A 57,671-nucleotide genomic window follows, 5' to 3' on the forward strand; every position below is an offset into this window, starting at 1 on the left:
TGGTTTATCGCCTAATTTCGTTACGGAGTATTCGATAGTGAGGTAAGGGATCCAATCGCCTTCCGCGAAGCCATTTGGATTATCCTCAACGGCATGGATGTCGGCTTCTAAGTGGACATCGGCTTTATCTGCCGCTAAGTGGGCCATCTTATGATGCCCTTCTTCAGTATCCATTGTAATGGGTTGTAAATAAACTCCTTGGATTTCCATTCCATTTTTAATGACTGGGTGGCCAAGCGGATATTCTTGAGAAAATGCAGAAATTGAAAACAACGCGAGACCCGAAACAGCAGCTTTGTAGGCGAGTTTCATTATTACGTCCTTACCATTATTTAAGTTAGAGTTGTAATGATAATCATTACTATTGCAGAATTACAAGAGGGTATTTCCGATAAGTCGTATTTTAAATATACGAACTGACTATTTTTTAATAAAAATCTAGGTGTTAGATAAAGTTATTATTCTTTAAAAAATAACTTTGCGCAGAATGTGCACTGTGAAGCGGTTTATTATTTATGACATGATATATTTCATTAAAGGAAATTATTTTACTGAGAAATCTGTTGATAAATAAAGGTGTTGCAAATGCAAAAACGTTATCTTGATTGTTCAGCTTCAGAGATTACAAATTTAAGTAAAAAGAATCTGTTGGAAGCAATAAAAGCCAGTGAAGGGCGATTACTTGTTTCTGAAACCATTGGAACTATACAGCCTGTGTTAATGACGGTAACGAATGCAGAACTTGCGGCCAGCCAAGGTGCGGATATTTTGCTGTTAAATGTTTTCGATGTTAATCAGCCAATTATGCAAGGTTTACCACAAGGGATCGCACCAGAAGAGATTATCCGTACATTGAAACATTTAACAGGGCGAGCAATAGGCGTTAATTTAGAACCTGTCCCTGCGGGGTTTAATAACCCAACACAAGATGCGCAGTGGAAAATGTCTGAAGGGCGTTTAGCCACTGTCAAAAATGCAATGAAATTAAAAGAAATGGGCGTGGATATTATTGTTCTGACGGGGAATCCGGGCAATGGTGTGACCAACCAAGAAATTAATCAAAGTTTAAAAGAATTAAAAGCGGTTGTAGGTAATGATGTCATTTTGATTACAGGAAAAATGCATGCTGCAGGTGTGTTAAATGCTTCAGCGGAACAGCTTATTACTGAGGATGATATTCGCGCATTTATTGCCAGTGGTGCAGATATTATCTTGTTACCTGCACCTGGTACGGTTCCAGGAATTTCGTTGGAGTTTGTCCAAAAAATGGTGAGCTATTGTCATTCCCAAGGGGTGATGACAATGACGGCGATTGGCACCTCACAAGAAGGTGCGGATATACAGACTATCCGCCAAATTGCCCTGATGTGCAAAATGGCAGGCACTGATTTGCATCATATTGGTGACTCTGGGTATAACGGAATTGCCTTGCCTGAAAATATTTTGAATTATGGCATCGTCATTCGTGGTGTACGCCATACTTACGCACGAATTGCGCGCTCGATTAACCGCTAGATCCCTTTTTATTTCCGAGCAAATAAATGCTTATTTTTTTGCTCGGAAAATCATTTTTATCGACAAAAATTTATACAATTCCCGCAATTCTTCAGGTAAAATTTCGCCCATTTTTTAAAACAATAAAAGAAGTGAGTTATGTCGCAAAATACTAATCCGGTGCCAAAAATTGGCTTCGTTTCACTCGGCTGCCCAAAAAATCTGGTGGACTCAGAACGTATCTTAACTGAACTACGTACTGATGGTTATCAAGTTGTTCCAAGCTACGATGATGCTGATTTGGTCATTGTAAACACCTGTGGTTTTATCGATAGCGCGGTACAAGAATCGTTAGAAGCGATTGGCGAAGCGTTAAACGAAAACGGTAAAGTCATTGTGACAGGATGCCTTGGTGCAAAAGAGAATCAAATTCGTGAAGTTCATCCGAAAGTTTTGGAAATTACGGGGCCACACAGTTATGAGCAAGTGTTAAGCCATGTTCATCATTATGTTCCAAAACCTGAACATGACCCTTTCTTTAGTTTAGTGCCAGAACAAGGCGTTAAGTTAACACCAAAACATTACGCTTATTTAAAAATATCAGAGGGTTGTAACCATCGTTGTACCTTCTGCATTATCCCTTCGATGCGGGGTGATTTGGATAGTCGCCCAATCGGCGATGTGTTAAATGAAGCGAAACGTTTAGTGGCTTCTGGCGTAAAGGAACTCTTGGTTATTTCACAAGATACCTCTGCTTATGGTGTAGACGTTAAGCATCGCACGGGTTTTTGGGATGGTCAACCAGTAAAAACAAGCATGGTTGGTTTATGTGAGCAACTCGCTTCTATGGGGGTTTGGGTGCGTTTACATTATGTCTATCCTTATCCACATGTGGATGATGTTATTCCACTTATGGCAGAAGGTAAGGTTTTACCTTATTTAGACATTCCTTTGCAGCACGCAAGTCCAAAAATTTTAAAACTGATGAAACGCCCTGGGGCGGTGGAAAGGACGTTAGAGCGTATTAAGCGTTGGCGTGAAATTTGCCCTGAGTTAACACTGCGTTCTACCTTTATTGTGGGCTTTCCAGGTGAAACAGAAGAAGATTTCCAAATGTTGCTCGATTTCTTGACTGAGGCGAAATTGGATCGTGTAGGTTGTTTCAAATATAGCCCAGTGGAAGGCGCAAAAGCGAATGAGCTTGCAGATCAAGTTCCAGAAGACGTCAAAGAAGAACGTTATCATCGCTTTATGCAATTACAACAGCAAATTTCAACCCAACGACTGCAAGATAAAATCGGTCATAAAATTCTTGTTATTATTGATGAGGTTGATGACGAAGGTGCTGTGGGCCGCAGCATGGCGGATGCACCTGAAATTGACGGCATGGTGTATTTAAACGGTGAATTTGAGGTAAAAGCAGGGGATATCGTTAAAGTGACGGTTGAGCACGCCGATGAATATGATTTGTGGGGTTCTCTCGTTACCGAGTAATAAATAAGCACGCGTTATATCTTTTAGAGGCTACTTATTGTTTAATAAGTAGCCTCTTTTGGTTTCATTTTGAAAAGGTTTTCTGTTTTTATGCTTGAAACTGACGTAGATCAAACAATGAAAATCTATCAATAAATAAATTGATCTGGGATATAAAAATTAAATGACAACTTGACATAATCAGACAACTCTTATCGAAGAATAAGGATAATTATGTCGGCTCATTTATTATTTCCTACTACACCAATAAAAGAAAACACAGCTTATTTAGATGATAATGAGCTTCCCATTTCGTTAATCCGCGATACGATTTTAGCGGGGTTAGCAACACTTCATGATCTTAATGGTGATATTACCTTACTGAGTGTTCAAGGTGAGACACTATGGTTAAGTCAAAATGCACAAGACAATTTTGCTATAGCAAATTTTTTATTAGGCGAAATGAGTCCAAACGCTCAGGAACGGCTTTTTTCCGATCCTATCGAGTTGCATGGTAAATTTTATTATTTGGCGCCAGTATACTCATCATTCGGTGAATTACTGCTGATAGTGGCTTTATCAACCTCTGATATTCACAGCAATATTTTGCTCGCGCTTCTTCAAGCATTGGCTAGAGAGGCCAGCGAAAAGTTGAAGCTGCAATCTTATCTACAGCCACCAGTTTTGAGCAAACTTGAGGGCTCCTGTATTGCTGATATGAATATCCAGTCAGTTGAAAAAGCGCTTATCATTGAAGTAGCAAGAACCTGTAGAGGTAAAATTCAGCAAATGCACCAGATTTTGAACATGGGAAGAACAACTCTATGGCGAAAAATAAAACAATATGAGATTAATATTAAAGAATATAAGTAATAAAATTTGATATTTTTGGTGTGGCGAATGTAAAAAAAACGCTTCAGCGTATTTTTAGATGAAAATGTGTCATTTAAAATAGCTGAAGCATAAAAGGCTGACTAACATTTACTGCAAAGAACTGCCACAAGTGGCTATATTGAGATAAAGAGCAATGAAAAAGAGTGTACATTATCTTTCAATATTGCTTGCCAGTATGTTAATCGCAGCCTTAATTTTTTAGTTTAAGAGGGAGGATTTCAAAATAATGTATGGGGGTAGTGATACTTAGATTTTTACCATTGAGTACCTGACGGGGTTATACGGTATAAAAACATTACTCTATTTAACATAGTAAATAAACAATGTGATTATTACAACTGTAACCATTAATTAACTTAAGTACGTTTTATGCAATGATTGTGTAATTATAATAATTCTTATTTATGAAAATAAATGGGTATTGTGAAACTGATAGCACATTAACCTATAATTATCTAAATTCTTATGTATTAATATCTTTATGACAATTGAATATCTGACGGTTTAAAATTAAACCATCAGATATAATGACTGCTAAGTTGTGAAAACATGTAATATATATTACATATTCTTTGAATAGGTATTAATATAATCGTATTCTTGAATAAGTTGTGGGAGTGATTTTATACCTAGTTTTGTATAAATATTCGAGCGATGCACTTCAACAGTTCTCGGGGATAACGAAAGTTTTTCAGCGGTTTCTTTGCTTGTATTACCTTCTAGAATCATATCCATTATTTCCCTTTCCCTGACTGATAAACGCTCAAACTTATCAGATAGATAGGTATATTTTTTGTGGTTTTCATGTAAATCTAGGAATTGTTCTGTAGCGCTACCAATTGCATTAAGGATCTCAATATCTTTGAATGGATAAGGAAAAAAGTCATAAGCACCAGACTTAAAACTTTCTCTACAGAGGCTAACTGAAGGCTCCTCAGCAAGGACGATAAAAGGAACAATACCAAAAGTATTATTTATATTGGTTAATCGGCTAATACGATTTTCGTTATTGTTTAAAAATAATAAAATACATTCCCTCACATTACTTTCTGAAGGGTAAGTATAATTACTAATAAATGTATCTTCATTATTATAAAACTTAAACACGAAACCAAATGATTCCATCATTAATTTCAGTTTATTCTTAAAGACATTATCACTATCTATGATTACGTGAATGGTGTTATTCATCACCATACTCCTGTTGAACTGATTTGATATTCATATTAATTTGATAAAATAAGTAGATAAATATCGCTAAAAATAATTTTGGCAATAATGTTTTCTACAGAACGTTGTTTTTTTTATTAATGTATTACTGACCTTAATTTATATTAAAAGTATCATCTAGTTAAATTTAATATAAAAATGGAAACAATGGTTAAAGTTTGTGTCAATGCGTAAGAATCGATTAATCCAATGTAACAATTTAGGTGCTTTTACTTGTTTGACGAGTTTTTTTTGCCCGCAAATCAGATGGAAATTTTTATAATCTGGTTCAATAATATCTTAAATAGTCGGTCAAAAAAAGCCTGACTAGTATATTTTATACAATTTTGCTAAGTGAAAGTATCACGCACGGATTGTGTGAAGTTAAGGTGCTTTTTATGTCTGGCATGATAGAATTTAATTTCATCCACTGTGAACGAGTGAATATACTTAATGGCTTCTTTAAAAGATGTTGCTCAACTTGCTAACGTATCGTTAATGACAGTTTCTAGGGCAATAAATAGCCCTGAATTGTTAAAACCAGATACCTTGAAACAAGTACAAAAAGCAATTAACGAACTCAACTATGTTCCTGATTTTTCCGCGCGAAAAATTAGAGGGAAAAGTTCTAAGGTTTCAACGGTTGGTGTGTTGGCGTTGGATACAGCCACAACGCCTTTTTCTGTTGAAATTATCTTGTCTATTGAGCAAACTGCAAGGCAATATGGTTGGAATAGCTTTGTTGTTAATATAACATCCAGTGAAGATAGTGATAGAGCGGTTCGCCAGTTATTATCACAACGGCCTGATGGTATTATTTTTACTACCATGGGGCTAAGGGAGGTCATTATCCCTGAATCGTTACACCAAAGCTTTTTGGTCTTAGCGAATTGTATTGATCATAATAAGTCGTTTCCAGCCTATATTCCTGATGATTTTAATGGGCAATATAAAGCTGTCATCCGCTTAATTGCTAAAGGTTACCGAAAGCCATTATGTTTATACATACCAAAAGAAACATTAGCAGGAAAAATACGCCGAGAAGCTGTGGAAACAGCGTGGAAAAATTCAAGTTTATCTCTCGATGATTTAAAACAATATCACCTTGAGTTTGGCGATGAGCACTATATTGATATTGTAGCTATAATTGATTCTCATTTTGATAATGGAAAGCCTGATTTTGATGTCATTATCTGTGGGAATGACCGTGTGGCATTTTTAGCCTATCAAATTTTGTTAAGTAGAGGCTTACATATTCCAAATGATATTGCGGTACTCGGTTACGATAATATGATAGGGGTTGGTGATTTGTTTTACCCACCTTTGAGCACAGTAGTATTACCACATTATCAGATAGGGCAACAAGCTGCGCTACATATAATAGAAGAGCGCCAACGACAAGATACTCAATACGTGGCATGTGATCTTCTTGAGCGCAGCTCGTTTTAATCCTATTGAAAATAGCTCATTAATGTCGCTGTTTATCTAATTGCTTTTTTGAGTGGCCAGTAAGTGGCTTTTTTCAAGAAAGCAGTCTGGTTTATTGTAAATAATTGCAGTGCACTTTTTCCTATATCAGGATATATGCGGCAACTAAAATTAATTTCGCCATCATTAATAAAAATTTCTAGGCATGAATTGTCAATAAATGCCTGAATTTTTAGTAAGTTAGTTTTTGGCAACGGCACACTACGGCTATCACTAATGATATATTCAGGGTAGTGTCGCATTAAGGTTAATTGTCGGTTTTGGTTATCGATATAAAACTGCGCACCTGTTCCAATCCAAAAACCAAACTTTTCGGCTGAGGAGCTTTGTTCTAAATCCCAAATTAGTTCAATCTCACAAACAGAGGCATCTTCATTCAGCAAATATGTGGTGTTTTTAGGCAGGCAGGTTTGGGGGAAATGTTTGGCGGTTTGCCGTAATGTTTTTAATTCCTCAATGGGATTAGCAATAATTTTACCTTGATTAGATAACGTGAGTTCCCTAGGTACAGTAAAGCAGCCGGACCATCCATGTTGATTTGAAGGCATAGGGCTTTCCCACATATCCATCCAGGCAATAGCAATTCGGCGGCCATCTTTTGCTAAAAATGTTTGTGGTGCATAAAAATCCTGCCCAAAATCTAATTCAGTAAATTGTTGGGTAATTTGGTATGTGGAATTAGGGGACCAACGCCCAATTAAATAACCATTTTGATAGAGGTTCCGATATTGGCAATTTTTTGCTTTTTTTCCTTGAGGCGAAAATAAAGCGACAAATTGGTCTCCAAGGGGAAAAAAATCAGGGCATTCCCACATATAAACATCTTTATCATCAGTTTTAGCGAGCACTTGGTAATTGGGATCCCAATGGTATAAGTCTATTGAATTAAACAAGAGAATTTGCCCTTGATTCATTACATCTCGCGCTCCAACGACCATCCACCATTTATCATCTTGCCGCCATACTTTAGGGTCACGAAAATGCATATATCCTTCTGGGGCAGGAAGAATGATCCCTTTTTTTACGAAATGAATGCCATCATCACTAACGGCTAAGCACTGAGATTGTTGAATATTGTTATCATTACCTTCTTCTTCTAACCAAATATGCCCCGTGTAAAATAAATACAGTTTACCTTCGTGACTGACCGCAGAACCTGAGAAACAACCATCTCTGTCATACTCTTCACTTGGTGCAAGTGCTATCGGTTGGTGCTGCCAATGTACCATATCAGTACTTGTAGAATGACCCCAATGCATTGGCCCCCACATTGAACTGTATGGGTGATGTTGATAAAAAGCATGGTATAGACCTTGATGATAAATCAAGCCGTTAGGGTCGTTCATCCAACCTGCTTGAGGTGCTAAATGGTAGTGCGGATAAAATTGGGTATTTATCAATTTTGCATTATTTTCAATGAGTTGATTTGCTTTTTTGATGTTTTTTTCCATGATGGCTCCTCAATCTTTTTCGTGAACAAATCGGAAATGGATAAACGGGGATCGATAATACGTGCGTTTTGTAGACGATCTCTTTATACTCTTTATGTTAACGTTAACAATGAGAGTTTACTAGCTTAAATTTTTTTGATTTAGAAATTAAGGGGAAAAAAATGAAAATCTGGGCACTGGGTGATGCAGTTGTTGATTTGATCCCATTACATAATATGCAATATCAAGCTTGTGCAGGCGGTGCGCCTGTAAATGTCGCGGCTGGTGTTGCTCGGCTCGGCTGCCAAAGTGGGTTTATCGGTAGGGTCGGTGAAGATGCATTTGGCCATTTTATGCAAAAAAGCTTATTTGACCTTGGTGTTGATACGCAATCAGTGGAGTTTGATGAACATTATCGAACTAGCACAGTATTAGTCTCGTTGCATGAAAATGGTGAGCGAGAATTTGCTTTTTTAGTTTCCCCTTCAGCTGATCAATTTTTAAGTTCTAGAAATTTACCTAAATTTGGTCGAGATATTTTGCATTTTTGTTCGTTAGCGCTTGTGCACCCAATTTGTCGAGCTTCGCTAACGGAAGGTGTAATTCAAATCAAGCAAGCGGGGGGGTTGTTAAGCTTTGATGTGAATATTCGCCCACAAATGTGGGAAGACCATGAGGAAATGCGCCAAGTTGTTGATACCTTTGCGAGACAAGCGGATATTTTAAAGCTTTCTGATGATGAATTACTTTGGTTAACAGGTGAAAGCTCATTTGATAAAGCCATTGAGAAATTACAAGATTATCCAGCGCAGTTAAAAGTTGTTACTCAAGGCTCACAAGGGTGCTATGTCGTGACGCATGAGTTCCACATGGCGGTTAGTGCTTATTTGGTTGAAAGTGTTGATACGACTGGAGCAGGGGATGCATTTATGGCTGGCTTACTTGCTGCGATTGAAAAATTTGGCATGGTAAATACGAAAGAAGAATTGATGACAATTATTTCTCAGGCTGCGGCGTGTGGGGCATTAGCTACAACCAAAAAAGGCGCGATTGCAGCAGCACCAACTCCACAAGAACTTGTTGAGTTCTTGCAGCTTCAGCCACCACTACATCAAAAAACGGTATTTTAATGCAAAGAATTCGCGTGCAAATAATAAGTGGTTGGGTCTGCCGCTTTTTATTTGCACATAATCTGGAATGAATCGATATAGAATAGGGGGCAGCGACATTTGATTTTCTTAAAATTGGCGTATGATGTGATGCTAATTTTACTTTATTAGACTTTCTTGTAGGTTAGATTATGTTTCTGCGTTCAGGAGTGGCTTTAGCTATTTTTTCCTATATTTTATGGGGGATAACGCCTTTATTCTATCGTTTACTCCCTGAGGCTGAGCCGCTAGAGCTTCTCGCAGAGCGCCTTATTTGGTCTATACCATTATTGTTTTTAATCCGCTTAGTCATTAAAAATAAATCAACGTGGAAACAAATTTGGGCGGATAAAAAATCAATCATTCTTTGTCTTTTTAGTTCGTCTGTAATGGCTATTTCATGGACGACATTCACATATGCACTGACTCATGGACAAGTGCTAGCCGCAAGTTTAGGTTATTTCATTAACCCATTATTTTCTATTTTATTGGGGGTTGTTTTTTTACGTGAAAGGTTAGTTTTTGCGGAAAAAATGGCCGTCACATTTATTTTGGCTGGGGTGGGGTATCAAATCTGGCAGTATGGTGAATTCCCAATTTTAGCATTAGTGATGGGAAGCGCCTTTGCTGTATATGGATTGATCCGTAAGTTTATTCGGTTTGATGTTATTAGCTCATTGTTTTTAGAAGCATTATGGTTGTTACCTGTCGCTGTGGGGATTACTTGGTGGTTATCGTCAAAAGGGTTGAGCGCAGTGGAGGCGGGGGATTGGCAGCTTCGCGCTTTGTACATGCTAGCAGCGCCAGTGACGATTATTCCATTACTCTTCTTTACCGTAGCGATTAAGCGGACATCACTTACAGTTATTGGTCTGGCTCAGTATATAGAGCCAACAATTCAATTTTTACTCGCCGTATTCTTATTTAATGAGTTATTTGATTGGGTCAAAGGAATTAGTTTTTCATTAATCTGGATTGGTTTGCTATTTTGTATTTTGGCGTTATTGCATAAGCAATATACTCAGTTTTCCCAGAAAGAGCCTTTTATTACAGGGCGGGATGAAACTCCTCAGAATTAGAAAATATTTCATTTAATTTCAAAACGCTATGTATTTTATCATAGCCTTTTTATTTCCCGAATAGTAAAGGCAAACGTTTGCGTATATAATCTTCAGCACTATTTTCGCATAGAAGGTCATCAATCATGGAACAGCTAGGAACCGCACTTTGTGCATCTGCAACGAAAGTTATGTTACTGGGCGCGGGAGAGCTAGGTAAGGAAGTTGCCATTGAATGCCAACGCTTAGGAATCGAGGTGATTGCGGTAGACCGCTATGAAAGTGCACCTGCTATGCACATTGCTCATCGCAGCTATACCATAAATATGTTGGATAGCGAGGCATTGAAGCAACTCGTTGCCTTGGAAAAACCTGACTTTATTGTGCCTGAAATTGAAGCGATAGCGACAAAAACATTAGTTGAATTAGAAGATGCTGGGCAAAAGGTTGTGCCCTCAGCTAAAGCTGTTTTTTTAACAATGGACAGGGAAGGTATCCGTCGCCTTGCAGCTGAAACATTAGGTTTACCAACATCTGAATATCATTTCGTCGAAAATAAACCTGATTTTATTGAAGCTGCTGAAAAAATTGGTTTCCCATGTATCGTAAAGCCCGTCATGAGTTCATCAGGAAAAGGGCAAAGTGTTATTCGTTCAAATGCGGATTTAGAAAAAGCGTGGAATTATTCTCAAGAAGGGGGCCGTACAGGACAAGGCCGAGTTATTGTTGAGAAAATGGTTAACTTTGATTTCGAAATAACACTGTTAACGGTTAGTGCTGTCGATGGGATTCATTTTTGTGCTCCTGTAGGGCATCGCCAAGAAAAAGGTGATTACCGTGAATCTTGGCAGCCACAAATGATGAGCGAGAAAGCCTTGAGAAAGGCTCAAGATGTTGCAGCGAAAATTGTATCTGCGCTAGGGGGCTACGGCTTATTTGGGGTTGAATTATTTGTGTGTGGTGATGACATCATTTTTAATGAAGTTTCTCCACGCCCCCATGATACAGGAATGGTAACGCTGATTTCGCAAAACCTTTCTGAATTTGCTTTACATGTACGTGCATTCTTAGGTTTTCCAATTGGTCGAATTCGCCAATATGGGCCAAGTGCTTCAGCTGTTATTCTTCCTGAGCTTCACAGCCGAAATGTGGTGTTTTCTAATATTAAAGATGCACTAGGCTCTGATATTCAATTGCGTTTGTTTGGTAAACCTGAAATTGCAGGGACTCGGCGTTTAGGTGTTGCATTAGCCACTGCTGATTCGATTGAAACTGCGCTGGAAATGGCAAAAAAAGTGGCAGTGACAGTGACGGTATCTGGTTAGTTTTTCAGTATGAAAAAAGGGAATAGTTTCCTATTCCCTTTTCTTTCTGCTTATCTTTAATAAGAGTAATTTCTTCTATTGATCATCTTATTTACAGATGGCGCTTAATGCCCTTACAGGTGAGTCTTCTGTTACTGCAATCGATTCAAGTCCTGTATAGTTGATTGAACATTGGCCTGATTTATTACCCCATTTAATATCAATGCGGCCTGAGTCTGGTAATCCACTCATATAAAGCTGGCTATTAGAGCCTACAATCCCAGTATTGATATCCGCATCATTTTTATCATTAGAAACCAGAGTTGCGATTGCACCAAATGGTGGCATTTTACCTTCATGGCTGAGGTTAATAATGACCTGATAACCGATTTTTGTTTTAAATTGACGTTTAATGACCGCGCCTTCAGTAGGGTATACCATCATTGAAGTATCTTTAAAGGTCACATCATCAGGTAATGTATTTACGTTAACTGAGATTTGGTTTGCAGTATTACTCGATAACTGTGGAATAATAGCATTACCAAAGTAGTCAAACTTAGCACCTGAAGATAACGCAGTTCCCCTCGAACCATCGGCTGTAACAATCGCAATCGTATCCCCCATATTTGGTGATAATGAGATACCATTTGAGTGAGCGACAATTCCACCACTTAAACCCGTATTAATTGAACGGTTTGAGTCAGAATAGCTATAGCCAGCTGATACTGTTGAGGTATCGGCTGAGTAGGTCGCATTCAAACTCCCCCCATAATTATGATTGTTGTTGTCGTAGTTTTGGTATAAACCATAACTTAATTTACTATTTAGGGTATTACCCGTTAAACCTGCTTGGTGTCTTGTATTACCGTGATTATCATGAGTTATACCATAACGTGCACTCATAGCCTGAGCCATTTCGCTATTGCTTAACATACTCATAGGGACGGAGATATCAAAAGTAATTACACGGTTTTGAGGCCATGACTTATTCTCATTCTTAACACGGTCAATAGTATAACCGATGCTGTAAGAGATCCCTTCAAAGTTGTTATTGTAACTCAAGCCTAATGTAGTGTTAGAACGCTGGTTCCCCCAGTACGAATTTTTTGCTGCTCTAAGTGAAAGGGAACCATAAGAGTCAAATGATTGGTTAATTGATGTTTGGAAACTATAGCGCTCCCTCGAGCCAGTCCATGGTGCTAAACCATCTTTAATGTCATAGCCTGAAATATTATAGTCAGCAAAGGAATAGAAGTTTTCCGACGTAAAACGTAACGCTGTTAAGTCAAATGATGTTCCTGTGGAGAGCATACTTTTTGAATAACGGACGCGGTAAGATTGGCCTTTAAGATTTTTGTTTGAAAAACGCGCATCTGAGTGAGTAACGTCACCGGATAATGCACCTAAAACGCCCAAAGATAGTCCTATCCCGCCAACAAATGAATTATAACCATTAGCAACTAATACACCACCGTAGGTGGTAATATTATGCGGCAAACCGATACTAAATGAACCTAAAGTGAATGTTTTCTTTGCTGAATCAACGGAGATCCCACCATTATAGCGTCCCGCTGCGATTTCATAGTTATAAGATCCTGGACGCTCCATAATTGGCAGTGATGAATATACTTGTGTGAAAACAGTTTGTTTACCATTTTCCTCTTCAACTGTGATTTCCATATCCCCAGCTAAACCACTGGCAGGAATATCACGAATAACAAAGCGTCCCGGTGCAACAAAGGTCTGATATACAACACTACCATTCTGACGAACGGTCACTGTTGCATTAGAATTCGCAAAACCTTCAACAAGAGGGGCGAAACCTTGTAGACTATTTGGAGAAAGTCTTGGATTTGATTTTAAGCTTGCCCCTTTCATTGGAATGGCATCAAAAATATTTCCATCCGTTGAAACTTCACCAGCTCTTAACGTTGATTTAATTGCATTAATTGTTCGGTAAACATTTGTATTTGAAAAATCAGAGTTACTTGAGCTTGGCCCATTACTCATTTTATTTTGGTTATATAAGTAATTAGTTCTAAAGCGCCATGGACCAATATTGATCCCTGGGTTTAAATTGAGGAAAAATGAGTCTGACGTTGATGTTTTTGAGCCATTCTTACCTAGCTGACGATTTTGGTTATAGTTCATCACATAATTCATGACGAGTGCAGTTACACCATCATCACGTAGCTCAGGTGGAACATAACCAGAATAGTTTGGAACTAAAGCAATTTGTGGAATTGATAGACTAACCGTTAATATTTGCGGGTCGAATGTTGCCGTAGCATCTGTAATATAGTCAGATAAATTGGTAATTACTGCATCATCTGCGAGTGATTTAAATTTAGGCAAGACAGTGGTGTTCACACCAAAAGTTCTTAATTGAGCAACTGTAAAAGTGGGTACAACATTCCCATTTGATTGTTTTTCAAAAAGAATATGGTGCTCACCAGCAGACAGCATGTTAACTCTAATTGCAACATCATAAGTGCCAGGTGTTAGAGTGTTATTACTAGCAAAGTCATTTAAATCGATTTGTGATACGTCGATTCCACTACCATGCATTAATAAACCTGGGTCGAAATAGGATTCGGCATGTGCAAAAGATGGGGTCATTGCATAGCAACATGCAAAAACCTCTAATGCGATTATTTTTATTTTTATCCCTTTCACAACATCACCATTCTTCGTTTAGTTAATCAAGTTCCAAAAAAAGATTAATTTGATGATTCTTTATCAAGCCCCATCAAATACTCATTTGTAAATCGCCACTCAATTTTTCCAGTATTATTGTTCGGTAGCGTAATTTCTTTTGTTGAAAATGGGGGCAGTGTTATTTCTCTGTCGCCATTTTTAATGCTTGTACCTGCAACCTTTAAATACTCAAATGTGAAATAAAAAGGCGTCGGGTTTTCTAGTATCAATACATTATTTTTTCTTGTGACTTTGATATCTTTTGCTAACTTATCAGTTTTTAAGTCTTCAATTTTTTTAGGGCGGTAAAGCAATTTAAAATAGAAATTAGGTATGATATTTAACTGAACACTATTTTCTTTTTTGTTTTTATCTTCGCTAGGAATGCCTCTAATACCTATCCAAAAAATACTTTCTCTATCATCAGGGAGAGCCTCGTTGTTAACTTTGTTTCCTGTTCGGCGTATATTCCAAGATGTTTGTGTGTTTGCTTCCAGCATTTTTAATGGTGGCAAAATAACAAAAGGTACTATTTCGGATGCTTTATTTTCCTTAGGTAGTAATGATTCATGGTCAGTATTTGCTATCCAAGATTCCATTAGATAACTATTGTTGTTTCCATTTTTCAAATCAACACTAATCCCACCAGAATCACTTTCTTTATAGACATAGCGTTGAAGCGTAAAATCAAATCCTGTTGTATTATCTGCTAGTGTGGTATTTGAAAAGCATAAACCTAATAATAAAAACGAAAGAAATTTATTTTTGAGCATTTTTAGTACCGTTCAAAGTTATTGGGGTGGTTTTTGTTTCTCCACCATAATCATTAATGATACTCCATTCTATTTTTGATACTTTTTTGGTTGTTTTTATGTCAAAAGTAGAAAATGGTGGAACCATTGGCGCCCGGTCGCTGTTATAAGGCACTCCATCAATCCTTATATTTACTAAGGTGTAATAATAAGGTGACGGGTTTTTTATCGTAATGATGTTGTTAGCCTGTGTTGCTGTCAGTTTGTCAATATATTCATTGACATGCCCTTGAATTCCATTTGGGCGATAAAACATTTTTATGACTATTTTTGTGGATAAATTAAATGTTGTACCAACTTGGTTACTATTATCATTACTATTTTTTTGTTTTGTCTCAGGAATAAAATTAACCATAAGATAAAACAAAGATTCTCTATCGTTTGGTAAGTTACCTAATGATTGAGGAATAATTTTCAGTGCGTTATTTGATTTTTCTTTTAAGGTTACAATTGGCGGTATAACCGTAAAGTTCTCACTTGTTGCACTTTCTGTTTCGATATTGGTAAAGATTAAACTTTGGACTAGATATTTTTTATCCGCAGTATTATTCGCTGTAATACTTTGACTTTTGTCGTCTTGTTTAAAAATCACTCTTGAATGGTCAAGAGAAACTGCTGCAAAAGTGCTCTGTGAGGCTAATAAAGTTATCAATAAAGACTTAATAAACTTTTTCATATTCATTTCCACTGTATATTATTAATCGGCGTAATATCCAATAGTTAATTTAGCAGAAAAATCACCATCATTTGGTTCACAATCAGCTTCTGCACAACGCAATCTTGCTTCGATCATTTTTATATCACTTGTGCCTTGTATATTGTCCCAAAGTACTGAAGCTGCGCTTGGCTTTATTGAGCTACTCTCATTGACACTGACTACTCGATTGTTATCAAGTAACTGAACACCAATGACATCATTTGGGTTATCATTGAATATGTTATTGCGTCCAGCTAAAGTGTTTCCTGATGCAATATAGACAATCGCTGTATTTTGATCTGCAGTTGTGCAGTTTTTCAAACTAATGGGAAATTGTTTAACGACATTATCACTTTTTATGTCGCTAGTTGTGGTAATTCCAGATTGGTTACCGAATATAATTTCATTCTGGACATCTATTTCACACGTTTTTGATAAAAATAAAACAGAAAAATCATAGCGAACTGAATTACCATCATCTGCTGTAGACAGCGAAGATGCGGACATGATTAAAAAAGTCAGTAATGCCTGTTTTATTTTTTTCATGAACCTCAATCCTGATAATATTCAAAAGTGACCGCTGCATTTGAATCGCCTGGTGTTACATCACTATCTCGTTTAACAAGGCTAACTCTGTAATTAATTTCTATTGAATCGTTAGTTGTTGATGGAAACGTTGTAATGCTTTCATCATTAACCTGCTGACAATTTTGGTTGTTTTTATCGCAGGATTCAAGTAGAAAACCCGTTTTAGTTGTATCATTTAATCCAAAAAAAACGCCATTATCAAATTTAGTGGATGCTGCTGATTTAGATTTAATTTTAACAGTTCGTTCTGTTCCCGCAGGAAAATTTTTACACGCAATAGTATATGAAAAGCTTTCGGTACGAATAGGCTGTTTAATTGGCTTGCTATTAACATCTGATGCTACCAATATGCCGCTTTTATTAAAATCAATGTTTTTATCTAAATCGTTGTTATCATCAAATTCACAAGTCCCTTTGATAATTTTTGTTTTGAATTGCATTTGGCCATTTTGAGCTAAAAGTTGGCTAGAAAATACAGTAATACCCAAAACAAGTACTATTTTACTGAACAGTTCCATGGAACTCATCATATCCTCCAAGGTCATTAATGATAGCCCATTTGACAGAACCATTTTTATTTTGACTCGAGTAGTTCATTTCAGCAAAAGGTGCAATGACGTTATTTTGCTTATTTAGTTTTATAATTTTGTTATTAACATACAGGCCTGCTAAGTTAATATAATAAGGGGAGTCATTAACTAGCTTGACACCATTTGCTGTGCTCATTGTTTTTACACTACTAAAGGCGACAGATTGCTCCATAGAAAGATTGGCTGGGCGGTAGAAAATTTTAACCACATTTTCTAACCCTACTTTTACACCATCACTACCTTTATCTGACTCAGGTACATTTCTTGAGTGGAAATAGTACATAGACTCCCTATCTTTAGGGAATTTACTTGGTATCGCTTTTATTTTAATAATATTTTGTTGTTTAGGTGCGAGCTTAAAAATAGTTGGCGTTACAACAAAATAACCCTCTAATGCGGTTTTACTACTGAGCTGTTGTGTAATGAAGTTTGCAACTAAGTAAGACTTGTCATCTTCATTTCGAGCTGTTATTGAAGACGTATTGGTTTTTTCCTCAATGACAATACGTGTTTGGCTTAACCCAACACCAGCTTGAGATGCAAATGAAAAAGTCATTAATATAAAAGCTAAGGATTTTAATTTTATCATTTTTTATTTCCTTTATTGCAGGCAGTAAATTAATACTGCCTGCTCAACTAGCTAATTAACTAAAAGTAGTTATTAGTCGTATGCAACGCTGAACGTTACTGGAACATTTAATTGCTGTGCAGTAGCCTCAGTAGTTGTTGCGTACAGGCTTGCAATCATTGGAACGACGATGTCGCCAGTGCCGGTAATTTTCAGATCAGCGATTTCAGTTGCTTCATTCGGTGTCAGGTCAACTTTAGTGCCTTTAACTGCTTCTGCTTGTAATTTAACACCGATTTGTGATGCTTGAGCATCAGCAAACATATCAGAGTGACCCGTTAATACTTCACCAGAAGCTTGGATTGCGATAGAACCAGTTTGCTGATTGGTGCTGTCGTCGTAAGGTTTAGTACAGTTATTTAATACTAAAGAGAAGTTTTCACTTGAGATTGCAGCTGCAGTGCTCAGACCTTTAGTTTTATGTGTACCTAAGCTAATTAAATCTTTTGAAACACTAACGTCACAAGTTTCTGCAACTAAACGTGCGTTAAAGTTAACAGTTGCATCTTTAGCCGCGAAAGCTTGTGAAGAAAGAGCAACAACAGCTAAAGTACCGATGAAAGCAAGTTTATTTAATTTCATAATAATCATTCCTAAGTATGTGAGAGAACTAATCTTAATTTTTAAGGTTTATATCTTTTTTTTCATGCTATATATTAAGTTTTAATTAGTATTTTCAGAGTTTGAAAATTTATTATTTTATTGAAATAGGATAGAGGTAAATAATCTAGGTTATTTATTCTTTATTTATTTATAAAATAATTTTTTTATTAAAAACTTAATTTTTTGAATTTGGTCTGGCTATTTGCAAACTCTCGTTCGCTGTGTTCGTGAATAATATTAGTTGTACTCATATAAGTTGTCAAACTAGTGAAAAATAATTTTATTATACATTTTAATAGTTTTCAAAGTGTTATTTTTCATTAATATCAATGTATTGCGTTTTTTTGTGTTCCTATTGTTAAACTTTTCTGATGTATTCAGTTTTTTATTCTGATTAATATCATAAATGGCTGCATATAAAGTTAAATGTACTAACATTAATACTTATTCATGTTTTGTCTCTGTTTTTAACACTTGAGGTGGGTATTGAGGGCAAATGTTACGAATAAATAATAGGTGTGAGTAAAATACGTATAAATGAGGTGTTTTTAATATATTTATTAATATTATTGACTTTTTAACTCTGAAGTCTATTTAGATTTGTCGTTATTTAAGTTTAAATACTTAGGATGATTCTTAATTAAAATTGAAATTTGGTTGAGAATAATTTAATAATATTCCTAAGACAATTCTTATTCAATGCCAATATTTCTTTTTTTTCTTAGTTTCATTAGAGGCGCTCTTCTGTATATTGGTACTTTCATTTAAATAAAAGAAAGGTATATCATGAGCCAACTTACCATTCCTGATGTTGCTTTAGTTGATAACAGCGAACAACGAACTCCCCTCGTCTTAGTATTAGATTGTTCAGGTAGTATGCACGGTGAGCCGATTAACGAACTAAATGCTGGCCTGCAACTGCTCGAAAAAGAACTCAAAAACGATGTTATTGCCGCCAAGCGTGTACGGATACTGGTCATTCAATATGGTGGAAATGACCAATGCTCTCTTATTGGCGACTGGTGTGATGCTATGGATTTTACCGCCCCTATATTAGAAGCAAACGGTACGACCCCTACAGGGCAAGCGGTCATGGTTGCATTAGATGAAATTGAAGCTGAAAAACAACGTTTCCGCCAAGCTGGTGTGGCTTATACACGACCTTGGTTATTTTTAATGTCAGATGGGGCTCCGACAGATTTATGGGAAGAATCAGCTCAAGTTTGCCGTCAGGCGCAAAAAGATCAAAAAGTGGCGATGTTCCCTATTATGGTTGATGGGGCAAGTGCACAAGTTATGGGCGAATTTAGTATTGCAGGCCTAAATGGCGTGAAAAAGTTGCAAGGATTGCAATTTAAAGAACTGTTTTTATGGTTAAGTGCCAGTATGCAAGTGGTTTCCCAATCGACACCTGGTGGTCAAGCACAACTTCCTTCAACAGATAGCTGGTCAACAGTGTCGGTGTAATCTATGAGCTGGTCAATTTATTGCGCATCAGTTCAAGGGCGCTCTCATCAGGAAAATAATCAGCCTTGCCAAGACGCTTGGTCTGTAGAACATACTACAAATGGCTTAGCGGCTTGTGTGTGCGATGGTGCAGGCTCTGCTCGTTATAGCGATGTAGGTTCACGTTATGTTTCAAGGTTATTTGTTCAGCGGGTATCTGAATTTGGTGATGTTGACTATTTAACTATAGAAGAAATACGACCTGTTATTTTTCGCACACTGAGTACTATTCGCGAACAACTGCTTTCCCTTGCAAATGATAAGCAGGGGGAATTAAAGGATTTTGCGTGTACGCTCGTTGCTGCATGGGTTGGCAAACGCCAAGGTTTTCTTTTTCATTTAGGTGATGGCGCGGCCATCGCTTCTTACCAGCAAGATGGCCAGCTAATTGATACAGTTTCGGTGCCTGAAAATGGGGAATATGCTAACCAAACATGGTTTTTAACCTCAAATGATTGGCAGGAACATTTACGCATTACACCTATCACCGAAAAAATAGAGCGGGTCATTTTAATGTCTGATGGCGTACAACCTTTTGCCATGAATAAGAAATGCGATGCCCTCTACCTTCCTTTTATTGAGCCAGTTACTCGATTTTTGCAGCAAAATGATGAGCATACAGGTAGTGAAGCCTTAAAAGGGACACTTGATGATCCTCGAACGTATTCCATTACAGGGGATGATAAAACCTTATTCGTAGCATTTAGGGAAATGTAATGACGGGGGGAAATAAGATAAAACTTGTCGATGGGCAAGGGCAAGTTATCCTGCTGGGTAAATTAATTAAAAGTGGTGGGGCGGGGAGCGTTTACCATATTGCATCAGCGAAGGGGCAAGTTGCTAAGCTTTACCACGACAAAATTGATAAAACGTTATATCGCCGAAAAACATCGGCAATGTTAGCGTTAAAACCAAACTTACCACCGATTACTGACACTGCCATTCCTGTTATTCAACTGGCATGGCCGATTAGCCAACTATTTAACCAGAAGAAACAGTTTGTCGGCTTTACCATGCCTGAGTTGGATGTGAATGCATCCATTGAGCTTGAATATATCTTGCAAGAAAGACAGGCGAGAGCAAATAACTTACCCGTTGGGTTAGGCGCCAAAATCCAACTTGCAACCAATTTAGCCATATTGGTTGACGCCATTCACCAACAAAATCACTTTATTATTGATATGAAACCCGTGAATTTACGTTTTTATCGGGAAAGCTTATATGTATCAATGCTAGATTGCGATGGCTTTAGTATTCAAGGAAAACAAGAACGTTTTGCTGCGGGGCAATTTACGGTCGATTACCTCGCCCCTGAATTCCAAAATGCGAAAAGTGTGCCCCAATCGCAAGAATCCGAGCAAGACCGATTTGCTTTAGCGGTGATTTTATTTCAATTATTGAATTTTGGTATTCATCCATTCTCTGGTCGCCCTTTACATAACCAAGTACCAAATGATTTACCTAGCCGAATTGCAGGGAAATATTATGCGTATGGGGTAAAGGCGCATCAAGGTATTAGCCCTGTCCCAACCAGCGGGCATACTTTCTTACCCGATGATATTCGACAATTGTTTGATAAAGCGTTTAATGGTGCGCCAGACCAAAGGCCGAGCGCAGCGCAGTGGGTGCAGTGTTTACGCCCTTACGCGTTGCGTAGTCAGAAAAGGATGGTGGTATGCAGCAAAAATAATGAACACCAATATTTTTCTGGGTTGAAATGCGCTGCTTGTGAACGGGTTAAGCAATTAAAAGTTGCCAGCGAAGCGCTGCAAAAAACACGGCAACAGCAAAATATACAGAAAGTGCAGGTTAGAGGGCAAACTCAAACCCGTCGAGTTGTTCGCCCACAACCCATACCACCAATCACCTTTACACCGCCTGCGTGGTTTGCAGCCATCAAAAGGGTGCATATTTACACATTCCTTGCCATCGCTATTCCTTTATTGATGGCATTTATTGTTAGTAGTATTACGCAAAATATGAAACCGGAAACATTATCGCCTACGGCTTTTTATCAATATTGGGCGCAGGAGGCGTTTGAGTCTGATGTGGCGCTGAGTATTATCACGCTGGTTAGCATATTGGGTCTAAGCCTATTTTTCTGGGTGGGGCTCTTTTTACCCATCAAGTCAATTTTGACTAAGAAACCCTAAGGAGGGATGGCGTTGAAAATAAAACTAAGCCCACTCCTTCTGTTACCGTTGGCGTTCTTATTAGCGGTACCTGCGCTGCCTTTTTTCTTTGGCTATGGCGTGTTTATTGCGTTATTCGAACTGGGGGAACTCATTTGGCCAATTGCTTTAAATGTCAGCGATAACTTATTTCTTACCGTGATGTGGTTATTTGGGCTGGTGTTTATTATTGCCTTATCGATAGGTGCAGTTCGCTTTCAAGAGAGGCAGTATTGGGGCGCAGCGGTTATAACGTTGGCGGTATTTAGCATCACTACACTGTTAAATATCCCGTTAAGTGCCGAATCAAACCAACGTTGGCGGGCGCAAACACTCATTGAACAGCGTGATTGGCAGCTATTTCAGAATGAACAAAACACCGCAGTGAGTGGTGTGCTATCAGGGATCTTATATAACAATGAAGCTAATATAGAAATTGAAGAACGATACCATGAGTTGCAAGCACGTATTGATAAGATGGATAAACTGGCCGAATTGGCACCACAAAGCGTAGCAATGCGTGAAATCTGGCAACCTTTATTACAAGCGAATACGATGGTGCCAAATGATCAAATTAGCCAGTTAGAAAAGGCGAGCCAATATTTACCGCAAGATGGTGCGCTCGCCTTTGCTGTTGGCTTGCTTAAATTACGCCAAACCGACACAGCGGAAGAGAGCCTGACTTTTTTTATGCGTGCTATTGCAGCACAGCCGAATAACCCCACTTATTGGAAAGGTTTGGGGCTTGCGTATAGTTTAATAAAAAGCCAAGTTGATAATAGCGATGTAAATTTAAAGCACGCATATGCTGCACTTATTTTTGCACAATATCTGAACCTCAGTGATAAATGGTCAGAATCTCCCTCTCAATTATTTGATGCGCAAAGTACCGCAATGTTTGCGAAAGAAATCCAGCACCTTTCTGCCGCTGAACGTCAAAACTTTTTAATCTTACAAGCAAGAAGCAACATACAGGTATTAGATTGGTTTAGAGAACCTGCGGATGAGCAAACACAAATATTAGCAAAACAGCCATTATCCATTAAAGGGATATATGGGGTTGTTGAGCTATCCACGTACTATGACCTAAGTGATCCTCGTTACCCTGGGAAAATGACGATCAATACAGAGGGAACGGCCATTGTCCCTAGCTCTATTAACGAGGTGCGTTACCCTTCCGTTAAATATGATGTTGATAATGTTTCAGCAATCGTGGCCGTGGATGTGAATGAGGACGGTGCGCCTGGATTTACCTTAATCGACACCACCAGTGGCGTAAAAAAATACGATACCGCAGCTGAATTTGCGGTGAGCCAATTGCGCTTTGTACCCTCAAAGCAACCAGCTCGCCACCTTGTGAGTGTTGGCTTTAAAAGCACAGTGAAAAGCTTAGATGATTACGCGCAAGAAGTCGGGCTTTTAGTGGAAAGTGCCAGTAAGGCTTTAGCAAGGCATAATGAAAAATCATTTGGATATGTGCTTAAAAGGCTCCTGAACTATGTGAATAATACAGTTCCTGCTAAATATACCCGCAGCTCAAGTTCATCTTATGAATATTACCAGCAGCAGCAGGAGATCTCAAAAGAGATACGTGCAACGCTGCTACAAGCAGACAGCCGCACTAAGTCTAATGGTGAGGCGTGGGAAAGTAATACGCTAAGACTTCGCGCTTTATTGTTAAAGCACCCTAATAATATTGAAGTGCTGAGCACAACGGCAAGAATGGAATTAATGCACTTTAATGCCGCGCGAACTTTATTAACTGAAAATAAAGCATCTGCAATAAGAGATGGTTTTGTTGATGATGAGCAGCATTGGCGTGATTTACTGTTGAGTGCGCGGGGGCATTATCTGCAAATAATCACCATTAACCCAAACCGTATTGACGCGTGGTTTGCTTGGGGAGTGACAATGATAGATGAAGACCCTGAGCTGGCAGCAGGTGCATTTGCATTAATGCATTATAATGCGGATAAAAGTGTGGATCAGCGTCTGATGGCGGCGCAATCCCGTTTCTTTTTATTTGGTTTGCCCGATGAAACCAAAGAGCGGGTGAATATTATTAATGCACGTATGGCGCAGTTGTATAGTAAAGGTGAATTGCCCACATCAGCAACGGAGCAGGAGCGCCAAGCATTTGAAGAGCAAAAGGTATTGGCTGAAAACGTAATGCCAGCGGTGATACCATTTGCCTTAACCCCTCGCACTTCGCCTATGCGCAATGAAAACTTAGCTGACCCTGTAGCTGTGAGTGTTGATGCGGCCGCTTTTGGCATCCAAGAAAAGACATTACAACTGCCTGTTATTTCTCAGGAATCGATAGGTAAAATGCAAGGCGAAGCCATTTTGAAAATTGATGTACCAAAAGGGGGCGTGCCAAGTTCAGTGATGTTAGCACAACGCAGCGGTGTGGATTATTTCGATGATAGCTTAATTTCAGCTGCTTATCAGTGGCGGTTTAATTCAGCATCTCAAAATAAAGTGTTATTAATCCCAGTGATTTTTAACCAACCCAGTGACGCTTCGTTAAATTATCAGCCATAAAGGAATAGGGAATATGATGAACCAATATAAAATGGCAGGGATGCTTGCCATATTTTGCTCAACACCATTATTTGCACAAAATCTTGATCAACAATACAGCTTATGGGTTGACGACCAAAAAAGCCAAATTCGTTGTTTTGAAGCCGAATCATCTTTTCAATATTGCTTACGTGAGTCAGATGATGGCGAGTTAATTGTTGCTGATAAACATAACCAAGAAGTGTATCGAATTTATTATTTTGATAACTGGCCGGACGAAGCCCAAGAAGGGGTCTACCGCATTCGTAAGGGAGATAAAATTGGTTTTGCGGATGCCACGACAGGGAAGGTTGTTATTGAGGCAACCTATGATTGTGCTTACCCTTTTGAAGAGGGGAAGGCTAAAGTTGGCGTAGGGTGTAAGACGCAAACGGATGGCGAACACCGTTGGTGGGTTGGTGGGGATTGGACAACAATTACACGGCCATAAGGGTTCTACGTGCTTGGATACCCTTTTTAAGGGTATTTAAGGCGTTTTTTACGAAGTTTGTGATATTTATTTACAATTAAATCGACTTTAACCATATTATTTATATTACTTAACTTATTGAAAACCAGTTGTTATTGTTATGTAGATCACAGTTTTTACCCTGTTAAACCTTCCTCAAAACCATTCACGGCAAAATTCAAACCGCTTAATTCTGTATGGCACCGCTTAGCGCAACTTTAGTCATTTGCAGAGTGTAATTTCTTACCATAGACACCATGGCAGAGCTCAAATTTTCGATTTAACACAGTTCAACCACTGCCAATTAAAAAAACATCAATGACAAGCAGCGCTACGATGCTGCTAGCGTGATGGCAAATACAAAATCAATGGCATGTTCGTTTTACCTCAGAAGGGTGTTCTATGAACAAAAATGGTATTTTAAAGCACGTTCCGTGGATGATCCTTGGGATTATCGGCGCAATTTGTTTAGGGGTTGTTGCGCTAAGACGCGGCGAGCACATTAGTGCGCTGTGGATAGTCGTCGCATCCGTGGCGGTTTATCTTATTGCTTATCGTTACTACAGCTTATATATCGCGAAAAAAGTGATGAAGCTGGATGAAACTCGTGCAACTCCAGCTGTCATTAATAATGATGGCTTAAACTATGTTCCAACCAATAAAAACGTTCTGTTTGGTCACCACTTTGCGGCAATCGCAGGGGCGGGGCCATTAGTAGGACCTGTACTGGCAGCGCAAGTGGGGTATTTACCCGGTACGCTGTGGTTACTGGCGGGGGTTGTATTAGCCGGTGCGGTGCAAGACTTTATGGTGCTGTTTATTTCATCACGCCGTAATGGGGCATCATTAGGGGAAATCGTTAAAGAAGAGTTGGGCCCAATTCCGGGAACGCTCGCACTCTTTGGCTGTTTCCTGATTATGATCATTATCCTTGCGGTATTAGCACTTATTGTCGTCAAAGCCTTGGCAGAAAGCCCATGGGGTGTATTCACCGTGGTATCAACGGTACCAATTGCCTTGTTTATGGGGATATACATGCGATATCTCCGGCCGGGGCGTGTTGGTGAGGTTTCTGTCATCGGTATCGTGTTGCTGGTAGCATCGATTTGGTTCGGTGGCGTTATCGCTCACGACCCATACTGGGGCCCAGCACTGACATTTAAAGACACCACGATCACTTATGCTCTGGTTGGCTATGCATTTGTTTCTGCACTGTTACCTGTATGGTTGATCTTGGCGCCGCGTGATTATCTGGCAACCTTCTTGAAAATTGGGGTTATCGTTGGGTTAGCGATTGGTATCGTTATCCTGAACCCTGAATTAAAAATGCCTGCAGTAACGCAATTCGTTGATGGCTCAGGTCCAGTTTGGAAAGGCACGCTATTCCCATTCTTGTTCATTACCATTGCATGTGGTGCGGTATCAGGTTTCCATGCCTTAATTTCTTCGGGTACAACACCGAAATTATTAGCAAACGAAAAAGATGCACGTTACATCGGTTACGGTGCAATGCTAATGGAATCTTTCGTTGCGATTATGGCGCTGGTTGCTGCATCTATTATCGAGCCAGGCTTGTACTTCGCGATGAACACCCCGCCAGCAGCATTAGGTATTACAATGCCTAACTTGCATGAGCTGGGTGGCCCAGATGGTGCGGCTATCATGGCTCAACTGAAAGATGTTTCTGTTCACGCAGCGGCAACGGTCAGCTCATGGGGCTTCGTAATTTCACCTGAACAAATCATGCAAACGGCGAAAGACATCGGTGAACCGTCTGTTCTAAACCGTGCGGGTGGTGCGCCAACATTAGCAGTTGGTATCGCATTCGTATTCCACGAAATCATGCCTGCGGCAAATATGGGCTTCTGGTATCACTTTGGTATTCTGTTTGAAGCGTTATTTATCTTAACCGCATTGGATGCAGGAACCCGTTCTGGCCGCTTTATGCTGCAAGATTTACTGGGTAACTTCGTTCCATTCTTGAAGAAAACGGATTCACTGGTTGCGGGGATCATTGGTACGGCTGGTTGTGTCGGCTTATGGGGCTACTTACTGTATCAAGGCGTGGTTGACCCACTGGGCGGCGTTAAGAGCCTATGGCCACTGTTCGGTATCTCGAACCAAATGTTAGCCGCAGTTGCGTTAATCTTAAGTACAGTTGTCCTGATTAAGATGAAACGTAGCAAATACATCATGGTCACCGTGTTACCTGCAGTATGGTTATTGATTTGTACCACTTGGGCGTTAGGACTGAAATTATTCAGTGATAACCCGCAGCTTGAAGGCTTCCTGTACTTAGCGAAATCTTATAAAGAGAAGATTGCGGCAGGCGGTGCTGAGCTGACAGCGCAAGAAATCACTAACATGAATCACATTATCATCAACAACTACACCAATGCGGGTCTGAGTATCCTATTCTTAGTGGTTGTCTACGGTATCATTTTCTATGGTATCCGTGTGGGAATGAAAGCATACAAAAATCCAGAACGTACAGACAAAGAAACACCGTATGTGCCTGTACCGAAAGAGGGCGTGAAAGTTTCATCTTCACATTAGTGACCATTCGACACCACCGAGCCGCTAAGGTGGCTCGGTAACTGAACGGTAGCCCTACATTGTGTGCGCATGATGTAGGGCATTTGTATTTGGAGAGGCAGATGTTTGGTAATCTTGGAAAAACAGGCAAATACTTAGGGCAAGCAGCGCGTATGCTGATTGGCATTCCTGATTATGATACTTATGTCCAACACATGAGTGATAACCACCCTGATAAGCCCGTCATGACTTACAAAGAATTTTTTCGTGAAAGGCAAGATGCGCGATATGGTGGAAGTGGTAAAGGCGGGTTCCGCTGCTGTTAACAATGATTGCAGTAAAACAATGGTGCAAAGAGGATAATAATGAAACCAATTAATGTCACAATCCTAACCGGTTTTCTTGGTGCAGGTAAAACAACGCTCCTTAGCCATATTCTTCATGCAGAACATGGACATAAAATTGCAGTCATTGAAAATGAATTTGGTGAAGTTCCCATTGATAACGCCATTATTGGTGACAGAGCCACACAAATCACCACGTTGAGCAACGGGTGCATCTGTTGTTCGCGTTCCGCTGAATTAGAAAATGCGTTATTAGACTTATTAGATGGCCTCGACAGTGGCAAATTGGATTTTGACCGTTTAGTGATTGAATGCACTGGAATGGCAGACCCCGGCCCTATCACGCAAACATTTTTCTCCCATGATGTGTTATGCGAACGGTTTTTATTGGATGGCATCATTACGCTGGTGGATGCGGTTCATGCTGAAAAACAATTGAATGATTTTGCGATTGCTCAAGCACAAATCGGCTATGCAGACCGAATTTTATTAACAAAAACTGACATCAACCCAGATAACGACGCCCTGTTAGAACGATTGCAACGTATTAATGCCAGAGCGCCAATTTATCCGGTTATTCATGGCGATATTAACTTACAGCTTTTATTAGACATCGAAGGTTTTTTATTAGATTCACAACTGAAGGTGAATAAACCGACTTTCCGCTTTGCACCAAAACAGCAAAATGAAGTGGAGTCTATTGTTGTGGAGTTTGATTACCCTGTTGAATTAATGGAAGTTTCACAGGTAATGGAAGATTTACTGCTCGGTTTTGCTGATAATTTATTGCGTTACAAAGGCATTTTATCCATCAAAGATGAACCAAAACGTTTGTTATTCCAAGGGGTTCAACGCCTTTACAGTGCTGATTGGGATACGGATTGGCAAGACGGCGAAACCCGCCGCAGCGTATTAGTGTTTATCGGCGTGAAACTACCCGAAGAGATTATTCGCGAAAAATTCGCAGCCTTAGAAGTGAAATAGGTAGTCATTTAAAAGAGACAAGCCCTAGTCACATACACAAGGCAAGTATGTGACTAGGGTCGGCAAGTGTAGCCAACAACGCTACGTCGTTAAGGGCGAAGAATTAACGTGCTTTTGACGCCATAATCTCAATAATCTGCACATCAGTATGCCTCATCGACCCTGCGGCCAATGAACACAAATTGGCAATCGACTGGTCAACATCATCTGACACAATACCGTCCGAGCCTCTCACACAGCTATTATCTAAAGCCATCAGTACCGCTTTATAAGCCGCACTGGCGCTGGTGGAGACTTTCATCGCACAACTGTTTGATGCACCGTCACAAATCATCCCACTGACATCGCCAATCATACTGGAAATCGCCATTGCAACCACTTCATAGCGTGACTCCAATAACCATGCAATCCCTGCGGCGGCGCCCATCGCGGCGGTGGTTGCAGCACACAGCGCAGATAGTGCAGGTAATTGATTATGAATATAAATCGCCATTAGGTGGGATAACATCAATGCGCGAGCTAGTTGTTCTTCAGAGGATTGCAGGTAATCCGCCGTCACGACAACAGGCATGGTTGCGGCGATACCTTGGTTGCCAGAACCTGAGTTGCTCATCGCGGGTAAAACGGCCCCTCCCATACGAGCATCGGATGCGGCAGAGGTGCGGATCATAATTTCGGACATTAAGTCTTTCGATAATAAACCGCGGTCGCGCTGAGTTTGCAATGTTTTCCCGATATGTAAGCCATACACATTGCGCAAGCCTTCTTGGGAAAGGGCTTCATTTAGCTGGGCAGCTTCTAAAATAAAACGAATATCGCCTAATGGGGCTTCTGTCGCAAATTGGTAGACAGCCTTTGCGGTAACGGGGGGCAAGGGAATATCCGCAGCGCAATCAACGGGAGTATCGTCTAGAGATTTTCTTGATAAGGTATCAAACACCGTTTCATTATTATGAATTATCTTCACAATATTGGTGTGTGAACCTGTGATGATCACCGTCGCTGAACCTGTTTGGGTATATACCGTTGCTTCGGAATAGATAACGTCTTCGCAAGGGTGTTTGATATCAACAGTTACTAGGCCTTGCGCTAGCATTGTTTTACTCAAAGCAATCGCGTCAGTTGAAGCAGATTTAAGTACCTCTAAACCCGCATCTGCATCGCCGCCAACCGCACCTAAAGCGGCAGCGATAGGTAACCCTACCATGCCTGTACCCGGCACCGTGACGCCCATACCATTTTTCATCAGGTTAGGAGAGACAAAGGCACAAACGCGCGTGACGTCACCGTCAAGGAAGGACGCTGCTTTTGCTGCTGCGTAAGCCAATGAAATCGGCTCGGTACAACCTAAAGCTGGCTTAACTTCTTGTTTTACCGCATTGATAAAATATTGCCAAAGTAATGGTTGTGATTGCGCATGCATGGCAGGTCCCCTTAATGAAATCTTTTTTGATTTTATTATTTTAAACAACCCGTTGGAGAAAAACTTCACTAAGTTTGGGGATATACTTGTGCGAGAGAGAAAAAAAATCTCCAAAACTGGAGATAAAAATAAAATATTTTCGAGTTTGCGCTTCGTCACAAAAATCCTGCCTATAAAATAGCGCAGGACATTGTGATTGTTTTACGGGTTAGCTTTCCACATCGAGGCGTTTACTTTGCCATTTCCGTGAGCGCCAGCGCCATGCATTAGTCAAGCCGCGCAACCATTCATCGGCGAAGAAACCGAGCCAAATTCCCAGCAAGCCCATTTCCATTTTGATCCCTAAGAAATAGCCGAGGGGGATCGCCACGCCCCACATAAAGATAATAGCGGTGCATAATGGGAAGCGGGCATCTCCAGATGCACGTAACGCATTCACCATCACAATATTAATGGTACGCCCTGGCTCTAAAAATACCGAGAGTAAAAAGAGTGGTAATAAAAGCTCGATAATACCGTGGTCATCAGTGATGTTGTTAAGGATAGGGTCACGAAGCAACCAGAAAGCAATAACGACACCGATAGTGACATAAAAGCCCATTTTTAAGCTTTTAATTCCGCGAATATAGGCATCTTGGAAGCGTTTCGCACCAACCAAATGGCCAACCATGATCTCATTACCAATACTAACGGAAATACCGAATAACATGATAAAGAGTGATAATTGGAAATACAGGGTTTGTGCCGCAAGTGCTGTTTCGCCCATTAAACCAATAAAGGCAGATGCCGTCATAAAGTGTAAAATCCACACCAAGTTTTCCCCCGCAGAAGGTAAACCAATGTGTAAGATTTTACCGAGCATTTTACGTGACCAATGAATTAACATCATTGGGACAAACTTAATACGTAACCCGTAGAATAATAAGCAGAAAAGCAAAATTACAGCGACGACACGCCCAACGACAGTTGACCATGCCACACCTTCTAAACCATATTGTGGCAACCCGAAGAAGCCATAAAGTACAATGATATTGCCGACAACAGTAATCAGGTTGGCAATCAATGTTACCCACATGGCGGGTTGTGCTTTGCCATAAACCCGTAAGCAAGCCGCTAAAATAATGGAAATTGCTTCAGGAATTAAACAAATACCTAGAATACGTAAATAAGTATAACCATCCGCCATTAAATGGGATGGCATATTCATGATTTTTAGAATGGTATAGCCAAAGAATACCGCGACCAATGCACTGGAAAAACCAAGAATAAAGTTAAAGGCAATAGAGATATGAATCGCTTGGCTGGCTTTTTCACGGCGGCCTGCCCCTAAATATTGCGCGATAACAACGCTGCATCCCACACTGATAAAGTTAAAAATAGTAATAAAAAGATCAAAAACTTGGTTGCCCACCCCCATCGCAGCAAGGTAAGCCGTCGATACATGGCTAACCATGTAAGTGTTAATTAATAATGTGGCCAAATGCAGAAAAATATCGATAAAAATTGGCCAACTGAGCGAAAAGAGTGACCGCTCAGTCACATCAGACTGATGCATTGAGAACCTTTATATATTTATGAGAATTAAGAATAGTCGCTTGAACTGCGAATTCTACATGGAATTCATTAATGAAAATAGGGTTAAAATGCCCTCAATTTCGTAAAGTGAATGTTTTGTTTACTTTTAATTAATCTGTTAAATTTAATTTCGCTATAAATTATTTAATAAGCAACATCAGAACTGTATAGGAGTAAAAATGACAAAAATTAAAGCAGCAATAGTGGGATACGGGAATATCGGCCGTTATGCACTAGAAGCTGTTCTGGCCGCTGATGATTTTGAGCTTGTCGGAATTGTTCGTCGCAATACACAAGACATCCCTGCTGAACTTGCCTCGTACAAAGTCGTCGATGATATTGAAAAACTAGGGAAAGTGGATGTTGCACTCCTGTGCTCACCAACCCGTGCAATAGGCCCACTTGCGGCAAAAATTCTTGCATTAGGCATTAATACCGTTGATAGCTTTGATGTGCATTCAGATATTGTAGCGCTGAAAAGAAGCCTAAATGATGTTGCAAAACAACATAATAGCGTTGCTGTCGTCTCTGCAGGTTGGGATCCAGGTTCAGATTCTATCATGCGTACTTTAATGCTTGCGATGGCGCCAAAAGGGGTGACTTACACCAATTTTGGGCCAGGTATGAGCATGGGGCACAGTGTTGCGGCAAAAGCAATTGACGGCGTGAAAGATGCGTTATCAGTGACTATTCCATTAGGAACTGGTGTGCACCGTCGTATGGTATATATTGAATTAGATGCGGGGGCAAAATTTGATGATGTTGCTCAAGCGATTAAAGCGGATAGCTATTTTGCCTCTGATGAAACCCACATTCGTCAGGTCGATAGTATTGACGCATTAAAAGATGTTGGGCATGGTGTACACATGACGCACAAAGGTGTGTCGGGTGCGACACATAACCAATTGTTCGAGTATTCAATGCGTATCAATAACCCTGCGTTAACGTCACAATTTATGGTGTCAGCTGCACGCGCTTCAATGAAGCAGGCGGCGGGTGCTTATACAGTGATTGAAATCCCACCAGTGAATTTCCTGCAAGGTGATTTAGACACGTTGATTGCCAAACTCGTCTAATTACGCTTTTATTTGTGGCATGATCCCTTAAGGTCATGCCATCTTGTCGATATTTCTTACACTTTACCTTCGATTTACTTCGCCATTCGGATTTTGGCCACTGTTTATTTCTTTCGTTATCAAGTAGCTTATTAAAAAAGCACTATTGATAATGTGGAGTGATCTCATGGCGAAGCCGTCAGGGAATGAGCAATTAAAAGAACAACAAAATAAAAACCAAGGTTTTTTCCCAAAACAGCCTTCAGTAAAAAGTGTAAAAGAAAGTTCGCATTCTTTTAGTCTTATTCGTGCGTTTTCAAAGATAGTTAACTACGGTTTCTCTCTTTTTTATGTCGGTTTTATTTTATCTGTTTGGTTTTTCCCTGAGTACTACACGGTCGAAATTATTTATAACCTGACGTTAATTCTCATTTTTGAATTTATTTTAGTTCACTCTGGCGTCTTTATGGCGGTATTTCGTGATTGGCGAGTATTAACTTTATTTGCGCTTTTTTATGGTTTATTCGCGCTGGCAATTAATATGTCAGTCTTAGGGGACTCGCCGTTGATCCTGTATTTATATAGTGCGACAGTCGCGAACCGAATGTTATTTGGTTTAACCAGCCGCAGTGAACAAGAACGCAGTGAAAATATGGGCTATTCAGCGTTAATGGCACTCAATTTTATGTTCTGTATTTTCCTCGTATTGATTTTATCTTTCCTTGTGCCTTATGGCGGGTTAACACCTGAATATTTACGCTCTATTGATTATTACGCCAGTATTTCCACTGGCGGAGAGTTCCCGGACAGGCCTCATGTCGCTTTTGCGTTTGGAGTACTCTATTTTGGGTTACCTGTTTTTATGGCCTGTTTAATGAATTTCTTGTGCAAGGGGCACTCTATTTACCGAGAAAAAGGAAAGTAAGTTTGTGGCAAGGAAGATAAAAAACAAAAAAAATGCCAATAAGCGATCGGGATTATCCATCGTAAAAGGGAAACGCCATTTTATTGCATCAGATAAACCGCAAGGTGTTATGCACTTTCTACCTTCGTTGGTGGATCACGGCTTAACTGTTTTTTATATCGGTTTTTTATTGTCTTTGTGGTTTGCCCCTGATTGGTCGGGCGTTGAAGTGGTTTACAATATGGTATTGATCCTGCTATTTGAGTTTATTTTAGTGCATATGGGCACAATGATGGCGGTACTTCAGCGTGGTTTTTTCTTCATTTTTGTGGCCGCTATTTTAGGGGGCGTAGCCTATATTTTTCATACGACGCAAATTAACTCTTCCGCTATCCTTTATATTTATGCAGCGACATTAATTAATCGAATTATTATTGGGCGTCAACAAGGGAGTGAGTTTGATAGTTTTAATGCCTTCGATGAAGGGATTGCTAAATTACGTCATTATGTCGCGTGTTTTATTATTGCTGTGTTTTTAACGCGTTATTTGCCTGAAGGGGGGCTGACGGAGCAATACCTTGAAGATAATCACTATTATGGCGTATTAAAAATGACAGGGATGACGGAAAAACCGCTTATGATTATTCAATTCGGTGTCTTGTATTATTCCACGTCATTACTTTGGGTATTGTGGCGTTTTTTAAACCCCAAAAAGAAATAAAAAAAGCGCCTATCGAAATAGGCGCCCGGTGTTGGCAAAAAATAAAAAAATTAACGTGTTATTGATTTAAATTGCTGTGTAGTCTTTGTTAGTGCGACTTCGGTAGGCAAACGTTCCATTGAACTTGCGCCATAAAAACCATGGCAGTCAGGGCAGTTAGCTAAAATATATTCGGCATCTTCAGGGGTTGCGATAGGGCCGCCGTGGCACAGGACAATGACGTCATCACGCACTGCTTTAGCCGCTTTTGCCCATTCATTAATGAGTGGTACGCAATCTTTTAGTGTCAGTGCTGTTTCGGCACCAATATTCCCGCCCGTTGTTAAGCCCATATGTGGCACGATGATATCTGCACCAGCCTTGGTCATTGCAACTGCATCATCAGCGCTGAAAACATACGGTGTGGTTAACAGATCTTTTTCATGCGCCATGCGGATCATATCCACTTCTAGGCCATAACCCATTCCTGTCTCTTCCAGATTAGCGCGGAAGTTGCCATCAATCAGGCCTACCGTTGGGAAGTTTTGTACACCTGCAAAGCCCGTTGCTTTGATGTCATCTAAAAACTTATCAAATTGGCAGAATGGGTCGGTGCCATTTACACCTGCAAGAACAGGGGTTTGCTTAACGACAGGCAAAACTTCTTTTGCCATGTCCATGACGATCTCATTCGCATTGCCGTAAGCCAATAAGCCTGCTAGTGAGCCACGACCCGCCATACGGTAACGGCCGGAGTTATAGATAACGATTAAGTCAATGCCGCCAGCTTCTTCACACTTTGCCGATAAACCCGTACCTGCACCACCGCCGATAATAGGTTCTCCACGAGCAATCATGTCTCTGAATTTTTTTAATAACTCTGCGCGGTTATGTTTCATATTAACCTCTATTATTTGTTCAAAATTTCCTGGTGTAGCTGAATAACCTGTTCACAAAAATCATGGGAATTTATGTGGTGAGGACTCAAAATAAGCTGTCTTTTTTCTGTTGTTATGAGGTTTTCTGTCAGTGCATCGATAAACGCTTGGTCTGCGATAGGATCCCAGAATGGTGCGCCTTCGATATCTAATGCGGAAAACCCTGATGTTGGAACAATAAAACGAACTTCGCCATCACAGCGATTTAATTTCTCAGCAATCCAACGACCCATTTGTTGGTTTTCTTCTTTGGTCGTTCTCATCAATGTGACTTGTGCATTGTGATGGTAAAATAAGCGGTCTTGGTATTTTTCAGGCACCGTAGTTGGTCGCCCAAAATTCACCATATCCAATGCACCACACGACATAACACAAGGTGTTTGTGTACGTTGAATGGCGCCAAATCGGTCTTCGTCGCACGCTAAAACGCCACCAAATAAATAGTCACACACTTCTGTTGTCGTCATATCCAGTACGGAATGCAGTAGCTGGCTATCAATCAGTTTTTCCATTGCTTTACCGCCGCTGCCTGTTGCATGAAAGACGAGACAGTCATATTGTTCTTCTAATTGTGCGGTAAGTTGTTGAACGCAAGGCGTTGTCACACCAAACATGGTTAGGGCAATGGCGGGTTTGATATCAATATTTTCGTCATCTTCTTGGTTAAACCAGACAGCGCCTGCGATTTGATTTGCTGCGTTTTTCAAAACTTTACGCGAAATAATGTTTAAGCCCGAAACATCGGTGACTGAGTACATCATGGAGATATCACTCGCACCGATATAACCTGAGATATCCCCTGATGCCATAGTGGAAACCATTAACTTAGGGATACCCACAGGCAGTACTTGCATTGCAGGAGTAATTAATGCGGTTCCACCTGAGCCACCTAAGCCAAGGATTGCCGCAACATCAGTTTGCGCTGCAAGGTAAAGGCTAAAAGCGTGTGCCATCGCCTCAATCGCCTTGCCACGGTCTCCACAAAAAACCGCATCTACACCAAGAGGGTGAAAACTAGCGACGGTATGTGCGCTGACATCAGCCTCTTTTTCTAATTGTGTTGGTTGAGTCGTTAAATCAACGGTGCGAACAGCTAACCCAGCGCTTTTAATTAATTCACTGACATAAAATAGTTCAGCGCTTTTAGTATCCAGCGTTGTGGCGATATAGATAAAACCAGGGTGCTTTTTCATATAAAAATCCTTTCAGATTAGAGTTCGCGTTGAATTTTTCACCTTAATGAGACTATAGTATCATTTTTGATATTTGTAAAATGAGACTACAGTCTCATTTATTGGTTTGTTGTCACACTGATTAGTTGCTAATATGCATATCTTGTTGATAAAACATCATAAATATTAATTAACATCGGTATATATAATGCATCATTAAAATATTAAATTTGTGATAGGGATAACTTATTTGATTGTATATACAGGTTAGTTTGAGATATGTATCTTTTAATTGTATGTTATTGAGTAGGTATACTTATTTCCGCTTGTGCTTTCTAAGTATTATTGACTAAACTTGTTGTAAGAAACAGTATTTTAAGGACAATTAAATGCCGAAAACTAATCCAGCCTCAGAATATAAAGGGACGCGAAAACGGACTTATGTATTATTGGTTACCACGGCTTTAGAGTTATTTGAAAAAGGCGCGATGCCTTCTGTTTCTGAATTGGCGCTCGAGGCGGGTGTTTCCCGCGCTACCGCATATCGGTATTTTCCGACTCAAAGTGATTTAATCACAGCAACTGTCAATGAAAGTTTAGGGCCAATTTTAACGTGGCGCCCACAAAGTGAAAAAACAGAAGAGCGTATTGATGAGCTACTGACGTTTGCTTTTCCACGCATGTTTGAACATGAAGGCGCTTTAAGGGCGGCATTGCAAGCTTCATTACAACAATGGGCGCAAGGGCGTTCTGCTCCGCAAGAGGTCAAAAGTAAGCAATTTGAGCGGGGAAACCGTAAAGATATCCTTGCGATGGTCACTACGCCGATGAAATCGGAATATCCGCAAGAAATTGTTGATAAGGTCATCAAAGCATTTTCGGTTATTTATGGGTCAGAGATTTTCTTAGTGCTAAAAGATATTTGGAAAATGGATAATCAGCAGGTCATAGAATTAGCGCAATGGATGGCAAAAGCGATAATGAACCAAGCCGTTGCAGATAATACCAAACGTCAAAATAAGCAAATCAAAAACTAATAAATGATAGAACCGCAGTGAATAATCACTATCATAATAAATAAAGCAAAACGAAGGTCATCTGGCACTAATAATATGATATAAATTAAGGTTATAAATAGTCTTAATGGTTAATGTCGTATGATGAAATTACTCAAGATGATCGTTGGGATCGCTGTTTGCGCGGTGATTGGTGGTGGATTAACTTACCTTGGTGTTCCACTCGCACTGATGTTTGGTCCCATTATCGCGGTTATTATTTTTCATCGTTTTGGCATTTCCTTCGCAATTCCTAAACATACAATTTCTTTTGTTCAAGTGACATTAGGTACTTCGGTTGGCTTGATGTTTAATCAGGTTTCACTGAATGAAGCTGACAACTTATTTTTATTATTATTGATGTTAGTTGTGTGTTTGGCTGTACAATTTTCTTTTAGTTTTTTTTGGTTTTACCGCAAAGTGGGTTGGACGAAACAAGAAGCCATGTTGGGCTCAGTGCCTGGTGCAATGGCGGCCATTTTAGCCTTAACTGATCATACCCATACACCACCACAGAAGATTGTTATCTCCCACACTATTCGCCTTATCATATTGATTTTATTAGCAGGGATTGTCGTTGGGAGTGATGGTGATCCGCAGCCGGTCATTGAGTTTCCTTCATTAACATTGACAGCCACAATGTGGCTATTGCTGATTGTCGCCGTTGGGGTGATAGCGGGTTTGATCTTACAGCGCTTCAGAGTTCCTGCACCTTATATGCTAACCTCATTAGCGGCGGCAACATTAATACAAAGTTGGGTTGATATTCCATTAAATTTTCCATTAATGCTGACTGAATTAAGTATGGTATTAATTGGGATGAATATCGGTAACCACTTTGTTGTTTTTCCGCTGTCATCGCTAATTAAAAATATTTATTCCTCCGCACAAGTGGTCGTCATCAATATTATTTTAACGTTCTTGATTACGGTATTTGCAGCTTGGTTAACAGGGTATGATATTTCGGTATTATTGCTCGCTTGGGCGCCGGGCAGTATGGAAGCGATGACCTTTGCAGCAATTACGATGAATTTAGATGCAGGGTTTGTGATGTCGAACCATATTATTCGCATGGTGATCATCCAGAGTATTCCATCCGTTGTTTTATTTTGGCAGGAAAGCAGAGCAAAGAAACTAAAATAGCGATATCAAGATGGAGAAGAAAACATGCAATAAGGTATTAGCATGTTTTCTTGATGTTACTGATAGGATTATTTTACGTAGGCAAACAAGCCGAGAGAATCCCTAGCTAATGACTGGCACTTAAATTCTTGTGTAAGTGGTATTCCCTTTAAGTCATTGTAACTTTCTTTGTTTAACTGAGTCATTTTCTCAGAGTTGTAGTTGCTCAAATCCCACTTGTTGCTTTTCGCAAAATAGACGATAGCGCGTTCAATTTCTCTATCGGGAATTTGTGAGTACCCACAGTCATATTTTAGGTAGATAAAAACAGCCGTCAGATCAGCCAGATCTTCAGCTTCGTTGGGGGCAAGAGCTCTGGCAGAATTGGTTATCCCTAACAGAGTCATTAAGCATGACATCATTAATATAAATTTGCGCATTCTTTATTCTATCGGGTTTCTATGTCAAGTAACGTTAGCATAAGAATAGAATTGTTAGTCAACTATATTTTTCTTAAATGAATGTAATAAACCCATAATTAATGAGTGGGTTTATTGACCTTCCTGTAAGGGGAGGCTTTATCATTTGTTTTATTAAACCATGTTTTGCAGAGAAAGGGTAATTTCCCTCAATATACTCTGTCACTGATTATTGATTTGATAAACAAAAGGAAGGTTATCAATGTTACGTCGCGATTTTTTAAAATTAAGTGCTATCACATATGCTGCAAGTGCGCTGCCTATTTGGAGCCGCATCGCGGTAGCCGCTGAAAACTATCCCACATTGGCTATCCCGCCGCTATTAGAGCCTGATGCGCAGGGCAACATTCAATTGGCGATTAAGCAAGGCACATCCCAATTTGTTCCCGGTAAAAAAACCACCACGTGGGGATATAACGGTGATTTACTCGGCCCTGCGATTAGCTTAAAAAATGGACAGAGCGTTAATATTAACATTGTGAATCAGTTGGCAGAAGATACCACCGTTCACTGGCATGGTTTAGAAATTTCAGGCGAACAAGATGGCGGGCCCCAAGCGATTATTCAACCGGGCGCAACACGCAAAGTTAATTTTACGATAGATCAAAGCGAAGCAACCTGTTGGTTCCATCCGCATACTCACGGTAAAACGGGCTACCAAGTGGCTATGGGGCTGGCGGGGTTAGTCCTGATTAAAGATGAAAATAGCGAAAAACACGGTTTGCCAAGCAACTGGGGTGTAGATGATATCCCTGTGATTTTGCAAGATAAGCGTTTGAAAGATGACGGGCAAATCGATTATCAACTCGATGTGATGAGCGCTGCGGTAGGTTGGTTTGGTGACTTAATGCTTACTAACGGCGCGGTTTACCCGAAACATGTTGCGCCAAAAGGTTGGATCCGTCTACGGTTACTCAATGGTTGTAACGCACGTAGTTTGAATATTTCAACCAGTGATGGTCGTAAAATGTACGTTGTTGCCAGTGATGGTGGCTTACTTGCTGAACCGGTTGCATTGACTGAATTACCGATTTTAATGGGGGAGCGTTTTGAGGTATTAATTGATACTTCAGATGGTCATGCGTTTGATTTAGTTACATTACCTGTAGGGCAAATGGGGATGACTATCGCACCATTTGACCAACCTCTGCCTGTTCTTCGTATTGAAACCACATTAACAAATGGCGAAGGAAAACTACCTTCAACTCTTGCTGCAATCTCCGCACTCCCATCTTTAGCAGGGTTAAATCGCCGTCGTTTCCATTTGATGATGGATATGCGTTTAGATATGCAAGGCATGATGATGCTACGTGAAAAATATGGCGCACAAGCGATGGGGAACATGGGCGGTCATGGCGCGATGATGGGTAATATGGATCATGGTGCGATGATGAACAGTGGAACCATGAACCATGGGAATATGAGTCAAGGCAACATGAACCACGGTAACATGAGTGGTGGTATGGGCAATGGTGGTCATTGTGGTACGGGTGCAGGTGATTTAGATATTCATAACGCCAATACGATTAATGGACAAGTGTTCTCAATGACCCATCCTGCATTCGATGCACCAATGAACCGCCAAGAAATTTGGGTAGTTTCCGGGCGTGGTGACATGATGCTGCATCCATTCCACGTACACGGAACGCGATTCCGTATTTTGAAAGAAAATGGGCAAGCCGTTGAACCGCATCGCCAAGGCTGGAAAGATATTGTTAAAGTTGAAGGGCAGGTGAGTGAAATTTTAGTGGAATTTAAACACCCTGCGACGAAAGAACACCCCTATATGGCGCATTGCCATTTACTTGAACATGAAGATACGGGAATGATGCTTGGTTTTACAGTGAGTTAATCGAAAGTTTCCACTTTAGGACAAAATGCAGCATTAAATGTTAGTGCTGCATTTTCCTTTATTAGTATCTACGCCTCGCCTATGGTAAAATTACGCGCTTTCCATTCCTTTAGATGCGTAATTGAAGATGAAACATACCCTTGAAGTCATGATCTCTGAAGAAGAGATTGCTCAACGAATCAGTGAATTAGCTGAAAAAATCAGTGCTCATTACCAGCCCCTTGAAGGCGATTTAGTCCTTGTTGGTCTATTAAAGGGCTCATTTATTTTTATGGCTGATTTATGCCGTAAAATTAATGTCCCGCATGAAGTCGACTTTATGACTGTTTCGAGCTACGGCAATGCAATGACATCAAGCCGTGATGTCAAAATCGTCAAAGATTTAGATGAAGATATTCGTGGAAAACACGTTTTAATTGTTGAAGACATTATCGACTCAGGTAATACCTTAAATAAAGTTCGCGAAATTTTTGAATTGCGTGGCCCTAAATCGGTGGCGATTTGTACTTTGCTGGATAAACCATCACGCCGCGAAGTGGATGTACCTGTCGAATGGATTGGATACTCAATCGAAGATAAATTTGTTGTCGGTTATGGTATTGACTACGCGCAACAGTATCGTCACCTTCCGTACATTGGGCATGTGACTTTACTCGAAGAGTAGTTAAACAAATAGCCTATTTAGAAGGTTGGGGACAATATTATTGCCCAACCTTTTTTAGTTAAATACTATAATTAATTGAATAAAATTTATTTCTATTTGTTTGGTAATGTAATTCACTATATTTAAATGTCATATCATTATTTAAGGTATCGAGTAAATTCACTAGTTTAAATGCCTTCTAGACTTTATCTATGAATGATTGTTTGTTACAAATTTTAATCGCCTTTTCCTTTCATTATTCCATCATTACACCTATGCTGAGTTAATTAATTAAAATATTGCATTAAGTAATAATGCTTGAAATTGTGAAAATAATAACATGATGAAAAAAACACTATTGTTTGCAACTTTATTTGCTGTATATATGCAAGGTTATGCAATTGAACTGAAAGTACCTATTGGAGCAAGAGGTTACTTGGGGGAGGTTACGCCACCGGTTTCATCAGCGACAGGATATTTGTACACTTTAGCGGATCATAAGGCTGATACCGCAAATTATCGAATAACTTTGTCTACATCGGGAACTATAGATACTTTGCCTTATTTTGATGAAATTGGGACATCAGGGATTCAATTCCGTAACACAACTGAGCCTGATAGTGGTTTCATCGTGCTAACTATAAACGGAAACTTAAATGCATCATTTTTACTAAATGACAACAAAACAATGAAATACGTCTCTTCTGGGGTCATTAATGGGAAAAGTGTTAACTTAAATGGGCTATATGTTTTCACTGGCAATGGCACAAAATCTGGAACAATTTGGGGAATTGAGCCGAAAGCAGGTAAAACGAAATTTTTTGCGAGCACGGGTTCCTCCGCTAACAAGACTAATCCTGCCATGTTTACAGTCTCAAGCTATTCAGCTTATGCAGTTGGTGGCGGATTGAAGGCTGGGGTATATGAACTTGCTCCGGGAATAATTGATGTAACGTTTTTCACCTACGCAAATGGGGGATCTTATGCGACTCCTGCTCTCTTTGATAGATATAGCAATGTAACAATCACTGCCCTAAAAAGCTGTAAACTGACACCTTCTACACAAACGAATATCCAATATCCGACACAGTTAAGCCAGAATTACCCGACACCGAAAAACCTTGCGAGCGAACAAGCTGTTGTGCAAGTGAGTTGCTATGACGCTGGGAAAGAAGGGTTCTTAACTTTGGGGCCATTAAATCCAAGAGTGGCAGGAAGCACAACGGGGATGGAACTCACGAGTTCAGAAAATAATGGTGGTGATTTGCCTTATATTGCAACATCTGCGACTAGCCAAGGTGATAGCGTGTGTAACGCAAACTCATCTGATGCAATTCCTTATTTAGGTAGCCAATCAATTTCAACAATACCGGGTAAAGACTTTACGAAATCGCTCTTTTTTAACCTTTGTGCGAACGGCAATATTAAACCTGGGAAGTATACCGGTGCGATTAATGTGTCTGTTTTAGTGGAGTAGTGAAGGATAACAGTAGGCACTTTCTTACGCTCGACATAATGATTTAAGGCTTAATATGCATCAGAAACAACATAAAAAGGACAGCTTATTTGCTGTCCTTTTGTTTATGGTGATTTTAACTAACAAATAACGGTCTTAGTTTGTCTGGATAATGACATTGTTACCTAAAATTTTACCTGAGCTATTCGATAAGCTTGGTGTTGTTACTTTTGTTGTATTCCTTGAATTGATTGTCCCGTAGCTATTGTTAATGGAACGGTCAGCTTTTGCTGTTAAATCAAGGCCTGCTTTGATTAAACCACTATAGTTAGAAATCGTATTTGCTGTAGCATTCAGATTTCCTGCACTGTTTATTTGTGCGTAGTTGTTGATGATATCATTGGATACGTTAATATTAATGTCAGCTTCATTTGCCATTGGGAATACGGCATTAGTTTGAATAATACCTGAAGTATTGTTCAACTGAGTCCCTTTGATTTTGATACTACCATCTTGAGCAATAATCCCGCCAGTTTGGTTAATTAACCCTAGTCTACTTGCATTAGAGCTAAATTTAGCAGAATCGGTATTACTGACATAGTCTGCATTCATTACAATATTATTATCAGCTTTGATTAAACCACTGGTATTTTTCAAATATTTGGAGATAAAGGTTAGGTCAAAACCCTTGATATACCCAGTTTGGTTTGATAAATCCTCAATACGGAAAGTTGACTTTCCAGCGCCTGATGAAATAACTCCACCATTGTATAGGCTTGGTGATGTGATATTAAGGAGCCTTGCGCTACTAATAACAGAATAAGCATCATTGATAATGGATTTATTTGCAGTAATGTCCATTCGACCTGTTTCTGATAGGATCTTGGCGAATCTATTTTCTAAAGTGTCAGTGTTAATTGTTACTCTTCGTTTGGCTCTAAGAGTGCTTGACGGTTTATTTTGAAGGTCTGTTCCTGTGAAGCTAAAGTCTCTACCAGCAGTTACTTTTGAATCTTCAAGAATTAGCTTATTTGCATTGATATTAATATCTTGACCTGAAATCAAACGGTCTTGACCCCATTTACTATAATAGCCATTCCAACTAATTACTGCTCCGGTAGTATTAATGTTAATATCTCCAGCTTCTGTTTTAATTAAGCCGGCACTTAAATGTATTACATCGGAAGTGTTGATATTCACATTATTCTTAGCTTGAATAAGCGCGTTATAACGGTTCAATAGCGTTTCTGAAGAAGTAAGATTAACATCTCCACCTGTAGAGATAATGGTGCCGTAATCATTGTTAATTGATTTTTGGCCTGTAGAAGTAATGTCAATATTCCCTTTTGATTTAATGGTTGCTGAGTTTCCGAAAGCGCTAGCATTAACAACTAAACCATTATTCCCTGCATCAATCAGGCCTTTGTTATTCATAATGCCTTCTGAACCATTAGAAGACACTTTGATTTTATCCGCACTTAACTTCCCTGTAGATGCAATAGTTACTCCATAAGTAGGATGTGAGCTATAGGATAAATTAGAGAGTACATTACCATCAGCATCAAATAAGCTATTTCCTGTTGCGATATTGATTTCTTTCGCTTCTACATTTCCATTAATGAGAACAGAACGCGCAATTAAATCTACAGCATCATTCGATGTTAGATTTTTATTAATGGTTATTTGGCCTTTACTCACGTTATAGCCAATTAAATTACCCGCTACAACTAGAGGTGTGCCAGTGACAAATGCGCCACGTTCTGCATTAATAAACCCACAGTTATTACAAGTAATACCTGATGCATTAGCGACAATAACTTGTGCTGCATTACCAGCCACTTCCATCATGCCATTAATGCTACTGATGTTGTTGGCAACAACTTCATTTAAAATAACTTTAGCTGTACTTCCACCTGCTAAATTACTGTTGCCAAAAATATTGCCACCTAATTGAGTGGTTGACTGAACATCACTATTATTGAAAATAACGCCTTTTTCACCGACATTAAAGCTTTGGTAGGTATTATGAGAAATACCTTTATCTGACGGTTTTTTAATGTGAATGATATTCAAGCCGTCAGGTCTGTAAATAATTCCTGTACCATCTAAGCTATAGGTTTCATTTTTGTTGTAAGTCATCACAAAAGGGGTATAAAGCTCAGTGACATCACCTGATTTTAGTTTGCCATCTATGTTATTGATAGATTCAGAAGCTCTGATTATTAATTTTCCATCAGCACTAATTTGGCCTTTATAGTTACTAACTTCTTTAGTGTTGAATTCAATGCTACCATTACTGTTTAATTCGCCAGTATGATTATCAAATTTATTGGTGAGGTTGAACTCCATTCCTCCACCAGTGGCTAAGCGCTCTTCTATAGCACTTTTAAATAGACCGTTGTAATTGGATACAGTATCGCCTGTAACAGTAATGCTGCCATCTACTGCTTCTATTCCACCTATTTTATTTGTTAAACCATATTTAGAGGCTAAGCGGCCAAAGTTACTAGAATAAGTATTAGACAGTTGTTTAACATTTAAAATTATATCGTTATTAGCACGAATGTAACCACTATTGTTATTTAAAGAATTAGCGGTCACATTAAGTTTAGTTGCATCAATAAAACCTTGCTCATTACTGATAGAGTTTGATGTGATATTTAGAGTGTCTCCCGTAATCATTCCACCTTTATTATCAAGTGTGTCTGCCTTGATATTTGAAACATAGGTTGGAATTGGTGGTGTATTCGGCTTGTTAGTTGGGGATATGATTTTCCCTGTATTTGTTAATTTTGCCGTTGTGATATTTAATCCACGACCACTGCTAATAACTGAATTTGCATCATTGATGATATATTGAGATGCAGTGATATCAGATTTAGCATTAGTTGCAGTAATTGATGATGATTTGTTAACGATTGCACTCGCGTCTAGTTCAATGCGACGCTTAGCGGTAATGGCGGTATTTGTATTTTCAACAGTAGAGGTTGTTTTGATGTTGACATCTCGACCAGACTCAATTTTAGCCGATTCACTAATAATTCTGCCCGCAGTAATATTAACATCACGTCCAGCAATGATTCGATCTTCTGGGGTAGTACTATAGCCACGTTTCCACTGGTAAACTGTACCTCTAGCATCAATATTGACATCACCTGTTTCTGCTTTGATTAAGCCTGTACCATTTTGAATATCATTAGCTTTAATATTAACATTATTTTTAGCGCTGATTAGGCTATTGTTATCATTGAGTACGGTAAATGCGGTGGTTAGGTTTATATCACCATTCGTAGAGACTAACTTTCCTAGTCTATTATCAAAGGTAACATAACCACTATTGCCATTTGTAGTTTGTATGCCCAAATCTTTTTTGGCACTAACTAATGCGGAGTTTTGGAAAGTGTTAGCATTGATATCGATATTGCCTGCTGATTCAATTTTATTATTTTCATTAGCAACGTACCCTGCTGAGCTGATTGATAACCCTTTACCTCCAGAGGATATAATACCTTTATTGCGAACACCAACGCCTGCTTCAGTGGATGTTAAGGTGATTTTATCGGCATACATTCCACCTAACGCTGAAACGTCAATACCTACAGTTGGTCGATTGCCTGTTCCTGCTACGCTAGATGCTGCATTCCCGTCAGCATCAACAAAGTTATTGCCTGTCAGTATTTTTAATTCTTTCGTTTTTATCTGACCATTAATAACGGCTGAACGTGAAATAAGTTCAGTTGGGGAGTCAGAATCCAAGCTTTTATTAACTATGATTTGGCCTTTAGCCACGTTATATCCAAGGAGGTCACCATTGGCGACAATTGGCTTGCCAGTAGTTAGTGTGGTGCTCTCTGTATTAATGAATCCACAAGAGTTACAGGTGATACCTGATGGGTTAGCAACAATAACTTTGGCTTTGTCTCCCGCGACTTCAACCATTCCATTCAACGTTGTTGCATTGTTGGAGTTAACTTCATTAATAATAACTTTCGCAGTTCCGTTTGCTAAGTTAAGGTTTCCATTGATAACACCACCTAACTGAGTATTTATGTTGTCTTTACTGTTATTAAGAATAACGCCCTTGTTATCAACATCAAATTTACTGTAAATATTATGTGAAACGCCTTTATCGCTTGCTTTGTTAATATGCACAATAGTCGGGCCATTATTTTGATTCATAACGCCCGCGCCATTGGTATTGATAATTTCAGCATGTGAAACTGAGGTAAAACCAAGAATTACAGAAATACAGAAAAAAACAGGATTTAGCTTTAACGTAGGTACTTGTGACCCACTTTTAATAGATTGACTCATCGTTATATCCCTAAATATGATATTTTATTTAAGAAGAATTAATATTCCATTATGACCATTGGATTATGCTCAAATAAAAAAATAAAAATATTTAAATATACTTAATCAATTTAAGGTTTTATTGATGAGTGGTAAGTTTCTTTAATAATTCAAATATAGGTTTAAATATATGTTTGATTGTTTTTATTGTTTTAAATCAACATGTAATGAAAACGCATCTTTAGAGTTTTTATGTGTTATTACTCATTATTAAATAATCTATTTTGTACTCATATTAATTGTGAGAGTTAAGGTTTTTTAAATTGTATTTACTTTTATTTTGGCAGGAAAGTTAAATTTTATTAAATATGGTTTTCACTCTATTCTGGATTAAAAATAATAAAAAAAGCCCTATGTAAAAGGGCTTTTTATCACGTATTAATTTATTTTTTTTGAGTTAATGTAGAAATAGACTCTCTGTAGCAAAGCTCAAGTTTTTCTCGGCTATCAGCGGTAATATGTAAATCTTGAAGGCGGCCATTGTTGATACCATATACCCAACCATGGATCATCACTTTTTGACCACGTTTCCATGCGGATTGCATGATGGTGGAGTGGCCCAGATTATAAACTTGCTCTACCACGTTTAATTCACATAAACGATCCAGTCGTTCACAAGGCTTTAATTCACCAAGCATTGAACTGTGTCGATACCAAATATCACGAATATGTAATAACCAGTTATTAATAAGGCCTAATTCTGTGTTATCTACTGCTGCTTCAATACCACCGCAACCATAATGGCCGCAAATAATGATGTGCTCAACTTGTAGTACATCAACAGCATATTGAATGACAGATAAACAGTTAAGGTCAGTATGGATAACTAAGTTTGCAACGTTACGGTGAACGAATAGATCGCCCGGTGCAGCATTGATTAATTTTTCAGCGGGGACTCGACTGTCTGAACAGCCAATCCACAAGAATCTTGGCTTTTGTGCTTTAGATAATTCTTTGAAGAATTCAGGATCTTGTTCTTTTACAGAGGCTGACCATGCTTCATTGTTAGCAAACAGCTCTTCGATTTTTCTCATCATGACTTATAGCCTAGTTGTGTTACTGTGCGATAAAATCTTATACAACATTTATTGATTAATTAATAATTAGTTATACTAATTACAACATTGATATAATGAACCACTCATTTAGACAAGACAACCCTCAATTAGTAACATATTGAATTATCTTATAGAAATCTATTATCACTTTTCTGCATAACATAGAGCAGAAAAAAGTGGCATCATAAGCGTATATTGCCTCCAAATCGTCCTAAGAATAAAGGGTTTTTTTATATATGACGTATGCACTTGAGTTATCGCAGTTAACAAAAACCTATTCAGGTGGCGTTAAGGCTCTGCGAGGAATCGATTTACATGTTGAAGATGGTGATTTTTATGCATTGTTAGGCCCAAATGGCGCAGGAAAATCAACGACTATCGGTATTATCAGCTCATTGGTGAATAAAACCAGTGGCTCAGTTAAAGTATTTGGTTATGACCTAGAAAAACAAGTTGTACAAGCAAAACAACAACTGGGATTAGTTCCTCAGGAATTTAACTTCAATCCATTTGAGACTGTTTTGCAGATTGTCCTGAATCAGGCTGGTTATTATGGTGTACCTCGTTCTGTCGCTGTACAACGCGCAGAGCAATATTTGACGCAGCTAGACTTGTGGGAGAAACGCGACGAACGTGCTCGTAATTTATCAGGCGGGATGAAACGCCGGTTAATGATCGCTCGTGCGTTAATGCACCAGCCAAAATTATTGATTTTGGATGAGCCTACTGCGGGAGTTGATATTGAATTGCGCCGTTCAATGTGGTCATTTTTAAAGAATTTAAATGCGCAAGGCACAACAATTATTTTAACGACACACTATTTAGAAGAAGCAGAAATGCTGTGCCGTAATATCGGTATTATTCAACATGGTGAGTTAGTTGAAAATACCAGTATGAAACAATTACTGAGCAAATTAGAATCAGAAACCTTTATCTTTGATTTAATGCCCAAAAGTCCTATCCCGCAATTACTGGGTTATGAGTCACGCTTGATAGATACATCGACCCTAGAAGTTGATGTAAAAAGGGAACAAGGGCTAAATAGCGTTTTTAGTCAGTTAAATGAACAAGGTATCCAAATTTTAAGTATGCGTAATAAGGCAAATCGTTTGGAAGAGCTGTTTGTCAGCTTAGTGAAAAAAGAAAACAATGCGACCGAAAAGGAGATTGTATAATGTTCTCACTGTACTGGGTTGCATTAAAAACAATTTGGATAAAAGAAGTGACCCGTTTTGGGCGAATTTGGGTACAAACTTTACTGCCTCCAGTGATTACCATGTCATTATATTTTGTGATTTTTGGTAATTTAATTGGCTCTCGAATTGGTGAGATGGGAGGGGTGGATTATATGCAATTTATCGTCCCTGGCCTGATTATGATGGCGGTAATTACCAATTCATACTCCAATGTTTGCTCATCATTTTTTGGTTCTAAATTCCAAAAAAATATCGAGGAGCTACTCGTAGCACCAGTCCCAACCCATATCATTATTGCTGGTTTTGTTGGTGGAGGGGTCGCTAGAGGAGTTTTAGTTGGCTTCCTTGTCACATTAGTTTCACTGTTTTTTATTCCGTTACAAGTACATTCATGGCTTATGGTCATCATAACACTACTATTAACGGCAATAGTGTTTTCGCTAGCAGGGTTATTAAATGCGATTTTTGCAAAAACGTTTGATGATATAAGTATTGTCCCTACCTTTGTTTTAACGCCATTAACCTATTTAGGGGGAGTATTTTATTCACTCTCATTATTACCTCCTTTTTGGCAGGCGGTTTCTAAACTCAACCCAATTGTGTATATGATTAGTGGCTTTCGTTATGGCTTCTTAGGTATTGCTGATGTATCGATAGCAGTCACATTGGGTGTTTTAATGATTTTCTTGGTCGTTTTCTACTTGCTGACATGGTATTTAATTGAGCAGGGAAGAGGTTTGCGTAGCTAGTTTTAATGGCTGTATCGGTTTAATTTAAATACAAAAAAGCTGCTTTAGAATAGGCCAAATAGGACTTATTAAAGCAGCTTTTTATTGGTGTTTAGGTTGACTTAATTCGTTAAGCCACTTGCACAGGAACGGCTTTAGCTATTCGGCTCATCACGTTATTTTCATCAAAATAAGCGACTTTTGGCTTATGAAGTCGAGCATTTTCATCTTCCATCTGTACGTAAGAACAAATGATTAATTTATCGCCAACAGCAGCGCGACGTGCAGCGGCACCATTAACAGAAATAATTTTTGAACCACGCTCGCCAGATATAGCATAAGTTGAAAAACGCTCTCCGTTATCAACGTTATAAATATCAATAGCTTCATATTCAAGGATACCCGCGGCATCCATAAAATCTTGGTCGATAGCGCAAGAACCTTCGTAATGCAGGTCTGCTTGGGTGACCGTGACTCGGTGGAGTTTGCCTTGTAACATTCTTCTTAACATTTTTTTCTTCCTCATTCGGTTCACAGCGTTGTTGGTGACGTTATTTTGCCCTAGTCACATACTTATGTATGCTCCTAGGGACTCAATAACTTACCGCCTAGCTGTGAATCGAATGCGTTTGAAAAATGATAGCTATTCGATTGACAGCGTTATCACTAACACTATGAACACGGTAATTGCAATGTGTTGTTTTATTGTTATAAGTGACTTATTTTTATGCAATATCGCGTTGCAGGTCAACTTGCAAATTGTCAATCAAACGAGTTTGACCTAACCATGCCGCCATTAAAATTACTGCACGTTTACTTGTGTCATTGAGCGCTAATAAACTATCCGCATCACGAATAAACAGTTCATCAGGGGTAAAGCCAACTTCACGTAAGCGGTCATTCATCTCAATAATAATACCGTCAGAGGAATTTGGCTCAAGCACCAATTTTTCTCCTGCTTGTTGCATAATTTGATACAGCATTGGCGCTATCTTTAGCTCATCAGCAGATAAATTATTGTTACGTGAACTCAGTGCAAGGCCATTTTTGGCTCTCACAGTTGGCACGCTGATAATTTGGGTATCAAAAGATAAGTCATTAACTAATTTGCGAATTAATTGCAGTTGTTGGTAATCTTTTTCACCAAATAATGCAATTTCAGGCTGAATAAGATTAAACAACTTAGTGATGACTGTTGCCACACCTCTAAAATGGCCAGGACGGCTCGCACCTTCTAACATGGTTGATAACTCAGGCACTTCAACAAAAGTCTGCTTCTCCATTCCTTCGGGGTAGAATTCTTGAGGGGATGGTGCAAAAATTAAATTTACGCCTTTGCGTTTGAGTTTTTCACAGTCTTCTTGCAATGTACGCGGGTAATTAGCTAAGTCAGACTGCCTATCAAATTGCATTGGGTTAACAAAAATACTGGCAATAACAATGTCAGCTTGCTGTTTGGCTTGGTCAATCAAGGTTAAGTGACCATCGTGCAGATTTCCCATGGTTGGGACCAGCGCGATGCGTTTACCTTCTTGCTTCCAGCGGCGAATTTCGCGGCGAAGTATTAGCGCCGTTTCAACGATAAGCATAAAAAATAATCCTTATATGTTAGCTAATTAGGAAAATGAATGCGCTTCGGCTGGGTAAATGCCTTCTTCCACTTCTTGAACGTATAAGCGGATGGCATCATGCATGTTTCCTGCCTGAGCTAGAAAGTTTTTTGCAAATTTCGGCGGGCGGGCAGTGATACCTAATGCATCATGCATTACCAGAATTTGCCCATCTGTCCCATTCCCTGCGCCAATACCAATAACAGGTAATAACAGCTCTTCAGTGACATGATTAGCTAAAGAGGTTGGCACACATTCAAGTACTAATAGTTGTATACCTGCATTTTCGAGGGCAATAGCATCTTTTACCATCTGATTAGCCGTCACTTCGTCACGACCTTGCACTTTGTACCCACCCAACACATTAACGGCTTGTGGTGTTAACCCTAAATGACCACAAACTGGCACAGAACGTTCAGTCAGCATTTTAACTGTATCGCATAACCAGCTACCGCCTTCAATTTTGACCATGTTTGCCCCTGCTTGCATGAGAATTGCCGCATTAGCGCAGGCTTGTTCTGGGGTGGCGTAACTCATAAAAGGCATATCTGCGATGATAAAGGCATTTGCTGCCCCTTTACGTACGCAGCGAGTATGGTAGGCAATTTGTTCAACAGTAACGGGTAAGGTGCTGGTTTCACCTTGGATAGTCATACCTAATGAGTCACCAACAAGCATCACTTGAATTCCTTGCTCATAAAATAATTGAGCGAAGCTTGCATCGTAGGCGGTCATGGTTGCAAATTTGCGTTTGTCTTTTTTAAACTGACATAAATCAGCCAGAGAAATTGGTTTCATTATAATAACCTCCGGAAATGATCTCCCAACGACCACACCTCAGAAGAGGTTGATTATTTTAGGCGTCAATATCCCAAAATAGTAAGCCGTTACGCGGGACGTGTGTGAGTCTTTCAGATAGCAACTCGCCATCTGGAAAAACAAGGGTAGGGGCGATATCGTTGAGCGGATACAACATAAATTCACGCTCTTTCAGCCCATAGTGTGGAACTGTTAATCGTGGCGTATTAATAACACGATTACCAAAAAGCATGATATCGAGATCGAGGGTTCTAGGCCCCCAGCGCTCGTCTTTGCGTACACGGCCAAGGTCGAGTTCGATTTGCTGGGTATGGTTGAGCAACTCTTCGGGTTCAAGAGATGTTTCAAGGAGGACAGCCAGATTTAAAAAGTCTGGCTGATCCTGTGGGCCCAAAGGCTTCGTACGGTAAATAGGTGAGGTGGAAATAACACGGCTATCAGGGATAGCGTCTAAGGCTGCAATAGCTTGTTGAGCCTGCTTTAGGGGCTCACCAAGGTTACTTCCTACTGCAATATAGACTTGTTCCATAACGCACTCTCTATTTATGACGACTTATTCGGTTTACGCGCCCCAGAATGAGAGGAACGTTGTGGGCGAGGACGGCGACGAGTCGGCGCATTACCTAACTCTGAAATCATCTCACGCTGTTTAATATTGTTGGCTTGCTGAAAATCCGCCCACCATAATGCCAATTCTTGAAGTTCATTTCGATGTTCGACATTGGCTCTAAGCTCTAATAAATCAAAGGCTGCACGGAATTTTGGGTGCTCCATTAATTTATTGGCACGGCTACCTTGACGGCGCGGTAAACGTAATTGTAATAGCCAAATGTCGCGCATTGTCGTGGTAATACGTTTAGGGATAGCAATTGAACGGCATTGCTCATCTAAAATATCATTCATGGCAAGAGCGAAAGCATCATAATAGGCAAGCCCACCTTCTTGAGACAGCTTCTCTGCGTGCTCAGTGACGGGATACCATAACATAGCAGCAAATAAAAATGCAGGGTTTACACGCTTATCATTTTTAAGCCTAAAGTCAGTATTTTTGAGTACTTGCTCAATGATTTTTTCCATTGGCGAATCGCCATTTTCACTGAAACGGCTCGCAACAACAGGGAATAATTGCTCAAACAAGCCAAATTTTTTGAGCATTTTATACGTTGAATAACCTTGGCCTGCTTGCAGCAGTTTTAGAGACTCTTCAAATAACCTAGCGGAAGGTATTTCCCGGAGCAAAGGTGCAAGTTGGTAGATAGGATCGGCTGTTCTTGGCTCGATAGTCATATCTAACTTACAGGCAAAACGCACCGCTCTTAACATCCTAACGGGGTCTTCACGATAACGAGTCTCAGGATCGCCGATAAGGCGGATAACGCCTTCTTTAAGATCTTTCAAACCATTGACGTAGTCACGTAAGGTGAAATCTTCAATGTTGTAATACAAACTGTTAACCGTAAAGTCGCGGCGGATCGCATCTTCTTCAATGGAGCCGAAGATGTTATCGCGTAGCAGCATGCCATTTTGTGCTTGTGCAGATAGGTTTTTATCGTCAGAGGCATTTTGGTCATGGTGACCACGGAACGTGGCAACTTCAATGATTTCAGGGCCAAACATGATGTGCGCTAAACGGAATCGACGGCCAACAAGGCGGCAGTTACGAAATAGCTTACGAATTTGCTCTGGTGTCGCGTTTGTCGTGATATCAAAGTCTTTAGGTTTTTGACCTAAGAGTAAATCACGGACACCACCGCCAACTAAATAGGCTTCGTAGCCACTTTTATTTAAGCGGTAGAGGACTTTCAGCGCATTGTCGCTGATGTCACTACGAGAAATTGGGTGTTCAGAACGCGGAATAACAGTAATGTTTTCGTTATTTTCGGTTGTCATTGTCGGGTGTTTCTCAGGTGTAGAATCGGCACGTTGAGATTGACGAACCGTTTTTTTAATAGGCGCTGTTCTTGGCGTTTGTTTAGAATTCCGAGTGTTAGGTGATGTTTGCACCGTGTCGGAGTGAGTGACTGGCCTTTTACCGGCTGCCGTGGTATCTCGCTGAGTATGCGCATGCTGCAACGCATCTTCACCATTCGGCGCAGTTGTATTGCGAGATAAAATGTTACGGCAGAAATTTGCTACTCGGTTAAAAATAGTACACCTCGATGTCATTACCAATATTCAATAAACAAAATAAGCGGCTAATCATAGCTCACTGAAGTTTCTTTGAGAATGGTTAAACGAATAAAAGTCACCTCTAATCATTTTTTTTATCAATAAAAATCATTCGAAAAATAAAAAATAACGTTCCAAATCTCGCGAACTATGGCTTGGAATGCCTTATATTAAAGGGTTTTCACGCAATGATATTGTGCTTTATTTAAATTATGATCTGAAAAATGCACAATAAAATCCGATAAAAAAATTTACTGAAAAGCTGTGTTTTTATTGAATGCCTAACCGTACCTTTGTTTGCTTACCATTAATTTTATCAAAAATGATAGCAAAAATAAGTGATTAATAAAGATTACTTATAGGAGGAATTAACATCGGAGAGATTTTTGCGGAGTGTAACCCTTATAACGGCGCACGTGATATGCGCCGTTCAGGACTCCATCTGAGCAATTAGCCTGCCATTTGCTTTTCGCGAATTTCAGCTAACGTTTTACAGTCGATACATAAATCAGCGGTAGGACGGGCTTCCAAACGGCGGATACCAATTTCTACACCACAAGATTCACAATAGCCAAAGTCGTCATCTTCAACTTTTTTCAGCGTTTTCTCGATTTTCTTAATCAATTTACGTTCACGATCCCGGTTACGTAATTCAAGGCTGAATTCTTCTTCCTGAGCGGCTCTATCAACGGGGTCTGGAAAGTTAGCTGCCTCATCTTGCATATGAGTAACAGTCCGGTCCACTTCATCTCTGAGTTGATTGCGCCATGCTTCGAGAATGAGCTTAAAATGCGCCAATTGGGCTTCGTTCATGTACTCTTCGCCAGCTTTTTCATGATAGGGCTCAACCCCAGCAATGGCGAGAATGCTTAAGGACGATGTCTTACGTTTTTGCCCTTCTTGCATAATGCTTCTCCTACACACGCAAATTTTACAAAAACCCCAAGGGGGAAAATTTAAGGTCGCTATAAATAGCAGAAGAGAGCTCTCTTGGCAATCGTTCATGCAATGAGTTTTGTAATGCTGTGAGGGCGAGCGTGTTTATTCCCTTTTAGCGCCCAGAACTCAGCGGCCTCGTATAAAAATCTACTAAAAAAATATTATTTAATAGATGTAAAACTAATCTGTTTACTTAACGACATTTGTTGAACGGTTATATCTGCCTGATAACAAAGTACTTCAACTCCACTTTGCCTTGCTTCCTCTAATAATTGCGCATATTTCTTATCAATATGTGCAGCTGCTGATGCTACGTGAATACCTGTATGTAAAGCAACAAACAATAGTATGGCTCTTTTTCCTTCTTTCGCAATGTGCATTAGCTCCCTGAGGTGTTTTTGTCCTCGGAGTGTGACAGCATCAGGAAAGAAACCCTGATTATCATCCAGTAAAGTCACTGATTTTACTTCAATAAAGCAGTCTGGTAACTCATTATGAGAAAGAAAAAAGTCAATACGGCTATTTTCTGCTCCATATTTCACTTCAGGTTTTATTTCACTGTATTCGGATAATTCTGGAATGCATTTTTTGGTCAAAGCTTCAGCAACTAACTGGTTCGCTCTCAGGGTATTAATGCAAATAAAGTGCCCTCTCGCCGTTTGGGTTAACTCCCAACTGTGGGGGTATTTGCGTTTTGTATTGTCAGATGTGGAATACCAAACTGTATCACCGGGAGTTGCACACCCCGTCATCGCACCCGTATTGGCGCAGTGAATTGTTATCTCTTCACCATTTGGCAGGGTGACATCCGCTAAAAACCGTTTGTAACGCTTAATTAAGGTGGCGGGCTGTAAAGGGGGATGAAATTCCATAAGGTCTCCGTGCTGCTAACCAGTGATAAGCTGACTGATGAAAGTGGCTAATGCTACAATGTCTGATAGCAAAAGTTAAATGCAGGGAGTGGTTACTTTCGTGTTACCCATATTAGAAGTCAGTGAATCGTTATTGGCCGCCTTAAAATCGTCCCCACAAGTTTTGTTGCATGCACCTACAGGTGCGGGTAAATCAACCGTTTTACCTCTTGAGATATTAAGAAGCGATGTGATTGATGGGCGAATTATCATGTTGGAGCCGCGCCGCCTTGCTGCACGCTCGGTTGCCGCTCGCCTTGCGCAGCAACTTGGGGAAGAGGTCGGTAACACGATTGGGTTACGCATGCGCTCAGAAACTAAAGTTAGCCGCCATACGCGTCTCGAAGTGGTGACTGAAGGGGTACTTGCGCGGCAGTTACAAAATGACCCGATGCTCGAAGGCGTTGGGTTGGTTATTTTAGATGAATTTCACGAGCGAAATTTACAGGCTGACCTTGGCCTTGCACTATTATTAGATAGCCAACAGGCACTGCGAGATGACTTACGTATCTTATTGATGTCTGCAACATTGGATAACGAAGGGCTCACGCAGCTATTTCCTGAAGCGCCAGTCATCACCTCTCAAGGACGAACTTTCCCTGTTGTGCGTGAGTACCATCCAATTAACCCTAATAAGTTATTCCATAAAGAAGTTGCCTCACTGGTATGGCAATTACTGCAACAACAATCAGGTTCATTACTTTTATTCCTGCCTGGGGTGGGGGAAATAGAGAAAGTGAGACTAGAGCTCTCCTCCATGGTAAGTGAGGACATACTTTTGTGCCCTCTATATGGCGCTCTTTCACTACAGGCACAACAACAAGCTATTC

At 39.6% G+C, this 57,671-nt stretch carries 50 protein-coding genes (2 of these 50 cut by a window edge); 26 read left to right on the top strand and 24 right to left on the bottom strand.

All coding sequences use genetic code 11. The features are described 5' to 3' along the window. Positions 1–312 carry the 5' portion of an iron transporter gene (locus AC4IFO_RS11530; RefSeq protein WP_490734484.1) on the bottom strand. 246 nt of this gene lie to the left of the window's left edge, so only the first 312 of its 558 coding nucleotides appear in the window; it begins with the start codon at positions 310–312; the stop codon falls past the left edge of the window. Between the two features lie 273 nt (positions 313–585). On the opposite strand from AC4IFO_RS11530, the gene AC4IFO_RS11535 reads away from it, so the two are divergent. From AC4IFO_RS11535 to AC4IFO_RS11545, 3 genes are all read left to right on the top strand, one after another. Next, positions 586–1,515: a DUF7916 family protein gene (locus AC4IFO_RS11535; protein ID WP_490734486.1), complete on the top strand. Its 930-nt coding sequence runs from the start codon at positions 586–588 to the stop codon at positions 1,513–1,515. Between the two features lie 138 nt (positions 1,516–1,653). Further along, on the top strand, positions 1,654–2,988 hold the full coding sequence (gene rimO, locus AC4IFO_RS11540; RefSeq protein WP_490734488.1) for a 30S ribosomal protein S12 methylthiotransferase RimO: 1,335 nt from the start codon (positions 1,654–1,656) through the stop codon (positions 2,986–2,988). Between the two features lie 213 nt (positions 2,989–3,201). Continuing rightward, the gene (locus AC4IFO_RS11545; protein ID WP_490734491.1) at positions 3,202–3,840 is read left to right on the top strand and encodes a helix-turn-helix domain-containing protein; all 639 of its coding nucleotides are present in this window, start codon (positions 3,202–3,204) and stop codon (positions 3,838–3,840) included. A 582-nt stretch (positions 3,841–4,422) separates the two neighbouring features. On the opposite strand, the gene AC4IFO_RS11550 is transcribed toward AC4IFO_RS11545, so the two are convergent. Further along, the gene (locus AC4IFO_RS11550; protein ID WP_490734493.1) at positions 4,423–5,052 is read right to left on the bottom strand and encodes a response regulator transcription factor; all 630 of its coding nucleotides are present in this window, start codon (positions 5,050–5,052) and stop codon (positions 4,423–4,425) included. Between the two features lie 471 nt (positions 5,053–5,523). Here AC4IFO_RS11550 and AC4IFO_RS11555 point away from each other — a divergent pair, with 471 nt between their 5' ends. Further along, positions 5,524–6,519 (top strand): LacI family DNA-binding transcriptional regulator, encoded by a 996-nt coding sequence (locus AC4IFO_RS11555; protein WP_490734495.1) that lies wholly within the window; start codon positions 5,524–5,526, stop codon positions 6,517–6,519. Between the two features lie 32 nt (positions 6,520–6,551). Here AC4IFO_RS11555 and AC4IFO_RS11560 read toward each other — a convergent pair whose 3' ends face one another. Next, positions 6,552–8,009, bottom strand: coding sequence for a glycoside hydrolase family 32 protein (locus tag AC4IFO_RS11560; RefSeq protein WP_490734497.1), 1,458 nt, complete (start codon positions 8,007–8,009; stop codon positions 6,552–6,554). A 161-nt stretch (positions 8,010–8,170) separates the two neighbouring features. Between AC4IFO_RS11560 and AC4IFO_RS11565 the strand changes: the two genes are divergently transcribed. The 3 genes from AC4IFO_RS11565 to purT all read left to right on the top strand — a co-directional run bounded on the left by AC4IFO_RS11565 (position 8,171) and on the right by purT (position 11,519). Continuing rightward, the gene (locus AC4IFO_RS11565) at positions 8,171–9,118 is read left to right on the top strand and encodes a PfkB family carbohydrate kinase (protein ID WP_490734499.1); all 948 of its coding nucleotides are present in this window, start codon (positions 8,171–8,173) and stop codon (positions 9,116–9,118) included. Between the two features lie 170 nt (positions 9,119–9,288). Continuing rightward, the gene (rarD, locus tag AC4IFO_RS11570) at positions 9,289–10,215 is read left to right on the top strand and encodes an EamA family transporter RarD (RefSeq protein ID WP_490734501.1); all 927 of its coding nucleotides are present in this window, start codon (positions 9,289–9,291) and stop codon (positions 10,213–10,215) included. Between the two features lie 125 nt (positions 10,216–10,340). Continuing rightward, entirely contained in the window at positions 10,341–11,519 is a 1,179-nt protein-coding gene (gene purT, locus AC4IFO_RS11575) for a formate-dependent phosphoribosylglycinamide formyltransferase (RefSeq protein ID WP_490734503.1), read from the top strand. A gap of 87 nt (positions 11,520–11,606) precedes the next feature. Here the strand turns inward: purT and AC4IFO_RS11580 are convergent, their stop codons facing one another. The 7 genes from AC4IFO_RS11580 to AC4IFO_RS11610 form a co-directional block, all read right to left on the bottom strand. Then, a complete protein-coding gene (locus AC4IFO_RS11580; RefSeq protein WP_490734505.1) occupies positions 11,607–14,174 on the bottom strand; it encodes a fimbria/pilus outer membrane usher protein in 2,568 nt (855 codons plus the stop codon). 44 nt (positions 14,175–14,218) lie between these two features. Further along, positions 14,219–14,968 carry a fimbrial biogenesis chaperone gene (locus AC4IFO_RS11585; protein ID WP_490734507.1) on the bottom strand — a complete coding sequence of 250 codons (750 nt, stop codon included), beginning with the start codon at positions 14,966–14,968 and terminating at the stop codon, positions 14,219–14,221. Further along, entirely contained in the window at positions 14,955–15,683 is a 729-nt protein-coding gene (locus tag AC4IFO_RS11590) for a fimbrial biogenesis chaperone (RefSeq protein WP_490734509.1), read from the bottom strand. Before AC4IFO_RS11590 ends, AC4IFO_RS11585 begins: the two co-directional genes overlap by 14 nt. Positions 15,684–15,704: 21 nt before the next feature. Then, complete coding sequence (locus tag AC4IFO_RS11595) at positions 15,705–16,250, bottom strand: fimbrial protein (RefSeq protein ID WP_490734511.1); 546 nt, start codon at positions 16,248–16,250, stop codon at positions 15,705–15,707. A 5-nt stretch (positions 16,251–16,255) separates the two neighbouring features. After that, complete coding sequence (locus AC4IFO_RS11600) at positions 16,256–16,810, bottom strand: fimbrial protein (RefSeq protein WP_490734518.1); 555 nt, start codon at positions 16,808–16,810, stop codon at positions 16,256–16,258. Then, positions 16,794–17,471 (bottom strand): fimbrial biogenesis chaperone, encoded by a 678-nt coding sequence (locus AC4IFO_RS11605; RefSeq protein ID WP_490734519.1) that lies wholly within the window; start codon positions 17,469–17,471, stop codon positions 16,794–16,796. The genes AC4IFO_RS11600 and AC4IFO_RS11605 overlap by 17 nt, the downstream gene beginning before the upstream one ends. Before the next feature lie 72 nt (positions 17,472–17,543). Next, complete coding sequence (locus AC4IFO_RS11610; protein ID WP_490734520.1) at positions 17,544–18,092, bottom strand: fimbrial protein; 549 nt, start codon at positions 18,090–18,092, stop codon at positions 17,544–17,546. Positions 18,093–18,899: 807 nt separating this feature from the next. Between AC4IFO_RS11610 and AC4IFO_RS11615 the strand changes: the two genes are divergently transcribed. The 8 genes from AC4IFO_RS11615 to yjiA all read left to right on the top strand — a co-directional run bounded on the left by AC4IFO_RS11615 (position 18,900) and on the right by yjiA (position 28,684). Beyond that, complete coding sequence (locus AC4IFO_RS11615; protein WP_490734522.1) at positions 18,900–19,580, top strand: vWA domain-containing protein; 681 nt, start codon at positions 18,900–18,902, stop codon at positions 19,578–19,580. A gap of 3 nt (positions 19,581–19,583) precedes the next feature. Continuing rightward, a complete protein-coding gene (locus tag AC4IFO_RS11620) occupies positions 19,584–20,336 on the top strand; it encodes a PP2C family serine/threonine-protein phosphatase (RefSeq protein WP_490734523.1) in 753 nt (250 codons plus the stop codon). Next, on the top strand, positions 20,336–21,772 hold the full coding sequence (locus tag AC4IFO_RS11625; protein ID WP_490734525.1) for a DNA-binding protein: 1,437 nt from the start codon (positions 20,336–20,338) through the stop codon (positions 21,770–21,772). The genes AC4IFO_RS11620 and AC4IFO_RS11625 overlap by 1 nt, the downstream gene beginning before the upstream one ends. Positions 21,773–21,784: 12 nt before the next feature. Beyond that, complete coding sequence (locus AC4IFO_RS11630) at positions 21,785–24,334, top strand: hypothetical protein (RefSeq protein WP_490734527.1); 2,550 nt, start codon at positions 21,785–21,787, stop codon at positions 24,332–24,334. A gap of 13 nt (positions 24,335–24,347) precedes the next feature. Continuing rightward, positions 24,348–24,803 carry a WG repeat-containing protein gene (locus tag AC4IFO_RS11635; protein ID WP_490734529.1) on the top strand — a complete coding sequence of 152 codons (456 nt, stop codon included), beginning with the start codon at positions 24,348–24,350 and terminating at the stop codon, positions 24,801–24,803. Positions 24,804–25,223: 420 nt separating this feature from the next. Further along, the gene (locus AC4IFO_RS11640; protein WP_490734531.1) at positions 25,224–27,377 is read left to right on the top strand and encodes a carbon starvation CstA family protein; all 2,154 of its coding nucleotides are present in this window, start codon (positions 25,224–25,226) and stop codon (positions 27,375–27,377) included. Positions 27,378–27,478: 101 nt separating this feature from the next. Next, positions 27,479–27,682, top strand: coding sequence for a YbdD/YjiX family protein (locus AC4IFO_RS11645; protein ID WP_004260586.1), 204 nt, complete (start codon positions 27,479–27,481; stop codon positions 27,680–27,682). A gap of 39 nt (positions 27,683–27,721) precedes the next feature. Then, a complete protein-coding gene (gene yjiA, locus AC4IFO_RS11650; protein WP_490734533.1) occupies positions 27,722–28,684 on the top strand; it encodes a GTPase in 963 nt (320 codons plus the stop codon). A 103-nt stretch (positions 28,685–28,787) separates the two neighbouring features. On the opposite strand, the gene AC4IFO_RS11655 is transcribed toward yjiA, so the two are convergent. Next, entirely contained in the window at positions 28,788–30,107 is a 1,320-nt protein-coding gene (locus tag AC4IFO_RS11655) for an L-cysteine desulfidase family protein (RefSeq protein WP_490734535.1), read from the bottom strand. A gap of 208 nt (positions 30,108–30,315) precedes the next feature. Next, positions 30,316–31,662, bottom strand: a complete 1,347-nt coding sequence (locus tag AC4IFO_RS11660) for an MATE family efflux transporter (RefSeq protein ID WP_219246086.1) — start codon at positions 31,660–31,662, stop codon at positions 30,316–30,318. 199 nt (positions 31,663–31,861) lie between these two features. Here AC4IFO_RS11660 and AC4IFO_RS11665 point away from each other — a divergent pair, with 199 nt between their 5' ends. From AC4IFO_RS11665 to AC4IFO_RS11675, 3 genes are all read left to right on the top strand, one after another. Beyond that, complete coding sequence (locus AC4IFO_RS11665) at positions 31,862–32,758, top strand: diaminopimelate dehydrogenase (protein WP_490734537.1); 897 nt, start codon at positions 31,862–31,864, stop codon at positions 32,756–32,758. Positions 32,759–32,924: 166 nt separating this feature from the next. Further along, positions 32,925–33,662, top strand: a complete 738-nt coding sequence (locus tag AC4IFO_RS11670) for a hypothetical protein (RefSeq protein WP_490734539.1) — start codon at positions 32,925–32,927, stop codon at positions 33,660–33,662. A 4-nt stretch (positions 33,663–33,666) separates the two neighbouring features. Continuing rightward, positions 33,667–34,362, top strand: a complete 696-nt coding sequence (locus AC4IFO_RS11675) for a hypothetical protein (protein WP_490734541.1) — start codon at positions 33,667–33,669, stop codon at positions 34,360–34,362. Positions 34,363–34,412: 50 nt separating this feature from the next. Here the strand turns inward: AC4IFO_RS11675 and AC4IFO_RS11680 are convergent, their stop codons facing one another. Further along, a complete protein-coding gene (locus AC4IFO_RS11680) occupies positions 34,413–35,240 on the bottom strand; it encodes a phosphoenolpyruvate hydrolase family protein (RefSeq protein WP_490734543.1) in 828 nt (275 codons plus the stop codon). 11 nt (positions 35,241–35,251) lie between these two features. Beyond that, positions 35,252–36,472, bottom strand: coding sequence for a Tm-1-like ATP-binding domain-containing protein (locus AC4IFO_RS11685; RefSeq protein WP_490734545.1), 1,221 nt, complete (start codon positions 36,470–36,472; stop codon positions 35,252–35,254). A 368-nt stretch (positions 36,473–36,840) separates the two neighbouring features. On the opposite strand from AC4IFO_RS11685, the gene AC4IFO_RS11690 reads away from it, so the two are divergent. Beyond that, positions 36,841–37,488 (top strand): TetR/AcrR family transcriptional regulator, encoded by a 648-nt coding sequence (locus tag AC4IFO_RS11690; protein WP_490734547.1) that lies wholly within the window; start codon positions 36,841–36,843, stop codon positions 37,486–37,488. Positions 37,489–37,608: 120 nt separating this feature from the next. Next, positions 37,609–38,649 carry an AbrB family transcriptional regulator gene (locus tag AC4IFO_RS11695; protein WP_490734549.1) on the top strand — a complete coding sequence of 347 codons (1,041 nt, stop codon included), beginning with the start codon at positions 37,609–37,611 and terminating at the stop codon, positions 38,647–38,649. A 68-nt stretch (positions 38,650–38,717) separates the two neighbouring features. Here the strand turns inward: AC4IFO_RS11695 and AC4IFO_RS11700 are convergent, their stop codons facing one another. After that, on the bottom strand, positions 38,718–39,068 hold the full coding sequence (locus tag AC4IFO_RS11700) for a YacC family pilotin-like protein (protein WP_353167189.1): 351 nt from the start codon (positions 39,066–39,068) through the stop codon (positions 38,718–38,720). 241 nt (positions 39,069–39,309) lie between these two features. Between AC4IFO_RS11700 and cueO the strand changes: the two genes are divergently transcribed. From cueO to AC4IFO_RS11715, 3 genes are all read left to right on the top strand, one after another. After that, the gene (gene cueO, locus AC4IFO_RS11705; RefSeq protein ID WP_490734551.1) at positions 39,310–40,959 is read left to right on the top strand and encodes a multicopper oxidase CueO; all 1,650 of its coding nucleotides are present in this window, start codon (positions 39,310–39,312) and stop codon (positions 40,957–40,959) included. A 127-nt stretch (positions 40,960–41,086) separates the two neighbouring features. Beyond that, positions 41,087–41,623, top strand: coding sequence for a hypoxanthine phosphoribosyltransferase (gene hpt, locus AC4IFO_RS11710; protein ID WP_219246096.1), 537 nt, complete (start codon positions 41,087–41,089; stop codon positions 41,621–41,623). 319 nt (positions 41,624–41,942) lie between these two features. Then, positions 41,943–43,079 carry a hypothetical protein gene (locus tag AC4IFO_RS11715; protein ID WP_490734553.1) on the top strand — a complete coding sequence of 379 codons (1,137 nt, stop codon included), beginning with the start codon at positions 41,943–41,945 and terminating at the stop codon, positions 43,077–43,079. Between the two features lie 135 nt (positions 43,080–43,214). Here the strand turns inward: AC4IFO_RS11715 and AC4IFO_RS11720 are convergent, their stop codons facing one another. After that, a complete protein-coding gene (locus AC4IFO_RS11720; RefSeq protein WP_490734555.1) occupies positions 43,215–47,372 on the bottom strand; it encodes a two-partner secretion domain-containing protein in 4,158 nt (1,385 codons plus the stop codon). 422 nt (positions 47,373–47,794) lie between these two features. Then, positions 47,795–48,448: a carbonate dehydratase gene (can, locus tag AC4IFO_RS11725; RefSeq protein WP_490734557.1), complete on the bottom strand. Its 654-nt coding sequence runs from the start codon at positions 48,446–48,448 to the stop codon at positions 47,795–47,797. A 257-nt stretch (positions 48,449–48,705) separates the two neighbouring features. Between can and AC4IFO_RS11730 the strand changes: the two genes are divergently transcribed. Together AC4IFO_RS11730 and AC4IFO_RS11735 are read left to right on the top strand one after the other, a co-directional pair. Then, positions 48,706–49,644, top strand: a complete 939-nt coding sequence (locus AC4IFO_RS11730; RefSeq protein ID WP_490734559.1) for an ABC transporter ATP-binding protein — start codon at positions 48,706–48,708, stop codon at positions 49,642–49,644. Next, the gene (locus tag AC4IFO_RS11735) at positions 49,644–50,414 is read left to right on the top strand and encodes an ABC transporter permease (RefSeq protein ID WP_490734561.1); all 771 of its coding nucleotides are present in this window, start codon (positions 49,644–49,646) and stop codon (positions 50,412–50,414) included. The genes AC4IFO_RS11730 and AC4IFO_RS11735 overlap by 1 nt, the downstream gene beginning before the upstream one ends. Positions 50,415–50,523: 109 nt before the next feature. Here the strand turns inward: AC4IFO_RS11735 and panD are convergent, their stop codons facing one another. The 7 genes from panD to sfsA all read right to left on the bottom strand — a co-directional run bounded on the left by panD (position 50,524) and on the right by sfsA (position 56,802). Continuing rightward, the gene (gene panD / locus AC4IFO_RS11740) at positions 50,524–50,904 is read right to left on the bottom strand and encodes an aspartate 1-decarboxylase (RefSeq protein WP_490734563.1); all 381 of its coding nucleotides are present in this window, start codon (positions 50,902–50,904) and stop codon (positions 50,524–50,526) included. Positions 50,905–51,118: 214 nt separating this feature from the next. After that, positions 51,119–51,982, bottom strand: a complete 864-nt coding sequence (gene panC, locus AC4IFO_RS11745; protein WP_490734565.1) for a pantoate--beta-alanine ligase — start codon at positions 51,980–51,982, stop codon at positions 51,119–51,121. Positions 51,983–52,009: 27 nt separating this feature from the next. Beyond that, complete coding sequence (panB, locus tag AC4IFO_RS11750; protein WP_490734567.1) at positions 52,010–52,801, bottom strand: 3-methyl-2-oxobutanoate hydroxymethyltransferase; 792 nt, start codon at positions 52,799–52,801, stop codon at positions 52,010–52,012. Positions 52,802–52,859: 58 nt separating this feature from the next. Further along, a complete protein-coding gene (gene folK, locus AC4IFO_RS11755) occupies positions 52,860–53,351 on the bottom strand; it encodes a 2-amino-4-hydroxy-6-hydroxymethyldihydropteridine diphosphokinase (RefSeq protein WP_490734569.1) in 492 nt (163 codons plus the stop codon). 14 nt (positions 53,352–53,365) lie between these two features. Then, positions 53,366–54,988, bottom strand: a complete 1,623-nt coding sequence (gene pcnB / locus AC4IFO_RS11760; RefSeq protein ID WP_490734571.1) for a polynucleotide adenylyltransferase PcnB — start codon at positions 54,986–54,988, stop codon at positions 53,366–53,368. 453 nt (positions 54,989–55,441) lie between these two features. After that, positions 55,442–55,897, bottom strand: coding sequence for an RNA polymerase-binding protein DksA (dksA, locus tag AC4IFO_RS11765; RefSeq protein ID WP_004260494.1), 456 nt, complete (start codon positions 55,895–55,897; stop codon positions 55,442–55,444). A 194-nt stretch (positions 55,898–56,091) separates the two neighbouring features. Then, the gene (sfsA, locus tag AC4IFO_RS11770) at positions 56,092–56,802 is read right to left on the bottom strand and encodes a DNA/RNA nuclease SfsA (protein WP_490734572.1); all 711 of its coding nucleotides are present in this window, start codon (positions 56,800–56,802) and stop codon (positions 56,092–56,094) included. Between the two features lie 100 nt (positions 56,803–56,902). On the opposite strand from sfsA, the gene hrpB reads away from it, so the two are divergent. Continuing rightward, positions 56,903–57,671, top strand: the beginning of a protein-coding gene (gene hrpB, locus AC4IFO_RS11775; protein WP_490734573.1) for an ATP-dependent helicase HrpB. 1,691 nt of this gene lie beyond the right edge of the window; 769 of the gene's 2,460 nt are visible here — the first part of the coding sequence; it begins with the start codon at positions 56,903–56,905; its stop codon lies off the right edge, out of view.

The sequence above is a fragment of the Providencia sp. UF-224 genome, from assembly GCF_058245955.1.

What these genes read in the sequence shown, in the direction of transcription:
- AC4IFO_RS11535 (WP_490734486.1), top strand. Translation starts at nt 586, where the DNA reads ATGCAAAAACGTTATCTTGATTGTTCAGCTTCAGAGATTACAAATTTA.
- rimO (WP_490734488.1), top strand. Translation starts at nt 1,654, where the DNA reads ATGTCGCAAAATACTAATCCGGTGCCAAAAATTGGCTTCGTTTCACTC.
- AC4IFO_RS11590 (WP_490734509.1), bottom strand. Translation starts at nt 15,683, where the DNA reads ATGAAAAAGTTTATTAAGTCTTTATTGATAACTTTATTAGCCTCACAG.
- sfsA (WP_490734572.1), bottom strand. Translation starts at nt 56,802, where the DNA reads ATGGAATTTCATCCCCCTTTACAGCCCGCCACCTTAATTAAGCGTTAC.
- AC4IFO_RS11715 (WP_490734553.1), top strand. Translation starts at nt 41,943, where the DNA reads ATGATGAAAAAAACACTATTGTTTGCAACTTTATTTGCTGTATATATG.
- panB (WP_490734567.1), bottom strand. Translation starts at nt 52,801, where the DNA reads ATGAAACCAATTTCTCTGGCTGATTTATGTCAGTTTAAAAAAGACAAA.
- AC4IFO_RS11605 (WP_490734519.1), bottom strand. Translation starts at nt 17,471, where the DNA reads ATGATAAAATTAAAATCCTTAGCTTTTATATTAATGACTTTTTCATTT.
- AC4IFO_RS11620 (WP_490734523.1), top strand. Translation starts at nt 19,584, where the DNA reads ATGAGCTGGTCAATTTATTGCGCATCAGTTCAAGGGCGCTCTCATCAG.
- AC4IFO_RS11600 (WP_490734518.1), bottom strand. Translation starts at nt 16,810, where the DNA reads ATGGAACTGTTCAGTAAAATAGTACTTGTTTTGGGTATTACTGTATTT.
- can (WP_490734557.1), bottom strand. Translation starts at nt 48,448, where the DNA reads ATGATGAGAAAAATCGAAGAGCTGTTTGCTAACAATGAAGCATGGTCA.
- AC4IFO_RS11635 (WP_490734529.1), top strand. Translation starts at nt 24,348, where the DNA reads ATGATGAACCAATATAAAATGGCAGGGATGCTTGCCATATTTTGCTCA.
- AC4IFO_RS11545 (WP_490734491.1), top strand. Translation starts at nt 3,202, where the DNA reads ATGTCGGCTCATTTATTATTTCCTACTACACCAATAAAAGAAAACACA.
- AC4IFO_RS11735 (WP_490734561.1), top strand. Translation starts at nt 49,644, where the DNA reads ATGTTCTCACTGTACTGGGTTGCATTAAAAACAATTTGGATAAAAGAA.
- AC4IFO_RS11695 (WP_490734549.1), top strand. Translation starts at nt 37,609, where the DNA reads ATGATGAAATTACTCAAGATGATCGTTGGGATCGCTGTTTGCGCGGTG.
- AC4IFO_RS11730 (WP_490734559.1), top strand. Translation starts at nt 48,706, where the DNA reads ATGACGTATGCACTTGAGTTATCGCAGTTAACAAAAACCTATTCAGGT.
- AC4IFO_RS11565 (WP_490734499.1), top strand. Translation starts at nt 8,171, where the DNA reads ATGAAAATCTGGGCACTGGGTGATGCAGTTGTTGATTTGATCCCATTA.
- AC4IFO_RS11720 (WP_490734555.1), bottom strand. Translation starts at nt 47,372, where the DNA reads ATGAGTCAATCTATTAAAAGTGGGTCACAAGTACCTACGTTAAAGCTA.
- AC4IFO_RS11685 (WP_490734545.1), bottom strand. Translation starts at nt 36,472, where the DNA reads ATGAAAAAGCACCCTGGTTTTATCTATATCGCCACAACGCTGGATACT.
- panD (WP_490734563.1), bottom strand. Translation starts at nt 50,904, where the DNA reads ATGTTAAGAAGAATGTTACAAGGCAAACTCCACCGAGTCACGGTCACC.
- AC4IFO_RS11615 (WP_490734522.1), top strand. Translation starts at nt 18,900, where the DNA reads ATGAGCCAACTTACCATTCCTGATGTTGCTTTAGTTGATAACAGCGAA.
- AC4IFO_RS11585 (WP_490734507.1), bottom strand. Translation starts at nt 14,968, where the DNA reads ATGCTCAAAAATAAATTTCTTTCGTTTTTATTATTAGGTTTATGCTTT.
- AC4IFO_RS11625 (WP_490734525.1), top strand. Translation starts at nt 20,336, where the DNA reads ATGACGGGGGGAAATAAGATAAAACTTGTCGATGGGCAAGGGCAAGTT.
- rarD (WP_490734501.1), top strand. Translation starts at nt 9,289, where the DNA reads ATGTTTCTGCGTTCAGGAGTGGCTTTAGCTATTTTTTCCTATATTTTA.
- AC4IFO_RS11560 (WP_490734497.1), bottom strand. Translation starts at nt 8,009, where the DNA reads ATGGAAAAAAACATCAAAAAAGCAAATCAACTCATTGAAAATAATGCA.
- AC4IFO_RS11555 (WP_490734495.1), top strand. Translation starts at nt 5,524, where the DNA reads ATGGCTTCTTTAAAAGATGTTGCTCAACTTGCTAACGTATCGTTAATG.
- AC4IFO_RS11660 (WP_219246086.1), bottom strand. Translation starts at nt 31,662, where the DNA reads ATGCATCAGTCTGATGTGACTGAGCGGTCACTCTTTTCGCTCAGTTGG.
- hpt (WP_219246096.1), top strand. Translation starts at nt 41,087, where the DNA reads ATGAAACATACCCTTGAAGTCATGATCTCTGAAGAAGAGATTGCTCAA.
- AC4IFO_RS11700 (WP_353167189.1), bottom strand. Translation starts at nt 39,068, where the DNA reads ATGCGCAAATTTATATTAATGATGTCATGCTTAATGACTCTGTTAGGG.
- cueO (WP_490734551.1), top strand. Translation starts at nt 39,310, where the DNA reads ATGTTACGTCGCGATTTTTTAAAATTAAGTGCTATCACATATGCTGCA.
- AC4IFO_RS11645 (WP_004260586.1), top strand. Translation starts at nt 27,479, where the DNA reads ATGTTTGGTAATCTTGGAAAAACAGGCAAATACTTAGGGCAAGCAGCG.
- AC4IFO_RS11610 (WP_490734520.1), bottom strand. Translation starts at nt 18,092, where the DNA reads ATGAAATTAAATAAACTTGCTTTCATCGGTACTTTAGCTGTTGTTGCT.
- purT (WP_490734503.1), top strand. Translation starts at nt 10,341, where the DNA reads ATGGAACAGCTAGGAACCGCACTTTGTGCATCTGCAACGAAAGTTATG.
- AC4IFO_RS11595 (WP_490734511.1), bottom strand. Translation starts at nt 16,250, where the DNA reads ATGAAAAAAATAAAACAGGCATTACTGACTTTTTTAATCATGTCCGCA.
- AC4IFO_RS11655 (WP_490734535.1), bottom strand. Translation starts at nt 30,107, where the DNA reads ATGCATGCGCAATCACAACCATTACTTTGGCAATATTTTATCAATGCG.
- AC4IFO_RS11665 (WP_490734537.1), top strand. Translation starts at nt 31,862, where the DNA reads ATGACAAAAATTAAAGCAGCAATAGTGGGATACGGGAATATCGGCCGT.
- AC4IFO_RS11680 (WP_490734543.1), bottom strand. Translation starts at nt 35,240, where the DNA reads ATGAAACATAACCGCGCAGAGTTATTAAAAAAATTCAGAGACATGATT.
- yjiA (WP_490734533.1), top strand. Translation starts at nt 27,722, where the DNA reads ATGAAACCAATTAATGTCACAATCCTAACCGGTTTTCTTGGTGCAGGT.
- AC4IFO_RS11690 (WP_490734547.1), top strand. Translation starts at nt 36,841, where the DNA reads ATGCCGAAAACTAATCCAGCCTCAGAATATAAAGGGACGCGAAAACGG.
- AC4IFO_RS11670 (WP_490734539.1), top strand. Translation starts at nt 32,925, where the DNA reads ATGGCGAAGCCGTCAGGGAATGAGCAATTAAAAGAACAACAAAATAAA.
- AC4IFO_RS11550 (WP_490734493.1), bottom strand. Translation starts at nt 5,052, where the DNA reads ATGAATAACACCATTCACGTAATCATAGATAGTGATAATGTCTTTAAG.
- pcnB (WP_490734571.1), bottom strand. Translation starts at nt 54,988, where the DNA reads ATGACATCGAGGTGTACTATTTTTAACCGAGTAGCAAATTTCTGCCGT.
- AC4IFO_RS11640 (WP_490734531.1), top strand. Translation starts at nt 25,224, where the DNA reads ATGAACAAAAATGGTATTTTAAAGCACGTTCCGTGGATGATCCTTGGG.
- panC (WP_490734565.1), bottom strand. Translation starts at nt 51,982, where the DNA reads ATGCTTATCGTTGAAACGGCGCTAATACTTCGCCGCGAAATTCGCCGC.
- dksA (WP_004260494.1), bottom strand. Translation starts at nt 55,897, where the DNA reads ATGCAAGAAGGGCAAAAACGTAAGACATCGTCCTTAAGCATTCTCGCC.
- folK (WP_490734569.1), bottom strand. Translation starts at nt 53,351, where the DNA reads ATGGAACAAGTCTATATTGCAGTAGGAAGTAACCTTGGTGAGCCCCTA.